Consider the following 57,671-nt stretch of genomic DNA (forward strand, 5'->3'; position numbering starts at 1 on the left):
ATCACTGTCCGGTCGGCATCGTTAATAACCCCATCACCATTCAGATCTTCAAATTTTAGTCCACCTGGACGGGCTCCTGCGTAGGACGGCGAATCAGAAACATCGGAATCACTTTGATAAATTCCTGCTACTTGATACCCATAAAACGCGCCAAACTGTTCCCCTGGTTTCAGTATCGTCGTCTGCATGCTTCTAAAATTCCCATAGATTTGAGAGGAAATGGAAGGTGCAAGCGCTTCCACAGTATTTACATTTCTAGAAATCGTTCCAGCCAAATCTAGTCGAAAATCGCTTTCCTGCCGATGACCGTAATGATAGCCCAAAGCCAATTCCACACCTTTGTTACGCATATTTCCTACATTCACATAGGGCGATTCTGCTCTACCGACGGCTGCTGCCGGCAACGGAACTCGGAACAACATATCCTTAGTTTTCTTATCGTAGTAGTCAAACGCTCCATCAAAATCTCCATTAAACAATGTAAAGTCAACCCCAAGGTTCAGGGCATTGACCTGTTCCCATTTCACTTCCGGATTTGCATATGATTTTTGCCAAATTCCTGTCTTTACCGGCCCGTTTATCGGGTAAGACGATTCGTTAATGATCGATGCATACCGATTCATATATTGAAAGGATGGTATGCGTTGATTTCCCGTTACACCATAACCTACCCGAAGTTTCAAGTCCGAAATCCATTTAGCAGAGCTCATGAAAGCTTCATTCGACAAGCGCCATGCGCCACTGATACCGGGAAAAACACCATATCTATTCTTTTCCCCAAAGTTTGACGATCCATCCCGACGTACCGTCGCACTCAGAATATATCGATCATCATAACTATAATCTACTTTTCCGAAGATCGAAAATAGAGCCCCCAAAGCTCCGATCCCTGTATTCCCGAAATTGGAGGTTCCGGCGTCTAGATAAAAGTAATCTAAACTATTTAATATAAAGTAACCATTCCTGTTAGCGGAAATGTCTCGAGAGCGGTTATCTATAGCTTCCGTTCCTGCTAATATATTCAGATTATGTTTATCAATAACTTTCCTCCAATTCAATGTATTCGTCCATGTCCATTCCGTGTTGTATCCAGCATATTCCCGAAAGCTATTATTAAAAGACCCTTCAGAAAACTCCGGATTCGGGTACGTGATATCTACTCCCGTGTAGTTTTCGTACTTTATACCGAAACTTGTCTTAAAGGTTAATCCGTCTAAGAGATCGTATTCTGCGTAGGCATTTCCGAAGAACATGTTGCTCTTATTGACATCATCTTTACCGCGATATGCCATCGCTACAGGGTTTTGCCCGTTTCCCCATCCTCCTTTTGAGCCCGCGAAGTTTCCACCCTCATCGTATACGGGAATTATATTTTGAATGCGAAACGCAAACCCCAATAAACTACCTTCTTCCATATAGCCGCCGGCTGTGTTCGGGTTTACCCCCACACCGAAGCCTTTCGTATACCCATATTGTAGATTTTCACCAAACCTCAACTTTCCATTAAAAGCTTTAAAAACGGTATTCGCACGTACATTAAATCGTTCAAATCCGCTATGGATAATTGATCCTTTTTGTTTCAAATGGCCCGCCGACATCGCGTAGGTCGCATTTTCTCCTCCCCCGGTAGCGCTCAATTGGTAGCTTTGGGTGGGCGCGTTCTGAGACAGTTCTTTAAACCAATTTGTACCTGCTTTATTCGCCTTTGTAATCTGATAAAAGGTGGCAGCATCCCGTGAATAGTTGTATTTCGACATATCCACATCTGCCGGAGTTATCTCACTGTTTTTTTCTCGACCTAACGCGCCCGCGAGTAAATAATCCGGTAGAGCTAGATTCGTGCCGTTTAGCCGATTATTTAAATCATACACTTGCTGCGGAGTCATCATTTTTGGAAATGTATTTTCCCGGGGTGTTTGAAGGCCTACATAGGAATCAAAGGAAATTTGAGGCTTTCCTTGGACGCCCGATTTTGTTGTAATGATAACCACACCATTGTTTGCTCTTGATCCGTAAATTGATGCGGCAGAAGCATCTTTTAATACCTGCATGGATTCAATGTCATTTTGATTCAGCCAGCTAAGCTTTCCTTCAAACGGCACGCCATCTATGACGTAAAGCGGTTCATTGTTATTAATCGTACTATATCCACGAATCTTGATCTGAGGTGTCGATCCCGGTGCTCCGTCATTTACAATTTGAACACCTGTTGCTCGTCCTTGAAGAGCCTCCACGGCAGAAGCTACAGGTTGGGCTTTTAATTCTGCAACATCTACGACAGCGACGGAACCGGTCAAATCTTTTTTCCGTTGCGCGCCATACCCGGTAACCACCACTTCTTCCAAGTTGCTATTATCCGGCTGGAGATCTACAGTAACGCTTGCCGTACTGGACTGGACAGTCAACCTACCCGCCAGGTATCCAATAAAGCTGACTTCAATTACGTCATTTGGAACCGCCTTTATTTCAAAAACACCATTTTGGTCGGTAGATGTTGCGCTTGACTTTCCGACTACTTTTACCGTAACACCAGCTAACGGTGTCTTCGTGTTGGCATCAACAACGGTACCACGAACTGTTTTTTCTTGCTGGTCCTTAACTATCGGGATCAAACCAGCATGTTTGGTTCCAAACGCAGTAGCAGCGAAAACGTCCTGATGGAGGACGAGCAATGCGCCGGTAATCCACAGCGCCTGTTTGAGATGTTTTTTTTGGGCAAAGGAATGGCACCCAGAAAAATTTGTAAGTTTTTTCATGGTGAAAGCAAAAAAAGGTTTACAGTATTAGTTTATTTGATTAGATTGATTTTTTGCGCATATGCGCGCTTGAGGTAAAAGCATTTACGTCATAAGAAATTCGTTTACAATGTTAGCAATAGTCTTGTCACATCTAAATTACGGAATCGTTTGCGAAATAAAAACACCTTCCGTTTTTTTTTAAACAAAAACGGCTAAACCCTTTCAGTCTTAGCCGTTTAATTCTTTGTTTAAGGAATTTTATTCCATGTGCAATACATATTTTATACCACCCACCAGATGTTTTTGAAAATTATCGACATCGTACGATTCGTCAGTATGGCCCAAACCGGTATAAAACGTACGTCCGCCATCAAACGTCCTAAACCATGCTATCGGATGCATCTTGCCCATTCCGCCACCTTTGTAAGAACCTTCATCTAAATTCATTAATATATGCAATCCAGGTTGTACATCTTTAAAATCATACCATTCATCTTTATGCCACCAAATCTGTTGCAAATGCTTAGTTGCGGGGTGATTCTGATCTAACACATTTATCCTAGCTTCCTGAACTTCGGGATGGCGTGAAAAATATCCGCCTACCAATTGGCCATACCATGGCCAATTAAATTCGGTATCCGAAGCAGCGTGAATACCTACAAAACCTTTTCCACCTCGAATAAACTGCTGGAAGGCTTGTTTTTGTGAATTACTTAATATATCACCGGTAGTGCTTAAAAAGATTACCGCATCAAACAACGCGAGACTATCCGCACAGAAATAATCGGCATTCTCGGAATGCACCGTCGATATACCTTCTGCTGTTAGTAACCTTTGTACTGTCTCTACACCTTTCGGTATACTTTTGTGTCGAAAGCCTGTCGTTTTCGTGAAAATCAACACCCGTTTTTGGGCGGATGCACTGAATAGTACAATACTTACCAAAAGGACTGCTAAAAACGATCGATTCCTCATCTTTACTTCAAATTAAGGTAAAAGTCCAAGCTTTCGACGATAAGTTGCTCATCTACAAAATAGTTATATCCACATTTTCCGATGGAAGAAAGTAGCGCAAAACCCAGTTTTTTTTGTTCATTTTTCTTATCATTTTGCATAAGCGTCAGTAGATCATCGTAAATGGCCGGTGAAAAAACATACTTATCAAATCGATTAGTAAAAACGTGTATAATTTGTTGTAAATCAGCATCTGATAGCCCTGCTATTCTTGTCGAGATGTAACCTTCACAAATCATTCCTAAAGCGATTGCTTCACCATGCAACAAGGGCGACGCATCATGCAATAAAGAATATCCTTCAATCGCATGACCAATGGTGTGTCCAAAATTCAAAATCTTTCGGAGCCCGCTTTCCACGGGATCTTGCATAATCACTTCGTTCTTGATGGCAACCGATCGGTATATAATGTCGTCAAGATCATCTTTTTCAAGATCTATCGCATGGATTTGTTCGAAAAGTGATCGATCAAATATGAGTCCATGTTTAATGACCTCTGCGAGCCCAGAACGAAGCTGTCTATCATCTAATGTTTTCAAAAATTTTGAGCTGATAAAAACGGCCTGAGGCTGCGTAAAAGTGCCAATGATATTCTTTACATTATCCAGATCTATTCCCGTCTTTCCCCCCACAGAAGCGTCAACTTGCGACAATAACGTGGTTGGAATTTGAATGAAATCAATACCACGTTTGTAGGTAGACGCCGCAAATCCCCCCATGTCGGTTACCACTCCTCCACCTAGATTGATTAATAAGGCTTTTCGGTCGGCGCCAAAGTCCAGCATCGTCTTCCATACGCCTATACAAAAGTCAATATTTTTGTTTTCTTCTCCTGGATCCACTTCTATGATATCATAGTCTGTTAAGTTTGGAAGCGCGGCTTGTAGTAATGGAAGACAGTGGTCATTCGTATTCCTATCCACCAATACTAAAACCTGTGAATAAGCACGTTCAGCGATAAAAGGGGCTAAAGAGTTGAGATCATTCTCAAAATATACCGAGTAACCGAGGCTGGCTATCTGTTTTGTCATGTTTTTTTATTTATATAACTTTAACTTGTTGTCCTTCAAATTCGACGACGTCGCCCGTTCTGACTTTCAATCTTTTTCGGTAATCCACTTCACCGTTATACTTGACAAGCCCCTCCTCTACCACATACTGGGCCATCGCCCCATGTTCAACCCAATTCAATGCCTTGAGCAATTGAATCAATTGAATATATTCTCCTCGTAACGGAAACGTTTGCATAATTTTCAAATAAATAGCTTAAAGCAGGTTGTAAATATAAGGCTATTCAAAATAAATATTTAATTTTGACCATTAATTTTTAAACATATGATTTCTGCAAATAGTCAGATAGAATTAGATTTTAACAATACAAAGGTAGCTTTTCAAAATAAGAGTGATAAGGAGTTGGAAAAAGCGTTCTGGCTTTTTAAAATGGTAGCCAATAACACCTTAATTAAGGTCGGAACGCCACTCACCACGTTTGCATTAAAAATAGGATTGCCTATTCAGGGCATTATTCGGAATACCATCTATAAACAATTTTGTGGAGGAGAATCAATTGAAGGGTGTGCACCAGCAATTACAGAGCTTGGTCGGGGGGCTGTTACCACCATTTTGGATTACTCTGTGGAGGGAGAGGACTCCGAGGAAAGCTTCGAGCAAACCTGTGAGGAGATCTTGAAAACCGTTGCGTTTGCAAAAAACAATTCGTTGATCTCCTTCTGTGTATTTAAGCCGACGGGACTGGGACGATTTGATTTATTTGCTAAAGTGGATGCTAAGCAGCGTTTAACCGATAGTGAGAAAACAGAATTTGACAGGGTATACGAGCGTATTGATCGTATTTGCCGGGCATGCCATGATGCAGGAATCAAGGTGCTAGTTGATGCAGAGCATTCTTGGATACAGGACACGATCGATGATTTTGCACGCGAAATGATGGAAAAGTATAACCAAGAGCGTCCGGTTGTTTACAATACGTATCAATTGTACAGAAACGATAAATTAGCTTCATTGAAGGCGGATTTTGCCTATGCGCAAACTCAGAATTTTTATTTGGGCGCTAAAATTGTCCGTGGGGCGTATATGGAGATTGAGCGCGAGCGTGCAGCCGAGAAAGGCTATCCATCGCCCATTCAACCGAATAAACAAGCTTCAGATGTAGATTATAATGAAGCTATCCTCTTTTGCTTGGATCATATTAACCGCATCGGTTTAATGGCTGGTACCCATAATGAAGAGAGTTCTCGTTTGCTAGCCGAAGAAATGATTGCAAGAGGAATTTCTCCTAAAAATGAGCATGTCTTTTTTGCTCAGCTCTTGGGTATGTCTGATAACTTATCGTTCAACCTAGCCAATGCCGGTTTCAATGTAGCCAAATACATGCCTTACGGCCCCGTTAAGGCGGTTATGCCCTATTTGTTCAGGCGTGCTCAGGAGAACACATCGGTTGGCGGACAAACGGGCAGAGAGCTTGGCTTAATTATGAAAGAAAAAGCGCGGAGAAAGGCACAAAAATAAAAAATCTCAGGTATACACCTGAGATTTTTTATTTTTGCACCATGAACGCCCTAGCACAAAAGAAATTTCAACTTTTACAAGATAAATCCGAGTCCTATAAAGCCCTGCTTTATGACGTAGACGGCACACTGGCCGACAACATGGCGGCCCACCGGGCAGCCTATGTGGCGACGTCCGCTGAGCACGGTATTGATCTCGACGATCGTATTGTCGACGAACTCGCAGGTTGGCCAACCATCGATGTAGCAGCAGAAATAAGTACGCGATATGGCGTTAAATTCGATCTGTTGCATTTTGCGAAAAGAAAGTCCGCTATCTTTATTGAGCGTTTTATACGGGACACCCAACCTATTGATTATGTGTTAGCTCATTTGCTGGCCAACGTTGGAAAGAAAAAAATTGGTATCGTATCAGGTGGATCACGCTCAACGCTTCAAATAACGCTTGAGGTAATCAACGTGTTGGGAAAATTCGAAACACTGGTTTGCGCTGGCGACACGGCAGAAGGAAAGCCATCTCCTCAACCTTTTTTATTGGCAGCCAAGCACCTTGACGTAGATCCGAAAGATTGTTTGGTGTTCGAAGACGGTAATCCGGGTGTACAAGGAGCCATCGCAGCAGGAATGGGGTGGATTCGGATTGATCAAATTTAAGCAGCCGTAGACCTAAAAATGGGTAATAATTTTAATACCTCCGTTCGTATAATTCATATCTGCACGTTTAAACTGTCCTACTGGCAATTTAACAAAAGGCTCTACTGAAATTTTCATAGACTTGCCAAGTTGCGTTTTTCGACCGATGGAAAAATTCACAAATCCTCCAAATCCGTTGGAATGAACATTTTCTTCCGCAGATGGTTCTGTCCTCTCCACCTTGTTTACGGGCTTGTTTGTCGGAGAGTCAGAATCGGAAGCACTGGAGTAAGTCGGAACATCCGAATAACCGGAGTAGTGATTGAAACGTTCTTGCGACAATACAACGGCATACGAAACACCGCTAGTCGCATAAAAATCCTTCGAAAGATGGTATCGAAACTCCACCGGAATATCCAATGTCTGGATTTTTCCTGTTACAGAGTTCAGATTAGGCAGCGGAATGGAGTTGACACGATAAGGCACTTCTTTTGAAATCAACTGCGCTCCGTCCACCGGGGAGTCCATGCGCCCCCCTCCTTCTGATGCCAGCTCAGACGCCAAAATACCAACTTCATATTGGTTAAAAGAAGCACCAGTACGCACGGCTAATTTATTACTCAATTTATAGGCCAGTACCAATCCCCCGCCTACATCGAAACTCTGGTTCGTTGTCGAAGGGCTTAAAAATGCCCCTAGTTCTAGTCTATCGGCTATTTGCAATTTTCTAGGGCGTAAATCTCTTCCCACGTCTTGTCGACGCGCTAAGTTAGGATCAACCGATTGTGCCGAGGCTAGTTGATCGCCAAGTACTGTAGTTGCCAATTCCGGTACCGGCTCTTTCGAGGCTAAGCGTGCACGGTACATTTGAGACTGCCTTTCAGGTTGGGGCCGAGCCAAAGAAGCGGTTATCGCTATCCCGGCCATCGGTACTTCCGGGATGTTTTGATAAACCTGTTCAGTAAGAAGCTTTTCTCGCCCCACCATTCCATGACCATTATTAGGGGCTACGGGGCGTGAGGTTTTTACACCGCCGAGGGCTACGTCATCCCCCTCCGTATCAGTAAAAGGTGCTCCTTGTGCCATTGGTTTAGGTTCGCGTTGAACAATTGTCGGTTCATGCCCAATTTGCCGCTCCTCCGGTATATCTTGCACACCCATTCTATAAACAGTGACGGCAGCAAACGCTACAACTGCTACAGCAGCGGCTGTAGCCCATAACGGAATCATTCGTCGTACGCTTCCCTGTTGGCTATATCGGGAATGGAAAGCCTCCCAAGCCCCAGGTTTATAGGACGGCAATGGTGCCTGTTTCAGCCCCTCTTTAATGACTTCGATTAATTCCTTTTTATTATCTTCTTTCATGTTTATCCGCAATTAAGAATGTACATTTTGCGAAACACTAAACTCCTCAATATATAACTTTCGCAACCGTTGTTTAGCCCGTGTAAGATACGTTCGGGATGTACTTTCCGGAATGTTAAGCATTTTTCCAATTTCCTCATGGGAATATCCCTCGATTTCAAATAAATTGAAAATAGAGCGTTGTATATCAGGGATACGTTGCAACAGTTTTAAAATATCTTCCACCCCAAGTCTATCGGCCATAACAGTCGCATGTGACGCCAACTCCTCGTCGGGTGTGTCATCAAAAAAATTAGTGGTTTTTTTTGTACGCAATAGATCAATAGATGTATTGACAGCTATTCGAGCTAACCATGATCTAAAGGTCTTCTCTAAGATTGAATCTTCCAAGTGCATCTCAAACGTGTTAATCTTTCTGAACACTTTTACGAAGCTTTCATTCACCGCCTCTTCAGCTTCCATTTCAATCGATATATAGCGCAACACAACAGCCATCACATAACCATAGTACTTTTTGTATAAGAATGACTTACCTCGCTCAGTTTTATCCAAAACACAATCCGCCAATGCCTCCCGCAAGGAAAGTGGCTTTTCTTTCTTCCAAATTTTTTGAACAATCTTCACTTATAAATCGTCTGTTCGGTACACCAATTTACTGAATAATATACAAATACCTAAACAGCTTTTTACAATCTTGCCATATACACCTGTTTTTTATAATTGAATAAACGGTTCGTATAATACATGTGCTACAGGTCCGATAAAAAAATGATTCGAATCACAGTCGTTGGAGAAGCGCAAAAAAAAAAGTAAATTAGGTATATAAAAAGTAAGCCATGAGAAAGATACTATTTCCGACTGATTTTTCGCCAGCTGCGAACAATGCTTTCGTTTATGCCTTGCATTTAGCGAAAGAAATGCAAGCCGAATTATACATTTTACACACGTATATGCAGCCTGTATTGTCCTCCACGCATGCAGGTCAACCAGAACTGGTGCCGGAAGTTTACGAAAATTACGAGCTACATCAGTTTGAAAACTTTAAAAAACATACAACCTCCCTCCGTCAGATAGCTGAAGAGAACGACCGGTCGCATGTGCCCATGACCTTTCTTTTTGAAGAGGGAACGGTGGTGACAAATGCGCAACGTGTTATTAAGCACGAAGACATCAAATTAGTTGTCATGGGAACAAACCGAGCAGAGGGTATCATTGATAAAATTTTTGGGTCGAATACATTAGGTGTAATCAGGGGCGTAAAGATTCCAGTCCTTTCGGTACCTAAAGAGGCTTCATACCAGGGTATACAAGAGATTCTGTTTACGACACTTTTTCGAGAAAAAGACGAGGCGGCATTGGCGGATATCCTCCAAATCGCCAACAGATTTCATGTGAAGGTAAAATGTGTGCATGTCTATAAAGATAAAAATGTAGATATTATTGCTACGGCCGATCGATGGGAGAAGGTGTTCGCCGCAGGTAATCTAGAATTTGTTTTCCTGGATTTTGATCAGTCTATTGAGCACACGTTAAATAATTATATTCAGCATCATCGGGTCGATCTTTTGTGTGTTGTTAAACGAAACCGGAACTTTTTAGAACGTTTGTTTACATCGAGCATTAGCAACAGGCTTCGCATTCACACGAATACGGCTACACTTGTGTTACAAGAGGGAGATGATCCGGGAGCATTTTAATTATGGAGAAGCTTTTAAAGGTGCTACAACAGCAAAACCGTCTTCATGAGCCGGTTGAGAAATATACGTTATTAGTGGATGAAGAAGGTCACGAGCATGGTGTACTGTTTTTTATCCCGAACGGAGCGCGGAACTACAAAATCATGCTTCCGGCGCCCTATCATCTTTCGGTATTGCAAGAGAACCAGCATCCGACAATATTCCAGATTCTACGTCATAAAGAGGCGATGTTACTGCAATAAAAAAAGCTCGACATGAGATGTCGAGCTTTCTTGCTGAGCCTCCTATCGGGATCGAACCAATGACCTACTGATTACAAGTCAGTTGCTCTACCAGCTGAGCTAAGGAGGCTTTATACCATCCGTGGTACCGGTCGGTGTTGCAAATATCGTAAGCCCATCGGTTTTTTCCAAACGAAAGATAAAAAAAATACAATGGACTCCCCTACTCATTTGACATTCAGAACAATAGAATACACACAAGACAATTTGACACTTATCTATAATAAAGAATGTCATATTTTCCGGAAAATGAAATGAAATCAAAAAGGCATCTAAATTGTTAATGGCTTAACAGCAACTATAGTTGTGGGAATTAAAAATAAGGACATCTAACGAGCAATACATATGAATTTTAACAATTATACCATAAAAGCGCAAGAAGCCATACAGAAGGCATCGGAAATCACTGCTGGGAACCAGCAACAAGCCATTGAACCAGCTCACTTGCTGAAAGCTTTACTTGCGGTAGATGAGCATGTCGTTGTACATTTGTTGAAAAAGCTGAACGTAAACATCAACTACATCTCTGCCGAAGTGGATAAAGAAATTGCTGCATTACCAAAAGTGAGTGGAAGCAATGTCTATATCAGTAATACGTTGGCGTCCGTGCTTCAAAAAGCGCAAACTTATCTAAAAGAATTCAACGATGAGTTTGTGTCCATTGAACATATCCTCTTGGGGCTTCTTTCTGCAGCTGATAAAATCGCCACGTTGTTAAAAGGCCAAGGTGTAAACGAAAAAGACCTCAAATTAGCTATTAAAGAGTTGAGAGGCAATAATCGTGTCAGCGATCAAAATGCCGAAGCGACCTACAATGCGCTAGGTAAATATGCCAGAAATCTAAATGAATACGCCGAATCTGGCAAACTGGACCCAGTCATTGGGCGAGATGAAGAGATCAGAAGAGTCATGCAAATTCTATCCCGACGCACCAAAAACAACCCCATCCTCGTTGGCGAACCTGGCGTAGGTAAGACGGCGATAGCAGAAGGGATAGCTTACCGCATTATCAAAGGCGATGCTCCGGAAAATCTAAAAACAAAAACTGTATTTTCACTCGATATGGGGGCACTGATTGCCGGTGCGAAATACAAGGGTGAGTTTGAAGAACGACTAAAAGCAGTTGTCAAAGAAGTATCCGATAGCGATGGCGAAATTATTCTCTTTATTGACGAAATTCATACGCTTGTGGGCGCTGGTGGCGGTGAAGGAGCGATGGATGCGGCGAACATACTTAAACCTGCATTAGCTCGAGGTGAGCTCCGCGCAATCGGGGCAACAACGTTAAACGAATATCAAAAGTACTTTGAGAAAGATAAAGCGCTGGAACGCCGCTTTCAAAAGGTCATGGTCGACGAACCCGATACGCAGGATGCGATTTCTATTTTACGCGGATTAAAAGAACGGTATGAAACACACCATAAAGTGCGTATTTTAGATGAATCTATCATCGCTGCCGTAGAATTGTCTCAGCGCTACATCACGGATCGTTTTCTCCCAGACAAGGCAATCGATTTGATCGATGAAGCCGCATCTAAGCTCCGGCTAGAGATGGACTCCGTTCCCGAATCCGTAGACGAGTTGGATCGAAGAATTATGCAACTCGAAATCGAACGGGAGGCTATAAAACGGGAGAACGACGAGAAAAAAGTCGCTGAACTATCAGAAACCATAGCCAATTTGTCGAGCGAACGAGATTCGCTAAAAGCAGCTTGGCAATCTGAAAAAGGCCTTGTTGACAAGGTGAATCAAGAAATTCAAAACATCGAAGACTTCAAATTGGAAGCAGATCAGGCAGAGCGAGCAGGTGATTATGGAAAAGTGGCAGAATTACGTTATGGAAAGATTAAGGAGGCACAAGACAAAGTCGAGCAACTAAAAGCCGAACTTGCTGAAAAGCAACAAGGCAGCCGCATGCTAAAAGAAGAAGTAACATCTGAGGATATTGCAGACGTTGTTTCTCGCTGGACAGGTATCCCGGTCAATAAAATGATCCAATCGGAGCGTGAGAAGTTGTTAAATTTAGAGGAAGAATTGCATAAGCGTGTGGCGGGACAAGAAGAAGCCATTGAGGCTATTGCAGACGCTATCCGGCGTTCCCGTGCTGGTCTTAGTGATGCAAAACGCCCCATAGGATCATTCATTTTTCTTGGAACGACTGGAGTTGGGAAAACCGAATTGGCCAAGGCGCTCGCAGAATTTCTCTTTGATGATGAACAAGCGATGGTTAGGATCGATATGTCTGAATACCAAGAACGACACGCCGTGTCTCGATTGATTGGCGCTCCTCCGGGTTATGTCGGGTATGATGAAGGCGGGCAGTTGACAGAAGCCGTGCGCCGCCGCCCCTATTCAGTGGTATTATTGGACGAAATCGAAAAAGCCCATCCAGACGTCTTCAATATCTTACTCCAAGTATTGGATGATGGGCATTTGACGGACAATAAGGGACGCGTTGTAAACTTTAAGAATACGATTATCATTATGACATCCAATACAGGATCTCATTTAATTCAAGAGAACTTTGCGCGGTTGAGTGACGAGAACAAGGATGAGGTGGTTGCAAAAACGAAAGATCAGGTATTTGAATTACTACAAAAATCCATCAGACCCGAATTTCTCAACCGTATCGACGAAGTCATTATGTTTACACCGTTGAGCCGTTCCGAAATTGGAGATATTGTGCGGATGCAGTTTCAACGCATTCAAAAACAGTTGGCCGAACAGAACATTTTCCTATCTGCCAGTGAAGATGCATTGGATTGGCTCGGCCAACTGGGATACGACCCCATATATGGAGCTCGCCCACTGAAGCGGGTTATCCAGAAACGGATACTCAACGAATTGTCAAAAGAAATTCTTGCTGGAAAGGTTTCTCGAGACTCCGTCATTCAGCTGGACGTATTCGATGGGCAATTTGTTTTCTTGAATAGAGTAGAAAACACATAAAAAAGAGGGCATTAGATGCCCTCTTTTTTATACTTCTTCTCTAATACGTAATACGGCAAATGCACCCAGCAACATAAATACACCACCCAGCATTATACCATAAACTGTCTCTCCTTGAAACACGTGTTTAATGAGCAATCCACCGAAGAAGCCGCAGATAATTTGAGGAAACGTAATAAAGAAATTAAACAAGCCCATATACACGCCCATCTTCTTCGGCGGCAAACTGTTGCTTAGTATGGCATACGGCATCGTTAGTATACTTCCCCAGGCAATCCCCACCCCGACCATAGGCAATAGCAACATGTTGGGCGACGTGATCCAAAAAATAGACAATAAAGATAGTCCGCCAATGGTTAGTGCTAACGCGTGACCAACAGATTGCCCCCATCGATAAGCTAGGCGAGGGATGAACAACGCATAGAGTGCGGAGACACCATTATAAACGCCGAACAATATTCCAACCCAATTTGCAGCATCGGCATAGAGCTGGGGCTTTTCTCCTTCTAGTTTGTAAAACACATGCTCAGCAACAGCCGGTGTCATATACACCCACATCATAAACAAGGCAAACCAAGAAAAGAATTGTACGTAACCTAACTTCTTCATTGTCCTTGGCATGGCCTTAAAGTCGTCCAGAATTACCAAAAAATTCTTTTTTGTCGGTTTATTTAAAACCTTTTCTGAACGCTGATCGAATACAATTAATTCTTCTGGGCTATATTCCTTTGTCGTGAACACGCTCCACAAAATAGTGATTAACAAAATAAGAGCTCCGAAATAAAAGGAATATAGAACATTTACAGGGACTGTTCCAAACCCTGAAGCAGAAGACACACCAAGCTGGTTTGCAAAAACATAGGGAAGCGCCGACCCAATCACGGCACCTATTCCGATGAGTACGGTCTGAACAGAGAATCCCAAACTGCGCTGTACGTTTGGCAAGTTGTCGCCGATTAACGCACGAAAAGGCTCCATCGTAACATTAATAGAAGCATCCATGAGCATCAACATCCCCGCTCCGACGAGTAGTGGCGGCAACACTGCTGTAAAAAAAGCAATATTCGGCATGCAGATCAGAGCAAGTGCGGTGAGTATGGCACCGATCAAAAAAAATGGACGACGGCGACCCAACCGCGTCCAGGTGCGATCACTATAATGGCCTATGATAGGCTGAACTAACATTCCGGTTATAGGCGCTGCAAGCCAAAATAAGGATAGATGCTCTACGTCTGCACCAAAAGTTTGCAATATTCGTGAAGCATTTCCATTTTGCAAAGCAAATCCCATTTGAATACCAAGAAATCCCATACTCATGTTGATAATCTGAGAGATCCCTAATTTTGGTTTGTCAAGTTGTTTATACATTGTTGATTTTTCACGTTGTTAATGCAGGTTCAACCGTAAATGGCCGGTCGTTAAATATAAGGTTTATTCCACTCTCCGATAAGTTCTTTATTTCAAAATTGTCCCGACTGACCTTTACGTACAGTTTGACACCCCTAAATTGGACATGAAATGCATAGCTTTCCCAATTCGATGGTATAAACGGCTTAAAATGTAACTGATCATTATACACGCGCATACCTGCAAAGCCTTCAACGATTGACAACCACGTTCCGGCCATCGATGTAATATGAAGACCTTCTTCCGTATCGTTATTGTAATCATCAAGATCGAGCCTAGCCGTACGTAAGTAAAATTCATATGCCTTGTCTTCTTTTCCAAGCTTTGCCGCAATAATGCAATGCACGCAAGGAGATAACGAACTTTCATGCACGGTCAACGGCTCATAAAACTCATAGTTTCTCCGAATCGTATCCATATCGAAATTTCCTTCAAAAAAGTATAGCCCTTGTAACACATCAGCCTGCTTAATGTAGCAAGACCGCAGTATCCTATCCCAACTCCAGTGTTGATTTAGGGGACGTTGCGCCAGCGGAAGCTCATTTGCTGGAATAAGCTCCTTATCTAAAAAATCATCTTGCTGCAGAAAGATGCCCCGTGATTTATCGTCGGGATAGTATAAGTGATCAACAATGTGTCTCCATTTTTCGGTTTCCAAAGCCGAAAATCCAAGTTTATGCATTAATTCCTCCAACGCTGTCTTGTCGATCTCATTTGCCCTATCGAGGCATTCCAACGTGTAACGCAAGCACCAGGCAGCCATTGTATTTGTGTACCAGTTATTGTTTACATTGTTCTCGTATTCATTTGGCCCCGTTACACCTAAAATGACATATTTTTGCTTATTTACACTCCAGTTCACGCGCTGACTCCAAAACCGGCTAATCGCAATAAGTACCTCTAAGCCCCAGGGCAGAAGATATGCTATATCCCCTGTATACCGGATATAATTGAAGATAGCGAAAGCAATCGCCCCATTACGATGAATTTCTTCAAATGTAATTTCCCATTCGTTGTGGCATTCCTCTCCGTTAATCGTAACCATTGGATAAAGCGCAGCTCCCCCTTTAAATCCCAATTTCGAAGCATTTTCGATAGCTTTTTGTAAATGTTGGTATCGGTATAGTAGAAGATTTCGAGCGACAGTAACATCCTGTGTCGACAAATAGAATGGTAAACAGTAGGCCTCAGTATCCCAATACGTAACACCGCCGTATTTCTCACCCGTAAATCCTTTCGGACCGATATTGAGACGTGCATCTTCCCCCGTATACGTTTGGTGTAACTGAAATATATTAAACCGGATGGCCTGTTGTGCTGCTATATCTCCTTCTATTTGAATATCACTTTCTTTCCAAATCGTCTGCCAAGCCTGATGCTGTTTATTTTTTAGTTGCTCAAATGATTCGCGCGTTATCGCTTGCAGATTACTTTTGGCTACCTCATAAAGACTTCCACGTTCGTGATTTGTAGACGAGACAATACTAACCCGTTTCTCGATCGTTAACGTATCGCCCATGGCTGCGTCAATCCCCACAGATTCAGAAACCCTATCGGCATGGATTGTACGTTCTTGCGGGTCGGTCAGTTTCGAATTATGATAAAACCGATTAAGCAGTAAAGTTTCTACCAGGAAGTTTGTTTTTTTTGTTTCCATCACCATCCGGAGATATTCCTCCGCGTTCCGGTCAACCGTCTTCCAAAATTTTTCATCATAATTACTGTCTCGATTGAATACATCTCCAGACAAATATGACGAGAGCTCTACTCGTGCATCTGCATTCAATAGGCGCAGATGGTACTGCAGGGCCGCCGTCTCTGTGTGAAACATATGATACATCCTGCTCGACTTGACCTCCACCTGGATCCCATTTGTGAGTGTAGCGATAAAGGATCGATCGAGGATACCATGCTTCATGTCTAAGCGACGCTCAAAGTGTTGTACCGTACATGCCACCAGATCTAAAGTCTCCCCATTTATTTTTATATGTAGACCGATCCAATTGACCGAATTGATAACTTTCGCGAAATAGGCGGGATACCCATTCTTCCACCAGCCCACCCGCGTTTTATCTGGGTAGTAAACGCCCGCTATATACGATCCCGACAATGTTTTGCCAGAAAAATTCTCTTCGAAATTACCGCGCTGTCCCATACGACCGTTTCCAATCGAAAATATACTTTCAGAGAATTCATTATGTTCTGGTCTATACTGCGCTTCGATAATATGCCAAGGATCGTGAATAATGTAATTTTTCATCGTTATTAAAGTGTTACTTCTATCAAATTATTTATGCGTGCATCATAATCGTTTAAGACGTTATACGAATCGACAGCGATCACCTTCATGCCAGCTGCTTTGGCTGCGTCAATACCTGCTTGCGCGTCCTCAAATACGACGCATTTGTCGGGAGGAATGCGCAGTGCCTCTGCTCCGCGAAGGAAAACTTCAGGATGCGGCTTCGACTGACGAACACCATTGCCGTCGATGATGGCATCAAAATAATGAGCGATCCCGACCTTCTCTAAAATCAATTGAGCATTCTTGCTGGCAGATCCTAATGCAATCTTCTTACCTGCTTTTTTTAGGTTCAATAGAAGGTCTTCTGTACCGGGTAAGACATCTCCCACTTTCATAGTGGATACCAACTCCAGATACCAGCTGTTCTTTAACGTCGCAAGCCGTGTCTCCTCTTCAGAAGACACCGCTCGTCCAGCCCAGTTGAGGATTAACCGTAGGGAATCTATCCGGCTTACCCCTTTCAAACGCTCGTTCTCCGTCTCCGTAAAATCAAACCCCAATTCTTTAGCCAAACGTTTCCACGCCTGGAAATGATATACCGCTGTGTCCACTAGTACGCCATCCAAATCGAAGATTACCGCTTCCACTTTTTCGAAAATTTCTGTTATACTCATCTTTTACTTCAATTCTAATACGAGAGTTTCTTTCGAAGGCAATGTCCAAGACTCCGGTATTGTTCCTGATTTACCGCTTACTATGTCCGTAGCCACTGTAGCGAAGTCAATCATTTCTATAAATCTTTGTGAAGAAATCGTTTGCGTTGTACTACTCAGGTTCATGATAACCATTACCGTATCATTGGCGTGATAACGAAAATATACATATACGTCTTTTTCCGGCACAAAGTGTTTGATATTTCCAGTTTGGAGCACGGTATGTTTCTTACGATAATTCGCTAACGATCGGATATGATTAAAAATTTCGTTTTCCGCCCGGGTGCGACCACTTTCCATAAATTTATTTTGCTTATCGGCCGGAAAACCTCCTTGAAAATCCTCGCGCAACAGGCCATCTGGCCGGCTGAAATTTTTCATTAACACTTCCGCGCCATAGTAAATTTGCGGTATTCCCCGATAAGTTAATAGCCAAGTCATAGCAGACTTGTATTTCGCCATATCTTCGCCAACGACCGAGAAAAATCGATCCTTGTCGTGATTATCTAAAAAAATCACATGAGCGAGCGGAAGTGGGTATTGATAATCAGATCCAAGTGTACTGTATAGCCGGTTTGCACCGTCCTTTTCGAAATTTAACGCGTCACCAATAGCATAGTTCAATTGAAAATCAGTCACGCCCTCCAATTTCGTGTCGATATCCTGCCCCACCTTTTGTCCTCCTAAAAAGTAAGCTTGATTCGGAACCGACTGCACCCATGTTTCTCCAAAAAAAGTGAAATTTGGAAACTCTCTACGGATCGCATCTGTCCATTCCGCCATGAACTTTAAGTCATTGTACGGATAAGTATCTATGCGAAACCCGTCTATTCCAATCTCTTCAATCCACCAGATATGACTCTGTGTGATATACTTTTGTACAAACGGATTTTGTTGGTTCATATCCGGCATCGTCGCGACAAACCATCCTTTTTCCATTTGATCCTTGTCTTTTTTACTTCCATAGGGATCAAAAAGGGTTTGATCTTTATATGACGTCTGTGTAAAATGAGGCCATTCATGTAGCCAGTCGTCCATGGGCTTGTCTATGACCGTCCAATGGTATAATCCAACATGGTTGGGCACGACGTCATGGACGAGTTTCATTTTCCGCTCATGTAGTTTGTCACTCAGCTCCTTGTAGATAGCCCTGTCGCCAAATCTTGGATCTATATAATAGTTCTCCGTGTTTGCATATCCATGGTAAGACGCCTGAGGCATATCATTTGTAAGTACCGGCGTCATCCACAACGCAGTTACTCCTAAGTCATGTAAATAATCCAAGTGATTGATTACTCCCTGTAAATCTCCGCCGTGACGGTAATACATGGAGTCGCGATTTACCGCAGTCTCGCGCATACCCTGTAAGCGATCGTTTTTTGTATCTCCATTGGAAAATCGATCGGGCATTAACAAATAAATCAAATCTGCCGCCGTCACTCCTTGCGTCCGAACACCTTTTGAACGAGCTTTCAATTCGTAATCCCATTTCCCAACCAATTTTTCATTGGTATATAGCTCAATTGGATAACTTCCCGGCTGGGCATCTTTTCCTACCGAAACGTCTATAAAAAGATAATTCGGATTTTTGACACGATGGACATCGAGCACCTGGAGCCCGTTCTTCGTTATTTTCACTTCGCTCCGCCCTATATTTTTGCCATATAACACCAATTGTACACTCGGCTCTTCCATTCCTACCCACCAATGAAGTGGTTCGATTCGTTCCAGGGATTGCGCCTGTAATACCCCTATAGAAAAGGTTACTACACCTACCGCACATAGAATCCTTCTTACGTATTTCGTGATTTCCATAATATGCTGTTATTTCTGAGTGAGTGCGTACGAATTCGTATTAATATCCAATGTTATCTCATAAGTACCCGCTATCGGAACGGTAATATCGGTTCCTCCGGCCTCAAGCACATTGTTTACCCCGCCGAAATTTGTTCCCCAATCGTGGTTCTTTCTAAATTTCAACAATCCGGTATGAAGTTCCGCGGTTACTTTCCATATTTGTGTCTTATTATCATAACGCATATCGATATCGTTATCCCAACTACCAACTGCCGAACCAACAATACCCCAACTATGTGTCTTAAAGACAATCGTATTTGTATTCGTATTTACCGTTAATTCCACATTTCCCGAAAGCGGAGATTTAAGGTTTCCTTGTGTATTCTGATCAATTTTACCGTCTCCACCATCGCCATAGGCATTGTCCCAACTACGCTGAGGTGTAATCTTGAATTCTGAGCCGACGGTTGGGAAGTTTATGATTCCTGTATAAATCCCATTGCTCGTCGGAGATATCAAGCTCTCGGCGATAACCGGATCCCAACCATTATGAGCGCCTGGGACGTAGACAAAGCTGGTCGAAGCATACGGAGTGACTGTCAATGGAATACTATTCGAGTATAATGGCGCTACTGCTTCAGAAATTGATGATTTCAACCGGACTTCTAATTCGCTTGCTTGCTCAGTGGGCAATCCCATGCTCAATAAGAGACTGTTCAACTCGAATGTGGTATAGCTTCGGGTCTGCAAGCCCGCCGTCACGGTTACTTCCTTGGCTCCCTCGAAAGCGCTTCCTTTTATACCGAATTGCAATACATTGGTCAATGCTGCCGGATACCCAAAATCAGCGGGATCCCATTGGAATTGTACAGCCTCCGCATCTGCATTTTCCTTCGTCAAGATGACCGTCGATTCGGATGCCTGTAATACCCCTGCGGCATTAGGCGTAGCTACCAATTTTATTTCGTCTTTATTGCAAGCTGTCAACACAACAAGCAGGAGACCGGCAAACCAAGCCATCGTAGATAATCGTTTCATAGTATTCATCATTACGTTTACGTACCAATTAATATCCAGTATTCTGAACCAAATTCGGATTCGATATCAGATCCGCTGCCGGAATCGGAAACAGCGTACGGTGAGCCTCTACCGCCGTTCCAGCCGGTGTCCCGCCCTTAAATGGCCAAACATATCCCCCGCTGGTATACCGTCCAAAACGAATTAAGTCTGTCCGACGAAATGCTTCCCAATAGAGTTCCCTACTCCGTTCGTTTAAAACAATCTCTAAAGAGAGTCCAGATAAATTGCCCGAAGTATCGCCATAGGCTCGTTCCCTAAGCAGGTTAAGGTAGGCCAAAGCTTGTGAATTAGACCCTCCAGCGCCACCTCGTAACACGGCTTCTGCATAAATGAGATATTGTTCGGCTAGTCGAAACAATGGAAAATCGGTGGAACAGAAAACACCATTTACGGAAGTGCCATTTTGATTATCCGAAGTCATATTACTAAATTTTTTAATAGCTAATCCCTCCGTGAAGACAGCCGGGTCTTCAATAGTTGGGTTGTTCCCAAAGAATAAAGCTCGTTTATCCGTTTCACCCGTCACATCGTCAAACACTTTTGGCAACGTACTACGACTACGATTGCCTCCCCAGCCCCCGTTAGGAATACCAAATGTAGCCGGAGTCATCGATGAGTGAACCGAAGAGTTAATAAGAAATGTTGTACCTCCATTGTTTTGGGTTTGCACACCATCATATGCGATAGGGAATATAACTTCTGAATTATTTATGTTATTATTAGCCATAAATAAATGACGGTAATTCTGCATCAAGGAATAATCTGCATTGATAACCTTCGTAGCATAGGTTATCGCGTCTGTATACCGCCCATTATTTGTACCTAAATAAATTTCCGCGTTCAAATACAGTCGTGCCAATAATGCCCAAGCCGCAGCCTTGTCGGCACGCGCATACTCATTTTGTTTGGCATCCATCAGGAGATTCTCGATATCTTTTAGCTCTGCTTCGATATAGGCAAAGAGATCTGCCCGTTTAATTTGTTCAGGAGCTGTTTTTCCAATAGCGTTATCCTCGGTGATAAATGGCGGATTTCCGAAGAGATCCATTAATACCCAATACTGATAAGCACGCAGAAACCGTGCTTCTGCTCGGTAATAATGGACATCCTGCACATCGGCTCCTGTTATTCCACGGGCGGCTAATTTTTCATCGGTACTTTCCCGTAAGAATTCATTGATCACTGTAATATGGTAAAGGCTTCTTGTATATAAGCCCCGCAACATAATATGACTGGAGTTCCAAGTCATATAGTTTAGATCAGCTACTCCTGGATCACCGAGCCATGCACAAATACCTTCATCAGAAGTCAGTTCCTGTGCGTTCCAATACAAACGAAGGAAGTCCGACGTACCCGCGTCTATTCCTCCCAAGTCGCTACTGCCCGGGCCTGATCCGCTGGTCAATGCGAAACTTCCGTAAACTTTTGCCAGTGCGTTTTTATAACCCATTGGTGTACTGTAAGCGACATCCGAGGTAATGTCATTTGTTGGTGTTAAATTTAGATCTTGACTGCAACTGCTCGCTATAGCGAGTAAGATTGCTGCGAATATATTCCGTTTCATTTTTTCAAGTATGGTCTAAAAGACTAAATTAAGTCCGAGCACAAATGTTCTTGGACGTGGATAAAACCGATTATCAATGCCGTTGCTTATCTCCGGCTCCACACCATCGTACTTCGAGATGGTAAACACGTTTTGCACGTTTGCGGACACGGTAAGCATACCCGAACCCTTTTTCAAGATATTCCCGGCCAGATAACTTATGGACAGATTGTCCATTTTTAAGAAAGACGCATTGTGGATATAGTAGTCGCTCGTGTACTGCTTTTGTCCAAATTGAGTGTCTAAAAACGATACGGGGGCATTGTTGATGGGACCATTGGGATCCAATACGTTATACCGGCTTCCGAAATTAGAAGAAACATTATCATAAATATAGTTTCCGATATTCGACCGAAGCACGGTTGATAATGTCCATTTTTTATAGCCTACTTGTGTACTGAAACCTATTAGATATTCTGGTAGCGGCGACTTGTAGAAATATCGGTCATTATCATTAATGATGCCATCTCCATTTATATCTGCATAAACACCTTCCAGCGGCCTGCCATCCTCTCCGTAAATTTGTTTGTGTACGCGAAAACTATACGGCGCACGGTCGATAATATGTGCTTGTATATTGTTCCCCGTGCTTCCTGAAATACCGCCGATTTCAATCATATAGTCTGGATCCTCGACATTCGTTAAGTTAGTTACTTTCGTGTTGTTGTAGGTAAAGTTGAGTCCAAAATCCAAGTTAAAATCATCCCGCTTAACCGCTTGAAGATTAAGACTGAACTCCATCCCCGTGTTTTCCATATTCCCCACGTTCGTCAACAAAAGGTTACTAAAATTGGTGCCCACAGGAATCGGTATCGTACTCAGCAGATCTTTGGTTTTTTTATAATACACATCTACACTACCCGACAGTCTCCCATTTAGAAACCCATAGTCCAAACCGGCATTGTAGGTAGCCGTGCTTTCCCATCGAATATCTTTATCATACGCGATGGGCGAATACATGTAGTAAAACGTATTACCCAGTTGATACTTCGATTCGTTGGCACTGCTGACATAATTTGGCAAATACGAATAGTTCGCTATGCCGTCCTGTTGTCCAGTCACCCCGTAGCTCAACCGTACTTTTAAATCCGAAAAAGCAGCTTCGTCTTTGAGAAAAGATTCCTCTTTCAGTTTCCACGTAACTCCCATGGATGGAAAAACTCCCCAACGATTATCTTCGCTAAAACGGGAAGATCCATCCGTCCGAACCGTACCGGAGAAAATGTACTTATTTGCAAAAGTATAGATCAATCTCCCGTAGTAAGAGATTAGTCGGTTATGAGGTTGATCAAATGGAAAAGCAGGTGTACTCAATACCGTACCATCTGCACTCGTCCGATCATAGTTGTATACTGTCGACCGGTTATCGTAATACCCGTATCCCGCTGTGGCGTTAATCTGACTTTGGATGGATGAGATGTCTTTGGTATAGTTTAAATAAAATTCGCCAACACGGTTGGAGATATTTGTTTTATACCGACTGATCTCGCCCAATGTGCTGATGGTGACAGCTGCATAGTCCGGGATCGATACGCCTCCCTTTCCTTGAGACACATCGTACCCTAAATTCAGATTTGCATGTAGTCCCTTGATAAAAGGAAAGGCATAATCTAACTGTACATTACCAAAACTTCGCGCAACCTTGCCATGATCATCTTTTAACTCAATAAGCCCCACCGGGTTACGAGGCGCATTTGGATTCGGGTCGTACTGCTTCGTGGCACTATTGAATTGCTTCCATTCATAGTAATTGCCGAACCTATTTTCCTCATGTACGGATTGCGTAGGATCAAATTGAACGGCAGCACCGATTGCATCTTGATTTCCAAATTGTGAATTCGATAGAGACCCCTTCAGATTAAAATCTATCGTTAAACTATTATTGAACAATTTCGGAGCAAAATTGATCGCCGCCGATGTACGGTCCAATTGATCTCGTTTCAAGATACCCTGCTGATTGAGGTACCCCACTGATACACGATATGGGAGATTCGCCTGAAAAGCTCCAGCCACACTCAGGTTGTTATCCGTCGCAAAAGCTTGCCGGTAAATCTCATCTTGCCAATTCGTGTTAGCAGTCCCCAATGCAGCTTGTTGTGCTTCATTTCCATTCGCCGCAACGTAATCCCGGATCTGGTCGGCGGTAAGCACATCCACTTTTTTTGCCACGCTAGCCAATGAGTTTTGTGTACTGAAATTTATTTTCGGACGTCCACTTATGCCTTTTTTTGTCGTAATAAGGATAACGCCGTTCGATGCGCGCGAACCATAAATAGCTGTCGCATTCGCGTCCTTCAATACTGTAAATGTCTCAATATCTGCCGGGTTGATTAAACTCAGCGGATTAGCCACGCCTGAAATGCTTCCTGTAGACAGCGGCACGCCGTCGACAACAATCAGGGGATCATTACTCGCATTCAACGACGCACCTGCTCGAATACGAATTGTACTACCAGCCCCTGGTTGGCCGCCGCCGGATGTAATTTGTACGCCGGCCACTTTACCGACAATCAGTTGTTCTGGGGATGTAATCGCTCCTTGTTGAAAATCCTTGGATGATATCGTTGTTAAAGCTCCAGTCAGTTCTCCTTTTTTCTGTGTGCCATATCCAATTACAACAACCTCATCGAGATTACTCGTTGATGTCAACATCGTAAAGTCAAGGCCGTTATCCCCTGCATGCAATTCAACTTGTTTTTCTGAGGATTCATACCCCATCATGCTGGCTATGATACGGTACTGTCCAGGAGGAATATTTTCCAAGCTGTATGCACCTTCTGCACTGGTCGACGTAGATAGCTGTCGACTGACGAGAGAAACCGTTGCTCCGGGAATACCATTCCCTTCATTGTCTACAACCCGTCCCCGCAGGAGAGCAGTTTGTGCGACAGTAACAGAGCTCAGCAACATCAACAAACCCAAGGCCATAACCATGCGTAATGTAAATCTGTTCATCATGTTTTGTTTATAGTTTATAATTCTAGTTTATTTTTACTGAGTATATAATATGCTCCCGGCGTTAACACGACGGTCTGTTTTTCGCTTCAATCCTCCATACCGTTATTCAAATTGTTATATTTCCCACTCGGTTACTGCGCAACCCAACAGCTATTTTCCCGTCATTTGACACAGGTTGAGTTTCTTATCGGAAACATAAATAGGTTGAGGTGTAGGGAGGGAAAGGCGGTATCTATTTTATTCCTGTGTGAGATAGGCCAATACATGTCCGTACCGTCTGTATTTCGAAATACTTTAGATCCGTCAGCATTTCGCACTAGAAATGCGAGATGGGATACGGTCGAATGACCAGTAGGCTCTTCTATGTCGGCTTCATTTGATTTCCGTTCCTTTTTACAGGATGTGAAATACATAGCGACTATGATAACGTGAAAAAATAATATACTGATCCTCATAACAACCGGTTAACACCAAAACGGGAACGTTCCCATAAACATAATCTGGTTTTCCTAAACTGGATATAACGTATTGAATTTTATTTATTATAGTATAACAGTTAGCATTACGGGAATGTTCCCGAAACAGATCAAAGGTAGAATGTTCCGGGAATAAAACAAAAATTTTTCTAGTTTTTTTTACTCGAATTTTGAAAAATCAAGCTGGATTCTAAGAGCGTTGTTAGCTGATTCGTTAGCTCTATCGGTTTAGCCAATTGTTGGAAGAGGAAGTTTGCCGCATGCTTGCCCATTTCAAAAGCGGGCTGCTTAACGACACTCAACGACGGCTGTAATAGGTCGGTAATATCTAAACAGGAAAAACAAATGAGTTTTAGGTCTTCCGGTATGCGCATCCCCTCCTCGCTCGCTACCCGCATCGTCGAAATTGCCAAGCGTTCCACCGAAGCAAAGATACCGTCTGGCTTCTGCTCCAAAAGCAATTTACGAATCGCGTCTCGGTTGACGTCCGCATCGTTCTCAGTATCCAGAACCAAACGCTCATCCGTTGCAATTCCATGATCGCTCAACGCTTTTTTGTATCCATCCATGCGCACCTTACCAATGGAAACATTTTGATTAATAACTAAATAAGCTATTCGTTTACAACCGTTCTCTATCAAGTGTTCAGTGGCTCGACGACTGGATTCAAAATCGTTTCCTGTGACAAAATGACTGTTGAAATCATCATAAGTACGATCGAAGAATACAATGGGAATATGGTGATCCACCAAAAGTTGTAAGTGACTATGGTCTCTCCCTTCTCCCGAAGCCGATATAAGTACACCGTCCACTCGCCCGTTGGCAAGCGAACGCACAATAGAGGCTTCATTTTGTACATTACTATCCGTTACATAAATCAGTGTATGGTAACCTTTCGAACGGGCAATGAGCTCTATTCCTTTTATAGCCTGACTAAAAAACTTATTGCCAAATTCTGGGATAATAATCGCAATGGTATAGCTTTTATTTCCTTTCAGGCTACTTGCATATAAATTCGGCGAAAAACCTAGTTCCTCAGCCTTCGCTAAGATACGCTCCTTTGTTTTTGGATTAATATCACTGCTGTCTCGAAAGGCACGCGAAACGGTAGATTTCGAAAGTCCGAGCGTTTCGGCTAAATCAACTATAGTTATTTGAGACATGGTTTTATAAATATTTCAAACTTAGACAAATTTGGTCTGATATACAATATCATCTCCTCCATCTTTCCACAGATCATCGTCGTTTATCAAAACGGAATCGGGTCGACAAGTGGAAAGCGTGCCTGATAAATCTCCGTACCTCGTTGCAAGGTGAGCCGTAATACATCGCCCGGATGCGATTGTAATTTAGACATGATCTTTGCCAAACTTAAGCTGCCCGCTGCCGTGCCGTTTATTTTCAGCAGCGTATCGCCAACGCGTATGCCTGCCTGCTCAGCCGGAGAGCCTTTCCGTAAACCGGCAACTTTATACATCGGCCTCAACACAAAATTATACTGTACGTTATCATTTTCAAGATTGATTGTAATGCCTTGATCCGCACCATGGAATTTATCCTCCTTTTTTTTCTTCGGAGTTACCTTGACCAATTCTTTCGACCAAATCATACCATCATGCTTCAAATCCATACCGGCCATATTTAATAGAAAGGGTTTCCTAAAATTCTTATTCTTTTTAAGATAAAGAAGTTGGTTTTGATAATCAATCAATAAGTGGAAACGTTGCAGAACCTGGCTGCCAATAGAACCTATGCGATTTCTAGCGAGTTTACTCATGAATACAGCATTGGAATCTGGATAGGCAACGATCGGATAATCGAGTACAAAATCACCCAACATAACTTTTTCTATTCTGTTCCGTTTTCCATGTATTGCGCCATTAAAACCTCTTCCTATGTATTCTTCTACATACGGGAGCTTAATTTTAAAACCTGGAAGAAGAAAAGAGAATAGCATCAGTGGATCTGTATTCCCCATGTCAATGAGCATTTTTCCATCTATCCAAACGTCATCTACCCGCATCTTCGCCTGTAAATAGGGTCGTTCGTTTTCAATCTCCAGTTTATTGATTGCAAATTTGCGAACTGGTCGTGAATAATCATAACCTGGAGGATACAATGTCAAACGCTGTCTTGTATAATCAACTTGGATGGCAAAACTATTGAAAAATTTAGACCCCAAAATGCCATTGATAGCCACCCCGACGTCGCTGGAAATATCCAATTCGCTCGCTTGTATAACATAGATCCAATGAAGTGAGTCTACTGCAGCTTTGCCAACTTCCACAACATTACCCGTTGATAAAATACCATCGATTCCCTCTTCAATACCAATGCCGTGAAAACGCATTTTATTCTGATTTTTAAGGTATAAAGAATCATCGGCATGGGCAAATAATATGGTTTCTTTCACACCAGTGTCCAATAAAAACGAAAACGTTATCCCATTTATAGTAACAGGCACCAAAATAATGTTATTGATCAGCTCGAATTTTAAAGAGGTTGGTTTTTCTTCCGTAAGCTGAAAAACCCCTTGGCCACAAACCCTAAAAGGGAAGCCTATTAACAACAAGTAGATGTACCATCTCATTTATAATCGGTGTATATACGAATATAAGACATTGTCTGCTTATTTGAAACGACGCAATGGTTATTTTCTGTCAGATAAATAGGATAAATTTTCGCATGAACATTTGTAGTCTTGGCGTGTTATATGGAGAAACACACAAGCATATATTCGAATAGGGCCTAATGAAAATTTGACCCTTTTTATGTATGTTTGGGACAATCATATAACGAAAATTAAAATTCATACATGAGCGTATACGCGAAGTTTGCCGTTCTAGTGACCTGTGCGGTCTTGGTGGCCTGCAACCAAAAAAAAGAGTCTAAAGTGGATGTGGTCGAACAGAGAAAAGCCGATTCGCTTGAAATGGTTAAGAAAGCGGAAGAAGAAGCAAAAAAGAAACCCAAGACAGCAGATGATATCAAATTAACGAAAGAACTATCCTACGACAAACATACGTTAGAAGACACCTACCCGTACCAAGATACTTCGCGACGGTTCCAACTAGAAAAAATAAAGGAAAAATTGGCCTTTGTCGAAAATTTTCAGCGTGCCCCCGCCAACTATGGCATTCTGCAAAACCATAAAAACAAAAACAAAGAAGCCCCGCTGGTAAAAAACTACCATCGTAATGAATATACCCGCATCTCGGATTCCTTGGGTAATGAACGCTACCAATCGGCCCCCGTTTACGCTGTCGGTGAAACAGACGCTCCAACCATCTACGGACGCGATGGATCTTTGGTAAAATTACGCAGTACAGACACCCTACCTATGATCAAAATCGAGGGCGTCTCGTTCGACGGCACGTGGGAAGTTCCCAAACGATATGTGAAAGTCATCGGCGATACTGTCCAGTTTCATCGGGTGGTATTTGTTGATGTCACGAACCAAAATATTTTGACTGCTGAACGGCAGGGCGATTGTGATTGGCTTATCCGAAGCATGAATCCTGCTACAACCGGTCGACACAAACCGCCTTATGCACAAGAAACACCAACCGGTCTATACGTTGTTCAGGAAAAAAAAGTAAAAATGTATTATTATAAAGATGGAACCACGTCCATTGAGGGTTTCGCACCGTATGCCAGCCGTTTTACAAATGGCGCGTATGTCCATGGAGTCCCCGTAAACAATCCAAAAGGCTCGATCATTGAATATAGCTGGTCGTTAGGCACAACTCCTCGTTCGCATATGTGCGTCCGCAATGCCTCCTCGCATGCCAAATTTGTGTTTGACTGGGCTTTAAAGTTTAACGCTCTGGTCATCGTAATCGACTGATATTTACATTAATTTAACACTTTAATGCTCAAATTATTAGTAATTTTGTAATTGGATCAAAGATTTTGTGCCTATGCGTAGTTTATTTTTTGTAGTGTTGACAGGGTTATTTGTGAGTTATATTCCTACTGCGTCGACAAAGCATACAACAACCGACAATTCAAAACCTATACCTAAGGAAATTAAAGCGACAAAAACAGACACTGAACTCCTATACGAAAAAATGAATTTGGCGTCGGTTCTAAAGTTTGAGGCATTTGAACAAGCGATACAAGGTTTTTATACCCTACAACCGAAGAAGGATCAGATCTTGACAGTCATCGACTTTACACTGCCTTCTACCGAAAAGCGAATGGTCGTTATGGACATGAAGGATGAAAAAGTGCTCTTTCATACCATTGTTTCTCACGGTCGAAACTCCGGCGAGAAATATGCAAAATCATTTTCGAATAAACATGGTTCGTTGCAAAGCTCGTTAGGTTTTTTTCTTACAGAAAACACCTATCAGGGTGGAAACGGCTACTCGCTTGTTTTAGATGGTCTAGAAAAAGGAATTAATGACCAAGCAAAAGCGCGGGCTGTTGTTGTTCATGGAGCAGACTATTGTAGCCAAGCCATCATCAATTCAACCGGACGTTTAGGACGTAGTTACGGTTGTCCTGCCCTTCCACGTGCCTTGACGAAACCGATCATTAACACCATCAAAGGTGGATCATTACTCTACATATACGCTGATAATCCGCAGTATATGGCCACCACGAAAGTCGTTCGCCCGGTTCCGGCACGTAGTTTATTGGCGCAGCACGAAGAAAATCCAGATAGTTTAGGAACATTAAATTAGTCGACTGCCCGTACCCTTAATAAATCGCAACGACGTATTTACATAAGGACATGTGTTTATTTAAGAAAGGCCGATCTTCGTGAAGATCGGCCTTTCTTAAAGTTTTTAGATGGTTCGTTCGTATCCAATTATAGGACATTCGACGCCTCGACCAAGCGTTTCAATTTAGCATGGGTAATATCGATAGGCACGTGTCCAAATCCACATTCACTAGTTAAGATCAACCGTTCCGCCGGAAAATATTGTAAAGCGGGCGTGATACGAGCTTTGATTTCTTCTACAGACTCTAACTCGTCGCTACGCTGGTCAATTACCCCGATTCCCAGATCACCTTTGAAATCCCATTTATCGAACAATTCCAACATATTATAGCTTAACGTACAGTGTTCAAGCAAGACTTCATCCACGGGCACACGCTTGAATGCTTCGACAAGATCAGTATATTTTGTAAAATACACTCTTTTCCGTCTCGGATTGCCGCCACAAACGTGGAGTCCGATTCTGACCGATTCAGGCAAGGATTGAATCAATTCCGCAAGTATTTCAGCGGCCCAAACACTTTCTTCCGGAGATTCTGTCCACATCGGTTCGTCAAATTGTACGTGGTCGCAACCTAAGGCGATCGCCTCCGTAATTTCCTCTCTCAAAACGTTAGCCCAAGCTCTGCACAACGCCTGTCCATCAGGATACAAATCCATACGTTCATTGACACTGAATCGATATAATACATGCGGCCCCGTTACGGTTAATTTCACCTGTACATCAGCTGGTGCTGCGTCGCGTGCAATCTTCCAGTTTTGTGCGATATCGAAGCGAGGGTTCTTAAGTTCCCCAATCACACGAGGACATTCAATTCCAAAGCCGGCTGTGCCAAACGTTACTTTGGGCATATCCTCAAATGTAACGCCGTCGATCCGCTTTTGGTAATAATAATACATATTTTCCCGATAGCCTTCGCCATCCGTGATCGTATCCAATCCTAAGCTTGCCTGATCTTTTGCCGCCCATTGAATGTAATCCACGACTTCTTCGCGATTCATAACGGGTCTTTTCATCGTGTCCTCCAGTTTTTCTGGACGCGGATAACTGCCTATTACGGTATTACGGAATTTTGACATATAAATATTTCTTTGCTCTTATATCGTTATTAATACGGGTTATTCTTTAATCCTTTGGTTGTAGCACCCGGTTACGGGCCTCTTCGATTTGTGCACGCACACCGTCTTCCAGCGACCTCGGAATAAAGTCAATCTCCTCTTCCAAACGCGAACTATCACACCGGTCCACTAATGCCGTACGAGGTACGCTTTCGTTAAACTCGTACACTGCATCGGGAACAATACGGCGGACAGTGTGCATCAATTCATCAGCGGTTACAGAATGTCCACCATTATTGTAAGCAAAATGATGGAGCGTCGGCTTTAATGCAAGCCGTATAAATTGCTCGGCGACATCATCTACGTAAATCCAGCAATCCCGCGCGTCTTTAGAAAAGGGCAAACTCACCTTTTTACCAAGTGCCGGATTGGTGGCAAACTCGCAAGCCCACAGCACAGAACCTCTCATCCGTCCATCACCATAGACAATGGGCGGACGCATCGCTGCAATGCTCACTCCTTTATTTTTAATATATTTCTGAGCAGTAAACTCGTTCAGCATCTTCATGACGCCATATGTGTAAAAATGATCGTCTAGCGAACAAAAGTCATCTTCCTTTATCGCATAATTTTCATCGCCATACGCACTGTGATTAGCGCCATAAATAGTTTCACTACTGGCAAAAACCAGCCGGGTCAATTGATGGTCTACCACCATATCAAACATATTGATCATCCCCACGATGTTAACCGAAGCTCCGCGGTGGTGATCAGCCTCTACCTCTGCACTCATCAGATAAGCCAAATGGATAACATGTGTAATGCCCGGGTTTTCGAGAAATACATCATTGACTTGCGTTTTATTAGCAACATCGAGATTAATGAACCGTGTTTGGTCAATCTGCTCTTGTATTTCCGCTAGTGCAACGGGATCATGCTGATGTTTTAAAAGCGCAATTTGTTTTGTCCACGCTATATTTAGGTTTAGGTCGGCAACCACTACCGGTATCTTACGCTCCCACAAATTGACCACCACGCGTGCTCCAATGAACCCCGTGCCTCCGGTAACTAAAAATTTCATAAAATTATCACTACTATGTGTTGAATATTGCAAATATATAAAGAAAACGACCAAAATTCATTTGAAATTTGGTCGCTTTTTTAAAATATCAATAAATTAACCAAGCCACCTCCATACACAACAGGGAGTAGCATGACGTATCGCTTACAAAGAAGCAATCGCTTGATTTAATGTAGCAGACGGCCGCATGGCTTTTTCCGCCAACGCATCATTCGGAAAATAATAACCTCCTACGTCTTGCGGTTTGCCCTGTGCACCGATCAGCTCTTCATTAATCGTCTGTTCGCGACTTGCTAGCTGTTGTGCCAATGGGGCAAACCTTGCCGCAAGTTCGGTATCCGCGGTTTGGACAGCCAAGGCCTCCGCCCAATATAATGTTAAATAGAAATGAGAACCTCGGTTATCGATTTGTCCAACTTTACGGGCTGGTGATTTGTCATTCGCTAGGAACTTCTCCGTTGCCACATCCAAAGCGTCTGCCAGGACCTGAGCTTTTGCGTTATTCTGCGTTTGAGATAAATGTTCGAATGACGCTCCCAGCGCTAAAAACTCGCCCAAGGAATCCCAACGTAAGTAACCTTCTTCTAAAAATTGTTCTACGTGTTTAGGTGCCGATCCGCCAGCCCCGGTTTCAAACAAACCTCCACCGTTCATCAATGGGACGATAGAAAGCATCTTGGCCGATGTGCCTACTTCTAATATCGGAAACAAGTCCGTTAAATAATCACGAAGAACATTTCCCGTTACTGAAATCGTATCCTCGCCCTTGCGAATACGTTCGACCGAAAATTTGGTCGCTTCGATAGGCGATAAAATACGAATATCGAGATCGCTCGTATCAAAGTTTGGCAGGTATGCATTTACCTTTTTGATGATCTCTCTATCATGTGCGCGGTTTTCATCCAGCCAAAATACAGCAGGTGTATTCGATAGACGCGCGCGATTAACAGCTAATTTCACCCAGTCTTGAATAGGTGCATCCTTAGTTTGGCACATACGGAAAATATCGCCTTCTTCGACAACCTGCTCCATAAACACATATCCGCTTCCATCAACAACACGGATCGTTCCGCCGCTTGCTGCTTGGAACGTTTTATCATGAGATCCATATTCCTCCGCTTTTTGCGCCATCAATCCCACATTCGGAACAGATCCCATTGTTTTTGGATCGTATGCGCCATTGGTTTTACAATCGGCAATGACTGCGGCATAAACGCCCGCATATGAACGATCGGGTATAAGGGCAAATGTATCTTGTTGTTTGCCTTGTTTGTTCCACATCTGTCCAGAGGTTCGAATCATAGCAGGCATAGACGCATCTACGATTACATCCGATGGTACATGCAAGTTCGTGATTCCTTTATCCGAATTTACCATGGCTAAATCAGGACCATTGGCTATCGCCGCTTCAATTGCCAATTTCACTTCAGTCTCCTGAGGATGTCCAGCAATTTTTGCATATACTTCACCTAGACCATTATTCTTGTTAATTCCAAGTGAAGCAAACAGTTCACCGTATTTTGCAAATACATCGTTGAAATATACTTCCACAATCGCCCCGAATATAATGGGATCCGACACTTTCATCATGGTCGCTTTCAAATGTGCGGAAAGCAATACGCCTGCACTTTTCGCCTCTTCGATTGTTTTGGCTACAAACGCTTTCAATTTACCTAGACTCAAGACAGAGGTGTCGATTACCTCGCCAGCCTTTAGGTTAGCCAGACCTTTTAGTTCCTTTACTTCTCCATCAATTCCCACGAATTCAATCTTGAACTGGGTATCCTTTTCAACAGTTACCGATTTTTCCGTCGCATAAAAGTCACCGTCTTCCATAGAAGCCACCTTCGTTTTACTTGCTGCATCCCAAGCCCCCATACTATGTGGGTTAGCCTTCGCATAATTCTTCACCGCTTTTGGTGCGCGGCGATCAGAATTTCCTTCACGTAAAACGGGATTCACTGCAGAGCCTAAAACCTTCGCATACGTCGCTTTAATCTTCTCCTCTTCCGATGTTGACGGTGTATCCGGATAATTAGGGACGGCATATCCAGCCTTTTGCAGTTCAGCAATTGCTCCTTTTAGCTGAGGAATAGACGCCGAAATATTAGGCAATTTGATCATATTGGCATCCGGTTGTGTCGCCAACTGCCCCAATTCAGCCAAAGCGTCTGAAGTTTTTTGTTCCGTTGTCAGATAATCAGAAAAGTTCGCCAAAATTCTTCCAGCCAATGAGATATCTCTTAATTCAACTTCAATATTAGCAGTTTTTGCAAAAGCTTGAACAATAGGTAAAAACGAATAAGTAGCCAACAGTGGAGCCTCATCTGTCTTTGTGTAAATAATTTTAGATGACATAATTTTCTATTGAAATATTAGTAATTTTTTGTGAACAATTTATAAACTATTTAAAAATTCACCGTCTATTTTAAAATTCGCCTAAAGATACGCATTTGTACGTAAAATCGGCACAGTTGTGTGAATTATGGCAGGTCCGATCGCAACCTGGGCGATAACGAATTATTTGGCGGTGTCTATGCAACACAACGCTAGATCTCGTCAAATTGAAAGTAGTCGGACGGACTATACCTGCTTACACCCGATGTCGTTCTACGGTAAGCCGCAACCATAGCACGGGCAAGCATCTCCGTGGTGGTCGCCTTATAACTGCGTGAGAGTCCGATTTTATTTAAAAACACGATTAGTTTGCCAGCAACGAGCTCCATTACACGTCTAGAGTTCGGGCGGAGCAACAGCCCCGGCTGAACGATTGTTAATGAAGGAAATCCTAATTGTTTCACGTCTTCTTCCAGCGTCCCTTTCATCCGGTTATAAAAGAATATGGAATTTTTGTTAGCTCCCAGCGCAGACAACAACACAAACGACGGAACCTGTTGTGCGCGACAGAGCTCTGCAAACCGAAGCTGATAATCGTGATCTACCCGCCATTGTTTATCTTTACTACCAGCATCGTGCAACGTAGTTCCTAAACACGAGAAAGATACGTCTCCAAACATTTTCGAAACATGCTCTTCTAATTTCTCAAACTCGACAACAATTTCCGTAAGTTTCGCATGCGCCTTAAAATACGGCCTTCTAACGAAAACAACGATTTCCGTAAATTGCTCGTCTTGGATCAGCACGTTGACCAGTTCTGTGCCTGTGGCGCCTGTGGCGCCAATCAGTAATGCTCTCATTATAAATCTACAATACTTCGATAACTGTTCCGTTTTCCAAGGGATGCGAAACACAAATCAAACACCTTCCGTTTTCCACCTCTCTATCTGTCAACACCTCATTATAATCCATACGCACGGCACCTGTTATACACTGCGATATACATGTACTGCACATACCAGACTTACAGGAGTAAGGTAGCTTTATTTTGTGTTGTAAACCAACATCTAACACTGTTTTGTTGTAAGGAATTACCAATGGATAGTCCATACCCTGAAATCGAAGTGTCATCGTATACGCTGTCTGATCAACGGGTTCTTCTTCCCGTTCATCTTCGTCCTCTTCTTCTTCCGGAAAATGGAACGTTTCTTTCCGGATATCGGAATCAGAGATCCCCATCCCTAACAGCGTGAATCGAACCAAGTCCATGTAAAACACCGGACCGCAGGTAAAAAACAGCGCCTGACCGTCAGCGGGCATATGCTCTTTCACGATACGAATCAAATAATCCCTATTCAGTCGTGCATTTAGTAAGTTCTTTGCATTCGAAAATATCCAAACGACTGCTAGACGGTCGGGATATAACCTCTGCCAAGATAACAGTTCCTCATAAAATACGGTACGTTCAGGTGATCCATTGCTATAAACCAATACCACTTTTGTCATCGTCTCGGCGACCAACGCCGTTTTTAAGATGGAATAAAGTGGTATCACGCCCACGCCTGCAGCAAACAAAAATAGCGTGCGGTTCGCATCTCGTACCGGTTCATAGAAGAAAATACCTTGTGGTTCCATCACATTAACCACATCGCCCACTTTCGTACGATGATGTAATAGTCGCGAGATTTCTCCATTATCGACTCGTTTGACGGTTATGGCTAACGGTTCGTTTACATAAGGTGAACTACTGAACGAATAGGAACGTCGAACCTCTCTTTCTCCAAATTCAAAGGACAAGGTTAGAAACTGTCCAGATTTGGGTACGGGGTAATTACCGGAAAGATCCTTAAAAGTAATGGTCACATTCTCATTTGGCTGACGAGTAATACTGGATATTTCAAATTTGTACATGCTCTAAATTACTTCAATTATAAGCAATAGTCAAATAGATAGCCTCAATAGGATATAAAAAATCCTGACAGGAAGACTGTCAGGATTCTAAATTAATATTTGAACGCCGCCTGCATTAAAGCTTACGTTTTACTTCTACCTGTTCGTAAGCTTCTACAATATCACCGACCTGAATATCATTAAAACGATCGATGTTCAAACCACATTCATAGCCTTGAGCGACTTCTTTCACATCGTCTTTGAAACGTTTCAGTGAGGCTAATTTTCCAGTATGAATAACGACCCCTTCGCGGATAATCCGAATATCGTTGTTTCGATTAATCTTTCCATCCAATACCATACAGCCGGCAATCGTTCCTACCTTAGAGATCTTAAAGGTTTCACGAATTTCGACCTCAGCGACGATTTTTTCTTCGAATTTAGGCGCTAACATACCTTCCATAGCCGCTTTCAACTCTTCAATTGCGTCGTAAATGATCGAATACAAACGGATGTCAATTTGTTCCTGTTCCGCCAGCTTACGAGCACCCTGCGTTGGACGTACTTGGAAGCCGATAATAATTGCATCCGATGCAGAGGCCAATAAAACGTCCGATTCGGATATAGCACCTACCGACTTATGGATAATATTTACTTGAATTTCGTCTGTTGACAACTTTAACAAGGAGTCAGAAAGCGCTTCGATAGATCCATCCACATCACCTTTTACAATGACATTCAACTCTTTAAAGTTACCGATGGCCAAACGACGTCCAATCTCATCCAAGGTAATATGTTTCGTCGCACGCATGCCTTGTTCACGTTGCAATTGTAAACGTTTGTTCGCCACCTGACGAGCTTCCGATTCGCTCTCCAATACGTACAACTTATCACCAGCTGTTGGTGCTCCAGACATACCCAGAATCTGTACAGGAATGGATGGACCCGCTTCTTTCACGCGTTCGCCACGTTCGTTCGTCAAGGCTTTCACCTTACCGGAATGAGATCCAGCTAAGATTGCATCCCCTATGCGAAGTGTACCTCCTTGTACAAGAACCGTTGTAACAATACCGCGTCCTTTATCCAAAGCGGCCTCTATCACTGAACCCACCGCACGTTTTTTCGGATCGGCTTTTAATTCTAACAATTCCGCCTCTAATAATACTTTTTCTAAAAGTAGTTCAACATTTTCTCCCGTTTTAGCCGAAATCTCTTGCGCTTGATATTTACCACCCCAATCTTCAACAAGGATATTCATCGCAGAAAGCTGCTCACGTATACGATCAGCATTTGCCCCCGGTTTGTCTACTTTCGTAAAGGCAAACACAATCGGTGAACCCGCCGCTTGTGCGTGATTGATAGCCTCTCGTGTTTGCGGCATGACTGCGTCGTCCGCGGCAATAACGATAATGACGATATCTGTTACTTTTGCCCCACGCGCACGCATGGCCGTAAAGGCTTCGTGTCCTGGTGTATCCAGAAAGGTAATCTTCCGTCCGTCTTCCAGCTTAACGGCATAGGCACCAATGTGTTGCGTAATACCTCCGGCCTCTCCTTTGGTAACATTCGCTTTTCGGATATAATCCAATAACGAAGTCTTACCATGGTCAACGTGTCCCATCACCGTCACAATCGGTGCACGGGATACTAAATTAGCTTCGTTATCCGGTTCTTCCAACTCTGTGACCTCTTCATCTTCTGGTTTGATGAATTCCACTTGGTAACCAAATTCATCCGCGACAATAGCCAGGGTCTCCGCATCCAACCGTTGGTTGATAGACACAAACATACCTAAGCTCATACAGGTAGAAATAACCTGCGTCACTTGTACATCCATTAAATTTGCCAGCTCGTTCGCCGTAACAAATTCCGTTACACGTAAAATTTTCGACTGTGCTGCTTCTTCCATTGCCGCTTCCTCTGCCGAAAGGGCTATATCATCACGCTTTTGCCGACGTAATTTGGCACGCTGTGCAAATTTACCCGACTTACCAGCACCACTTAAACGGGCAAGTGTCGCCTTGATTTGGTCTTGGATTTCTTTTTCTGAAGGTTCCTCTTTCGGAGCCTCTTGATGACGTCCTTTATTTCTGTGGTCATGACGTCCTTTGGCATTACGGTCGTGCGGCTGGTTGCCTTGCCCCCCTTGCCGGTTATTTGCATTGTTATGGCCACCTTTATTGAAGCCACCGCCAGTTCCCCGATTAGTTCCATGATGATCACCTGTGTTCCGTTGACCGCCGTCCGTCGCATTTGGATTTATCGGGGCATTCGGATTCTTATTTGAACGCTTCCTTTTTCGTTTGTTGTCGTTATTAGACGCATTCGAAGAAGAAGCCACGGGCTTACGCTCCACGGGTAGCTGAATTTTCCCAACAACTTTTGGTCCAGCTAATGTCTCGGAACGCGCACGTATCACCTCATTTTGCGGTTCATCTGCTGTCGCAGGTTGGCCTTCTCCTTTCACAGGAGGTTTAACATCTGTTATTTCTTTATTCATGTCGGCCTTAGGCTCGGGTTTTGTTTCTTCTTTGGGTTCCTCCTGAGGCGGCAGTGCTTCCAATTTCACCTCTTTCTCTTCTGCAACCTTTTTGGTGATTTCCGTGACAGGCGTTTCCGCAACAGGTTTCACCTCTTCCTTTTCAACCTGTTCTTGAACCGGTTTCACGTCTACTTTTGGCACTTCAGCCTCTACCGCTTTTTCCGAAGGTTTCTCTTCCACCGTTGATTCCGTTTTCTTCGCACGACCACGGTTCAAGCTGTCTAAATCAATTTTACCAACTACCTTTAGATGTCCAGTCTCTTCCTTTTGAGGTTCCTCAACCTCCTTACGATCTTCAGGTACTGCAGGGGCTTCCACAGCGGCATTCTTTATCAAGATCTCCTTGGAATCTGCGATGTCTTCTTGAACGTCTTCTTTAGACTCAGCAGGATTTGCTCCACCTGTTCCAGCAGCCGACTCTTCACGACGAATTTTTCCGATAACAATTTGTTTCGCTTCGTCTTTTACGATTTTGTCTCCTTGAAATTCTTTTAATAGAACAGCATACATATCCGGTGACAGCTTAGTGTTTGGCTTCGAATCAACATCGAAACCTTTTTTCACCAAGAAGTCAACAGCTGTACCTATCCCAATGTTAAGTTCTTTTGCTGCCTTTAGCAAGTTTATGCTTTTTCCTTCTATCATCTATTTATTTACCTTCTAATATATAAGTACTACAAAAATATGTTTTTTTACACTGAAAAAACAATTTAAGAACAATTGTTTTTTCAGTGCTTGGAGCCGGAAAATTCTATTCAAACTCGGCTTGTAGAATACGTACAATTTCGTGTACCGTATCTTCTTCTAAATCCGTCCGTCGAACCAGCTCCTCTTCGCTCAGTGCAAGCACCGATTTCGCCGTGTCCAAACCAACGCGTTTCAGCTCGTCGATAATCCAGCTATCAATTTCATCTGCAAATTCTTCGATATCCACATCCTCATCAACTTCGTCGTTCTCGCGATATACATCAATTTCATAGCCGGTCAGTTTTCCAGCCAATTTAATATTATGGCCACCACGACCGATAGCTAACGATACCTGATCCGGTTTTAGATAAACGGCGGCCGTCTTGTTATCTTCATCGATCTTAATGGACGAAATCCGCGCCGGACTTAAAGCACGTGTGATATAAAGCGAATGGTTCAACGTAAAGTTGATGACGTCTATATTTTCATTGCGTAATTCACGAACGATACCGTGAATTCTCGATCCTTTCATCCCCACACAAGCTCCGACTGGATCAATACGGTCATCATACGATTCCACAGCCACCTTAGCGCGTTCGCCGGGTTCCCGAACGATCTTGCGGATCGTAATTAAACCATCAAAGATTTCGGGTACCTCGAGTTCAAATAAACGTTGCAGAAACTCCGGAGCTGTTCGCGATATAATGATCTTTGGATTATTGTTCATCATATCCACTTTAAACACAACTGCGCGAATGCTATCCCCTTTTTTAAAGTAATCTGCTGGTATCTGTTCCGTTTTTGGTAGGATGAGCTCATTTCCATCTTCGTCTAACACCAGAATTTCTTTCTTCCAGATTTGATAAACTTCTCCGATTACCAATTCCCCTTCCCGGTCTTTGTATTTCTTAAAGACTTCGTCTTTCTCTAACTCCAAAATTTTGGACACCAATGTTTGACGTGCGGCTAAGATAGCACGACGACCAAAACTCTCTAACGTGATCTGCTCGATGTAATCATCACCCACCTCTAAATCCGGGTCATATTGATGTACCTCGGCAAGCTCGATTTCAAGATCGTCATCTTCAGAAAAACCATCCTCCATAACGACACGTGTTCTCCAAATTTCTAAATCTCCGTTGTCCGGGTTAACGATAACGTCAACATTCTCGTCCGTGCCGAAACGTTTTCGTATCATGCTCCGGAAAACTTCTTCTAAAACGGTAATTACCGTGGGACGATCGATATTTTTAAAATCCTTAAACTCTTGAAAAGAGTCGATCAAATTGATATTGCTGCTCATTTTTATTTAAATGAAATTAACACCTTTGTTTCTTTAATAGTTTCCAACGGGATGGTAACCGTTTGTACAGTCGCCTTTTTCCCTTTTTCCTTTACTTTTTCTTCCAGAACGATGTTCGCCTGGTCAACGGCAATCAGCCTACCTTCTCTTTTTCCGCCTTCATTATCCTTCACTCGAATTTCTCGTCCAATATTTTTTTCATATTGACGATGAAGAAGCAAGGGCGTATCAATTCCTGGCGAAGACACTTCAAGACGATAAGCCCTGTCTATGACGTTTTCCTCTTCCAAATGAAATCCGACATGACGGCTAATCTGTGCACAATCTTCGATAGCGATCCCATTATCTCCGTCTACGAGAATTTCCAGCACACCATTGTTATGCATTTTTATGCGCACAATAAACAGGTCATCGCGACCCTCTATTTTTTCCTGCACTAATTCCCAAACTCTTTCTTCTATTTGCATATAGTTTAATAAGCGAATTAAAAAAAGGGGGCATACTATGCCCCCTCTTCTTCAGATAGTACAAAGGTACATATATTCTTTTAAAGAAACAAAAAAGCTTTTATTTATTATCAACAACCGCATTAATCGTTTTCTGCATTTGCGCCATCATATTTGTTAATGTTTCCATCGTTGGTTCTGGACTAGGCTCCGGTATAACCGTACTGATAAAAGCCTTTGCGCGCCACACCTCAATAATATCCGAAGCTTCCACCCAATACGGTTCGTAGGTCTTGTTATCAGAAACCAATTTCAACCCCTTGTCTTCCTTGAATTTGAAAGCAACCCGTTTATACACAACACCATCTTCTCTAGACACGATCACGTAGGTCTGATTCGGTTTTATATCATGCCAGTCTTCCACGTACTCCCCAACGATAATACTTCCTGATGGTAAAGGCAGCATCGAATCTCCTTTTATCTCAAAAGCCCGATAGGTCCCTTGTGTAAACATCGGCAACGAAAATTTAGGCAACTCAGCCACATACTCTGGATCGCCATACCCATTTAGATAACCTGCACTAGCCTTTACGGGCACAAGTTCAATGTTCTCCCGATTGTCAGAGTCGACGGTCACACTCAACACCCGTAAATTAGACGCATTACTCTTCGGCGTAGGTCGCCACTTGTCATCGATCACTTCATGTGTTAGCTCATCCATGGTAAGCTCATAAAATTCGGCTATCTTTTTTAGCAACTCATATTTAGGTTCTGCCCTATCTTCCTCGTACGCCCCTACTGAAGCTCGTTTTATAGACAGCGCGTCGGCAAATTGCTGCTGTGTAAGACCTTTTTTCTTCCTCAAGAATTTGAGATTCGATGCAATGTTTGACATAAATTTTTATAAAAAATTTTTAAATACTAATTTTATTAGTAATATTGTGCCAATAAAATTAGTAATTAAGATTTGCATAACCAAATCTATTAGTAAATAGTAAAAAATTAAGCGATGGAACGACACGTAGTCTATATCATTACAGATAGCAACCGAGCCTATTTAGAAGTAGGATATTGTGCAGATATGCACACGCGATTACAAGAAATTCGCGACTCCTCCAGTATCCTATTCAGCAGTACGCCAAAATTGAATAACGTGGTGCTTCTCGAAGAATTTGAGTCTAAAGAAATGGCAATACTTCGGCAGCAACAATTGCAGCATTATACGCGGATGCAGCGCGAGCGCATTATTCGTATGAAAAATCCCAATTGGTTGAATCTTCACCCAACCACCACGTTTGCACCAAACAAAAAAGTCGTTGTTTATGCCTAAACATAAACAACGACCTTAACAACCTTATCCTCTACACTCCTCTTACGCACTATCCATGTGTTGGACTTACCACCCAGGCATAAAGTTTAATCCGAACGTTCCAAATTTTGTACGGGATTTTACGAAAGGTACAGCATAATAGGGTTCCAGAATCATTGCGCCGAACAAATTAATCCGCAAGGACACACCAGCACTGAAAACAGGTACTCTATAATTTTCGTCATACCCTGTAATAATATTCCCCAGTTCATCACGGATGGGTTGCCCATTGGCATCCGTTTGTTCTACAATTGGTTTTTTATCTATGCTACTCACAATTTTATTCCCGCGACTCCAGGCTAATCCTCCGTCGAAAAATATATTCAGGTCAGAAAATAGAAAATTGGATTTCACCGCCGCCAATTTTTCGGGTCCTGTAAACGGTAAGCGTAACTCAAAATTTCCAACGAGCACCCGCGATCCCATGAGGTCATTAAATGTTAGATCGCCCACTTTCTCTGGGTTGAGGTCATCAAAGCCTCGCACGAAAAATGGATAACCAATGTAATTTCCACGCAGCTTATCCTCATCATTACCAGAACGAATATAAGAGTAAACACGTCCTGCAACGGTAACAGGTTTAAGACGGACATACTTTCTTAAATCAACCGTATATGTTGTAAAATTAAGATCTCCCACGTATTGCCCGGCTCCAACGCGATAGCGAAAACCATCCAATGGTGCTGCCATTCCAAATACAGACTTATCACCAACAAAGGAAGCACTAACCTGCTCAACCGTCAACGGATCTAAGCTTCCAAAGCCTAGATTTCGAGCCTCTTCGTTAGACAGCTTCTTACGGTCGCCATATCCCCAATAACTTCTCGTCCATTTCTCCGCCCGATAACCGTATCGCGCAACTGCACCACCGATCTCAAATCGGTGGTAACGGTTAAATGGATACGCAACAAACGCATCCAGTTGGGTTTCAAATTGCCGGATTAAATAGTCGTTAATAACAACCTCATCTCCGTTGCCCAAATCCTCTACCGCATATTGACTGAATCCATACCGATATGGGATATGGGAAATCGATCCTCCCCAATTCCATCTACTTTTTTGGTTTACGTAAGCCACTTGCCCTCCAAAGTCATAGATCTCGCCATTAATATTCAGACTCGTATAGATCTGGTTATAACCAAGGATATCCGAGAAAATACCGAATATACCTCCAGCCATACCGGCTCCATACCGTGATCCCACGGTCATTCCAACACCTGAATTAGCCAGGTAATCTAACTTAAATTTAGAACGATACGGCACCGGGTTAATCTGCCCATCGCCGATACGCCGGTACGCATTGAAATTTTGCAAATTGGTATTTACTACATTCACCCCTCTGCTCACATTCGGCGGCAACATCGCTGCTGTGAAATCGGCTTGACTAGCATCAATGATATGGGGTTCAAAGTCTGATGCCTTTGCCTTATAAATATTATATTGGTTGCCTTTAAAGTAAGAATACACGATATCATCATGGCTCGAAATACTCATCGCTGGCGAGTATTCCGTGATTCCACTTATCCCCGTAAAATAGTCCGTAAGTTTTTCTACAGCAAGAGTTTTCATCGAATAACGGAACATATTTCGGTATCCATCACCGTTCGATAGGAAATAAATAAACGCGCCGTCGCCGGAAAAATGCGGGTTAAGGTTGTTTGCACCTGGAAATACGTGAAGAGGTTGTATATTTCGGTTTGCAACATCTAAAACAGCTAGTCCCATAGGAATGTCGACCGCACGACTGTCTGCTTCATAAGCAACCCGATCCGTGCTAAAGACGATGAGCCTTCCGTCTGCAGAAAAACTCGGCTGAAAATCAGAATATTTATCATTCGTCAACTGTTCCAGCTCCTTCGTCTTTAGATTGTAAACATAAATATCGCTTTGACCTTCTTTTAGACCGGAAAAAGCGACACGTTCACCGTCGGGCGCAAAGGTGATGTTCGTAAACTCCACAATATTTCCCATCGCCTCAACCGACAACACCTTACCCGACTGAACATCAATGGTCATTAATTTGTTTTTTCCCTCACTAAACACACTGAAAGCGAAACGCTTACTGTCTGGGGAGAAGTCGCCGGCCGACTCTAAGTAGCTAAACTCGTCAATATCTTTGTTCGTCATCCGGCTACCCAGCTTTCTGATAATCCGCCCCGTTTCCCCATCAGCCAAAAAAAGATCGATACCAAATAAATCCTTCTCAGACATAAAAGCGACGTAGCGTCCGTCTGGAGAAATAGCAGGAGCCACATTCATACGTCCTCCGTTCGCCGAGGTAACTAATGGTCTTCCAATAGGCCGAGATACCGTATCCTTGTTTAATGCCTTAAAATTGGCTTCCATGCTATTCCTCCACAAGGTGGACATTGTCTGTGCATCGTAGCCAAACACGCGCTTCATAGCAAATTCATAGCCATATTTCGCCGTTTCTATAAACAAGGGCATAATTACGGTATCCCCATAAGTCGCCCCAATATAAGCCCAAAACGCCTGCCCATAGCGATAAGGAAAGTAATTATACGACTGTTCTGTCATCTGTTTCAGCGAAGGAATATCTTGCCTTGCGTAGGCATCACGCATCCACATCGCTGTAAATGCGTCCTTTTTACCGATAGACAGATATTCCGCCATACCTTCGACCATCCATAAAGGAATGTTTCCGACACTTTCCAAGCGCGTCGTGTCTTTTCCTTCCATTAACACCCGATACTGAAACGCATGCACCATCTCATGCCCAAGTACATGACGCGTCTGTTGATTGATCTGCATCACCGGCATGACCACGCGTTGTTTAAATGCCTCCGTGACACCACCTGTACCCACGGATATCTCCCCGGAAATCGCCGTTGTTTGTTGAAATTCAGGATGGTTGTTATACACAATCACCGGATTTTTACGTAAAAACGTATCTTGAAACACTTGCTGATGCATCCCGTACCATACCTCTGCCTCCTTGGCCAACCAAGTAACTACGCTATCATTTTGCAAATAGCTATACATCTCGAAATGTGGCGTTTCTTTAACGGTAAAATTCAGTTTCTTGTAGCGCATTTTATTTTGCCCAAAATACTGTGCGGAAGTCATCTGGGGCACTACAAACAGAAACAAGAAAGCCGCCGCCCACAGGACAGGCTTAAACCAGCTAGATTTATAATGTACGTTCATAATAAAGATTAGTTACAACTAAAATACAAAAATCCTTTTATTGCAAGACTTCCTGCCCGCCGCCCGTTACTTCGGTCGTTGTTCCTTCCAAAAAATCATCAATCCCTTCGGTGTTCAAGGAATCTGTGCTATCGGCAGGTGCCGTTATTCGAATTCTCGGACTCGGACAGTTATATTTCTTTTTAATTTCAACTTTCGCCTCTGGAAACTTACCCAGTGTCACACCCAGTTCTGGGTGTTTATACAGTTCCTCCATAAACAAAGCGTAGATCGGTAATGCTGTCTTAGACCCCTCTCCTGTATGCGAATTTTTGAAATGTATACTCTGTTCATCACATCCTACCCAAACGCCCGCCACCAAATCTTTCGTCACTCCCATATACCAACCATCTACATAGTCTGAAGAGGTTCCCGTCTTCCCTCCAATTTGATTATCATTTTCGAACAGATCCCATTCCCACAGCGCCTGAGATGTACCACCGGGCTCTTCCATCGTACCACGCAACATATAGGTCATAAGCCAGGCATTTTCGGGATCTATCACCTGCTTCTGTTTTGTCTCGAACGAAGCGATCAGTTTCCCATCACTATCGTAAATTTTAGAAACCAGGACCGGCTCAAGCCGTTTCCCTTCATTCATAAACGTTGCATAGGCGTTAACCATTTCAAACACCGATACGTCGTTTGATCCCAGACCAACGGAAGGAACTGACTCCAGATGGCTATTTATCCCCACCCGATGCGCGGTCTCCACAATTTTATCCCAACCCACATCACGCGTAATTTGCGCCGTTATCGTATTTAAAGAACGAGCCATTGCCCATCGAAGCGACATGTTACGGTAGGAAAAACTCCAATCCGCATTCTTCGGTTCCCACACCTCTTTTTCTCCCTTCTGGTTGATGAAGTCTAGACGCACGGGTTTATCTTCATACGTATCGCAGGGAGCCATTCCATTTTCTAATGCGGTCAGGTAAACGAAAGGCTTAAAGGTTGATCCTGCTTGGCGTTTCGCTTGATTAACATGGTCAAATTTATAATATTGATGGTTGATTCCGCCAACCCATACCTTGATCTCTCCATTGTACGGATCCATAGCCATCATCCCTGTATTCAACATAGACAAATAATGTTTCAACGAATCCATACTCGACATCTCGACTTCTTCTTCACCACCCTCCCATGTAAACACGCGCATTTTCTTGGGTTCATGGAGAAGCTCGAATACTTTTTTTTCGTCCTTATAGGTATCCATAAGCTTCTTATAGACATCTAACTTACGAGCTTTATCTTCAAGAAAACCTGCTATTACCGAACCACTTTTATCGCGCCACGGAAGTTCATTTCGCCACGTGTTATCTAGCCGTCTTTGCAACTCTTTCATTTGTTGGGCAACGGCTTCTTCTGCAATTTTTTGCATACGTGAATCAATCGTCGTATAAATTTTGAGTCCTGCGGTATAAATATCGATATCATTTTCCTCGCTCCATTGCTCTAACCACTTTTCGACGGCGGTACGCAAATAGGAATCATTTGAGCTTCTTGCTTCCTGGCTATTGAGATTCAATCCGAGCGGTGTCTTTGATAAAGAGGCATACGCTTGCGCAGTAATATACCCTTCCTTTTGCATCTGTCCTAATACCACATTCCTACGTTCTAACGATTTCTGCGGATTACGTGTCGGATTATATAACGTCGTCCCTTTGAGCATCCCGATTAAAACGGCTGCTTCTGCTATCGTTAATTCTTTCGGATGTTTATTAAAATATCGAACTGCTGCGGATTTTATCCCATATGCATTGTTGCTAAACGAAACCGTATTCAGGTACATCGTGATGATCTGCTTTTTCTCATACCGGCTCTCCAATTTATAAGCTGTCATCCACTCCTTAAATTTCGTGACGCCCATCCGAACAACCGGCACTTTACCAAGCAGCCCCTGCGACTGGGCATAACGTGTCCGATATAAATTCTTTGCCAATTGCTGGGTAATGGTACTAGCTCCTCTTTTGTCGCCTCTAAGTGTGGATACGATCCCCGAAAACAGACCGAAAAAATCCACTCCATTGTGTTTATAAAAACGCACGTCTTCGGTCGCCACCAATGCCTGTAGAATATTTTCAGAAATGCTATCGTATGCAACCGGATCCCTATCCTCCTGAAAATACCGACCGATTAGTACGGAATCTGCTGTGAACAATTCCGAGGAAACATTCAGCGTGGGTAATACGATATCCCGTTTGGTCGGCGAATATCCAAATAACCAAAGAAAATTAAGCTGCACAGCACAAACCAGGATCACGATACTATATATAGCTATTAAAAAGTAGCGCAGAAATTTGTTTTTAACCCTTCTAAACATACGGTAAAGATGAAAATTGTTTTCCGAAAAACAGCCATTGAAGGTAAAAAAACCACATCACAGTTTTGGAATTAACGAATTTTAACATTTACGGAATTCGGCTAAATTTCATGACGATGGTCGTCCCCTACGCAAAAATTATACCTACTTTGGTTCCTCGACAACGCTGAAGATTTAATTTTATCATTTATTTAAGTATTTTTACGTTCGAAAACAAGCAGAGAAAATGTTAAAACAAACGCTACAGCAAAAATTATTGCAAAAACTTTCACCTCAACAGATCCAATTTATCAAGCTGTTGCAGGTTCCGACTGTATCGCTTGATGCCCGAATAAAGGAAGAGTTGGAAGAGAATCCCGCGTTAGAGGATGGAAGTTTAACCAATATGAATGACCCTGTGGAAGAATATCCTGATAGAGATCCCGACGAGAGTTATGACGAAGAGGGAGGCGACTTCGAAGAGGAATTCAGTGTTGATGAATATATCCAAGAAGATGACTACAGCGATTATTCCGGGAACTATGGCGGGGACGATGATGATGATCGCAAAGAAATCCCGATAGCCATACAAGATTCTTTCTTTGAAACACTACAGAATCAACTGGATTTGCTAGCGTTATCCAACCAAGATTATTTGATCGGCCAACAAATTATAGGCAGTTTAGATGACGATGGTTATTTACGTCGCCCCACCTTATCCTTAATTGATGATTTAGCCTTTTCACAGAATGTCATTGTAAATGAACAAGAAGTAGAGGCAATGCTTCGGATTATTCAAGATTTTGAACCCGCCGGAATTGGTGCACGTGATTTACAAGAATGTCTCTTGATTCAATTACGAAAAAAAGACCCCGCAAATCCCGTCATTGCACAAGCGATTAAGGTAGTGGAAAGCTTCCTTGAAGAATTTACGAAAAAACATTACGATAAGATAGAAAGGCAGTTAGGTGTTGACTCTGCCGCGCTCAAAGATATCATCCATGAAATTTTAAAATTAAATCCAAAGCCGGGAGACTCTGGAGCGGCAGCCGGTAAACAACTGCATGTCATTCCAGACTTCCATATTACGAACAATGACGGCACCTTGCACCTGACCTTAAACGGGCGCAACGCTCCTGAACTTCGCGTTTCTCGCTCCTATCAGGAAATGTTTGAGCACTACGAGAAAGCAGAGAAAAACGATAAAAAAATGAAGGAAGCTGTGCAGTTTGTAAAACAAAAGCTGGATTCGGCTAAATGGTTTATTGATGCCATCAAGCAACGTCAACAAACCTTACTAAAAACGATGAATGCGATCATGGAATATCAATACGAGTATTTTCTAACAGGCGACGAAAGACTGTTAAAACCCATGATTCTTAAGGATATCGCAGACCGAATTGAAATGGATATCTCGACAGTATCTCGTGTCGCAAATTCAAAATATGTACAAACAGAATTCGGAACATTCTTACTTAAATCGTTCTTTTCAGAAGCTATTCAGACAGACTCCGGTGAAGAAGTTTCTAACAAAGAAGTAAAAAAAATATTGGAAGAATGCATTGCGAACGAAGATAAACGGAAGCCACTTGCCGATGAAAAGCTAACGGAAATCCTCAAAGAAAAAGGATATACAATTGCCCGACGTACGGTGGCTAAATACCGGGAAGCTATGAATATCCCCGTAGCAAGATTAAGAAAGGAGCTTTAAGCTCCTTTTCGTATGAAATTGAGTACTTAAAACAGACGCAACTGCGGACTGTCCAACTTCGCGAGGTCATTTTCGTAAAAATTAGACATACTGACCCCCAACAAACGCACCTTCTTCTCCGCGAGCTCGATTTTTTCAAAAAGTTCGCAGACAGCTGTGTAGACCTCTTCCGCGTTGTTTATATAATACGTTGCCGTTTTACTTCGCGTCATCTGCGAGAAGTCGGACAACTTCAGCTTCAGGGTTATCGTTCTTGCCTGCGCCGATTTCAACGCAAGTCGCCTTTCAAGTTTATCACACAATAGCTTTAGCTCATCCAACATATCGGACCGCTCGCTCAAATCTGTTTCAAACGTATCTTCAATACCAATCGACTTGGACATTCGATTCGGCTTTACCGGCCGGTTGTCTTCCCCACGAACCATATGATAAAAAAACTTGCCCGATTTACCGAATTTCATCATCAGTGCTTGTTCTGAAAATTGCTTCAGGTCTCTCCCCATATGAATGCCCATTCCCTTCATTTTTTGGGCGGTAACCTTCCCTACACCAAAAAATTTTTCAATCGGCAGCTGCTCTAAAAAAGGAACAATCTTTGATGGGCCGATGAATGTTAAACCATCGGGCTTTTGAAAATCCGACGCGATCTTTGCGATAAACTTATTCGTAGAAACACCGGCTGATGCCGTCAAATGCAACTCCTCACGGATGGCACATTTAATAGCTTTAGCAATATCGATGGCAGATCCTATGCCGAGTTTATCCGTCGTAACATCGAGGTAAGCTTCATCCAATGACAACGGTTCTATCACGTCGGTATACCTCCGAAAAATAGTCCGAATGGCGTCAGACACCTCTTTATACACTTCGAAGCGGGGTCTGCAGAAAATCAGTTGCGGACAAAGTTGCAATGCCTGCCGTGACGGCATTGCAGAGCGTACACCAAACTTTCGCGCCTCATAGCTAGCTGTTGCTACGACACCCCGCCCGTCCGGCGATCCTCCCACCGCAAGCGCTTTTCCACGCAGTTCCGGAAAATCTCGCTGTTCCACCGAAGCATAGAAAGCATCCATATCAACATGAATAATTTTTCGTTGCACCCTTATTTCTCCTTTCTTACACCAACATAGTAGCCCGCTTCAGACGGATGATCCAAAACCAATGTATCCCGCGATTCTTTGCGCATCAAATCGATCACCATAAAATCGCCCGTGGCCGCCACACTAAAGAAAGTAGCAAAGCCTAACCAAAGCAGGTCTCCCAGCACCCAAGAAATTACCCCCGGCAACAACCCCAGTATCAGGAACGGCATGATCGCGCCAAGACTGTACTGACCGACCGTTAATGGCTCTTGACAATGGCAATACGGCGTCATGTAACGCCAACGGACACCGAACCGAATCGCCTTCCAGCCACCCCTGGCAAATAATGCCCAAATTGTGCCATGTATAAACTCATGAAGTATTATACCAGCAACGAGCAGACAAACAACCGACAGAAGCACAAGACCGGGGTTTGTGTCAGCTGCCATCAAACCAATGATATGGTCCCGCCTCAATTTTTCTGGCCAAAAAAAATAAAACGGCAGCATGTAGAAAAGAAAAATGGGCACATACAGTAAACAGCCAACCCGATTTGCTCGGGCGAGGTCTATCGTACGCTTCTCCTGTTTATCATACTGTTCAAACACGTTTAAAAATACCAAAAAACTGCAATACAAAAAAAATCAAGCGAGTTTCCGGTATAAGAAATCTCTTCACCTCCCAAATTTTTACTTATAAATAGTATCTTTGCGCGAGTAACTATTTATGAAAAGTTAACGATCTTCACATCAGTAAATAAACATGAAATTCAAACTAGGGCTAGTTTTGGGAACCTTATATGGTCTCTGTATATCCACAGAGAGTCTCGCACAAGAACGCGACGACCGTGCGACGATTTTAAATTTCAAAGGAATACAATATGCAAGTAAAGACTCCTTGTTCTATACAAACTTTAGGTTCCGGATGCAAAATAGGTTGGGCTATAGCAATCTACTGGATGATGAAGACAACGGGAAGTTTGATGCCCGTATTCGGCGTCTGCGCATGCGGGTAGACGGCTATATCTATACCCGAAAAATCTCGTATTCGATCCAATTAGCGTTTACGCGATCGGATCAGGACTTTGACGACACGGGAGTGGCTAATATTGTGCGCGACGCAGTCGTTTTTTACAATTTTACGGACGACTTCTACATTTCTTTTGGGCAAAACAAACTTCCGGGCAATCGCCAGCGGGTCAACTCATCCGGTCAACTCCAATTTGCCGACCGCTCACTCGTGAACTCTAACTTCACATTGGATCGTGATTTCGGGATTTCGCTGAACCTCAGCAAGAAAATCGGTGAAATGCCCTTCAACGCGAAAGCTGCTATTTCTACCGGCGAAGGACGCGTTGCAAGTGGAACAGATGATGGACTGGCCTACACCGGACGCGTTGAATTTCTGCCATTAGGCACATTTACGAACGACGGTGATTATTCAGAAGGAGATATCGAACGGGAAGAAACGCCGAAGCTATCTATCGGAGGCGGCTACAGCTATAATGACAGAACCACCCGAGAGGGTGGACAATTGGGGCGCTATGTGAAGAATCCCTTCACCTTAAAAACATCCTTTTTAGATGCTATTTTTAAATATCAAGGTTTCGCATACCAAGCCGAATATATGCGACGGGATGTTACAGACCCTTTTAATCTGGTAGATGACCAACTCAACCAGATTGACGGACCGGAAGAAGAAGAAACTTATGCTTACAAAGGTTGGGGAATAAACCAGCAAACTTCTTATTTGCTCAATAAAGGATATGAGATCGCTGCGCGATACACGTATGTAATCCCGCATCAGCAAATTCGTAGCTACGAGGATCAAATCGACATGATTGAATTGGGGTTGACGAAATATATCAAGGCGCATCGCCTTAAATTCCAGATCAATGGAAATTATACCGTTAAAAACGGAGATTTTAATAATAACCACAACAAAAATCTTTGGGGAGGCATGCTGCAAGTAGAGCTTGGTATCTAACCAAAACACTACATTTTTGTGCTGGCATTCTCTCCTAATATGATACAATGGGGCCAAATCATGGCCCCTTTTTTATTTTTAAACACCTAATAAACAGCTTCTTAACTCACTATTAAAACCTATATATATACTTTGTATATACCCAAACCAGACTCCATATGTTTTAGGTTTTTAACTTCGAACGCCTATTTAACACAAAAGCATACCTATAGGCCTAAAAAAGAAACTGATATTATTATGTTTTATTCTTTCCGCAAAATCGAACAGATCCGCTTTGGTGTCGATCGGCTTACGAATCCGGTAGACCAAACACAAAACATGGCACTCACTTTTTATCGTAATCAAGTAAAGACCGCCTTTTACACCGTGTATTCTAGAAAACCTTTCGGTGAATATACGGTAGGCGCTACCGGCCCCCTCATCCCGAAACGCTCTTGGACAGCAGAAATGAAATTATTTTACCAAGAAAAAAAGAAGGAAGTACCCGGCACTCCGTTCTATTTCAAAATGACCCTAGTCGGATGGCTCTTCGCTGTCTTGGTCGTGGGCTTTTTTTGCTACCTGACCTACAGCTCCTTAAAGCCTCCGCTTTCCAAATCGGTGGAAACAATGGAAATGGCACAAACCCCGTCCGTTGGTGACATTTATTTTGGTCACTTCGAAACCTATGAGGAACCCGGGAATGCATTGACTGCTACGATCGGATTTGGGTGGTTCAAGGTGTTGCAGGTTAACGGAAATCAATATAATTTGGCCAAATCAACCGACATGCATAAAACGTCTAAACCAAAAGAACAATTGAATAGCACAGCATTTGAGGCACAAGGTATTCCTAGTGTTTTAACAGAACAAGAAGGCTATATGATCCATTTTAAATCCACGGATGGAAAGACAACCTTCTATATCACCGATAAAAAATGATAACCCTCGTTCTTGCGAACGGATGTGTATGGTTGAATACGCATCCATTCGCTCCGGGACGATCTGATCGTTAACAGTCGAAACGTCGTATAATCGCGTGTTTATAGATTGGATTTTATTGCATATAAACGCAAATTTAAGTAAGTTTGTTATGTCTTCGATCGACTTACTTTAGAAGAGATATGCATGCTGACGGATAAATTCGGAAGAACCATCACCTACCTACGCCTGGCAGTCATAGACCGCTGTAATTTACGCTGTACGTATTGTATGCCTGAGCACGGTTTAGCATGGCTTAATCGAACCGAATTAATGTCTCTGCCGGAGATGGCCCGCTTATGTGGTTTATTTGCGCAACTGGGTGTAGAGAAGTTTCGGATAACTGGCGGCGAACCTTTTCTGCGAAAAGACCTTCTACCCTTTCTCCAGCAGATTAACCAACTGCCGGATGTTCGAGAAATAACAATAACCACCAATGGGTTGCTGACGGCGAAATACATTCCTGAGCTGAAAAAACTGGGGATCCGTTCGGTCAATTTGAGTTTGGATTCGTTAAACGACGACCGGTTTTTTCAGATTACGCGGCGTCGTGAATTGTCCAAAGTACTTCACACCCTCCACGAACTATTGGCGCATGATATACAGGTCAAGATCAATACAGTGGTAATGGGAAGACAGAATATGGAAGATATACTTCCCCTTGTCGCCCTTACGCGTACCTTACCTGTCAGCGTACGTTTTATCGAGGAAATGCCGTTCAATGGAGATACTTTTATCCGCGAACAGCCGTGGACGGCCCGGCAGATTGTCGACTACATTCAACAGCATCACCCCACGCTTATCCAGATGCACGCGGAGCCACATGCGACATCCGAACGGTATAAAATTCCCGGTTATCGTGGCGACATTGGTGTTATTGCCGCGTTTACACGCTCATTTTGCGGAGATTGCAACCGCCTCCGCCTTACGCCAACCGGTGTCCTTCGCACGTGCCTTTACCAATCGGATGGAATCAATCTAAAGGACAGTATGCGCTCTGGGAAGACGGACCTACAGTTAATAGAACTTATTAAGCGAGCCGTGATGGGTAAAGCAAAGGACGGTTGGGCTGCAGAAAAAGAGAGCCGCTTGGTTTCCCCCACAAATCAATCCATGGCTATGATAGGAGGATAACAAATGGATATGACGACTGTAACAGAAGCAGAAGCGCTTATCCTCGCTGAAAAACGGGACTACGGCACGGAGCGTATCGCATACGAACAGGCTTTAGGGCGTGTATTGGCAGAAGACCTACGGGCCGATCGAGACCTTCCCCCGTACGACCGGGCCACTGTGGATGGAGTCGCCTTAGACAGTCGGGGGCTAACCGGTCAAACGGCAGTTTTTCGAATGATAGGCACCCAAGCTGCCGGAGATAACCCGATCCCGATAAAGACCAATACGGAATGTGTAGAAATCATGACCGGTGCGGCGCTCCACGAGAGCGTTAATACCGTAGTTCGCTATGAGGATCTGGATATCGTGGACGATACCGTTCAAGTAAAACTGAATACCTTTCGCTACGGGCACAATATACACAAAAAAGGCACCGATAAGCGTGCGGGTGATATAGTCGTGCATGCACACCAAACGATATCGCCAGAAATAGTGGGCATAGCTGCCACACTAGGCTCAACACAAATCTTGGTAAAGAAAGTTCCTCGAGTCTGTGTCCTAACCACAGGGGATGAACTCGTTCCTCCAGAGGAGAAACCTACACCATTTCAAATTCGGCGGTCGAATGGGGTCACCGTCGCGGCGGTACTAAAATCCTACGGCATACGACCTATCCTGATTCACATGCCCGACCTCTATGAAGAAATGGAGCAAATCCTGGCACATGCTTTAGAAAACTATGACGTCATACTCCTTACCGGCGGCGTTTCGATGGGCAAATTTGATTTCGTTCCACGAGCACTGCGTATCTTAGGTGTACAAAAGAAATTCCACAAGGTTCGGCAACGGCCAGGCAAACCCTTTTGTTTTGGTACATTCAAGAACAACGCCCTTATCTTTGCATTTCCGGGCAACCCTGTTTCCGTTTTTATGTGCCTACATCGTTACTTTATTCCTTGGTTACGCACGTCCATGGGACTACCTATTCTCCAATACCATGCGGTGCTCCAACAGCATATACATTTCTCCCCCTCCCTACAATATTTTGCGCAGGTACAACTTGCAACGAATACCGACGGTCAATTGACCGCAAATTTTATAGAAACAAACGGTTCGGGCGACTTCTCTCATCTAGCGGAAACACAAGCATTTATTGAACTTCCACTGGAACGTTCAGATTTCCATCCGGGCGAGGTATTCCGAATATGGCCCTACTCCCTTTACTTATAATATGTATGAGCAAATTTTCTCATTTAAACGAAAGCGGACAACCGATCATTGTAGATATCAGTGACAAAGCGGTCACGAAACGCTCTGCTACTGCGCGCAGCGTTGTTGTCGTGCCACCAGTCGTGTTCGACGAATTGATACGCGACAACTTCCACTCCGAAAAAGGTGCGGTTTTCCAAACAGCAATTTTAGCAGGTATACTGGCTGCCAAAAAAACCGGAGAACTCATCCCATTGTGCCATCCCCTATTTTTGGAAAATTGTCATGTACAGATCGAATGCAATGAACAACAGGAGATAATTATCGAGTGCACAACCACCGTCACGTCCAAGACCGGCGTAGAAATGGAAGCGCTTACCGGTGCGAGCGTTGCAGCCTTGACGGTTTATGATATGTGCAAGGCACTGAGCCACGACATCGTGATAAAAGAAACGAAACTTATCCGCAAAACCGGAGGAAAAAATGATTTCGAACGAACAGCATAACCCGCCTCTCCATGGATTGGTGCTCGCAGGGGGAAAAAGCACACGAATGGGCACCCGCAAAGACGAAATGCTTTGGCATGGTAAACAACAACGCTACTATGCTGCCGACCTCCTGGCAGCGCTATGCGCAAGTGTTTATATATCGTGTCGAAAAGAACAACTAGCTGATTTTGATTCCAACTACCGCCCGCTCGCCGATACCTTTATGGACATGGGACCTACTGGAGGAATTTTGTCTGCCCTACGCTCAAACAGGAAGGTGGCGTGGCTTGTTGTTGCGTGCGACCTCCCGCTACTTGACGAACGCACCTTATCCGACTTGGTGAAACAACGAAATTGCCATAAAATAGCCACAGCCTATCAAAGCCCCTTCGATGGTCTCCCGGAACCGTTGATCACGATTTGGGAACCCGACAGTTTCCACGTACTCTTACGCTTTCTGGGCGATGGCATGACCTGTCCTAGAAAAGTACTGTTGCAAAGTGATATACAATTAATAGAAAGCAGCGAACCCAGTCGGCTGATGAATGTCAATACGCCTGCCGATGCCGAGGAAGCTCGCAAGCTACTTGTCCGATAAAAAATACATGACAAAAAATCTCGAACGTTACCGCTGTCAGATCAATTTACCTCATTTTGGTGTAGACACCCAAAACAGACTCGCAAATGCG

General features: G+C 43.2%; 44 protein-coding genes and 1 tRNA gene (2 of these 45 only partly in view). 16 read left to right on the top strand and 29 right to left on the bottom strand.

What is annotated here, in order from left to right; all coding sequences use genetic code 11:
- The 4 genes from ACFSR5_RS05175 to ACFSR5_RS05190 all read right to left on the bottom strand — a co-directional run.
- On the bottom strand, window positions 1-2,756 hold the 5' portion of the coding sequence (locus ACFSR5_RS05175) for a SusC/RagA family TonB-linked outer membrane protein (RefSeq protein WP_380901405.1). It extends 520 nt beyond the left edge of the window; only the first 2,756 of its 3,276 coding nucleotides appear in the window; it begins with the start codon at window positions 2,754-2,756; its stop codon lies beyond the left edge, outside the window.
- Window positions 2,757-2,996: 240 nt separating this feature from the next.
- On the bottom strand, window positions 2,997-3,713 hold the full coding sequence (locus ACFSR5_RS05180; RefSeq protein WP_380901407.1) for a ThuA domain-containing protein: 717 nt from the start codon (window positions 3,711-3,713) through the stop codon (window positions 2,997-2,999).
- A 2-nt stretch (window positions 3,714-3,715) separates the two neighbouring features.
- On the bottom strand, window positions 3,716-4,783 hold the full coding sequence (aroB, locus tag ACFSR5_RS05185) for a 3-dehydroquinate synthase (protein WP_380901409.1): 1,068 nt from the start codon (window positions 4,781-4,783) through the stop codon (window positions 3,716-3,718).
- A 10-nt stretch (window positions 4,784-4,793) separates the two neighbouring features.
- Complete coding sequence (locus ACFSR5_RS05190) at window positions 4,794-5,000, bottom strand: RNA-binding S4 domain-containing protein (RefSeq protein WP_380901411.1); 207 nt, start codon at window positions 4,998-5,000, stop codon at window positions 4,794-4,796.
- 87 nt (window positions 5,001-5,087) lie between these two features.
- Between ACFSR5_RS05190 and ACFSR5_RS05195 the strand changes: the two genes are divergently transcribed.
- Together ACFSR5_RS05195 and ACFSR5_RS05200 are read left to right on the top strand one after the other, a co-directional pair.
- Window positions 5,088-6,281, top strand: a complete 1,194-nt coding sequence (locus ACFSR5_RS05195) for a proline dehydrogenase family protein (protein ID WP_380901413.1) — start codon at window positions 5,088-5,090, stop codon at window positions 6,279-6,281.
- Between the two features lie 41 nt (window positions 6,282-6,322).
- Entirely contained in the window at window positions 6,323-6,934 is a 612-nt protein-coding gene (locus ACFSR5_RS05200) for an HAD family hydrolase (RefSeq protein ID WP_380901415.1), read from the top strand.
- 12 nt (window positions 6,935-6,946) lie between these two features.
- On the opposite strand, the gene ACFSR5_RS05205 is transcribed toward ACFSR5_RS05200, so the two are convergent.
- Together ACFSR5_RS05205 and ACFSR5_RS05210 are read right to left on the bottom strand one after the other, a co-directional pair.
- A complete protein-coding gene (locus ACFSR5_RS05205; protein WP_380901417.1) occupies window positions 6,947-8,278 on the bottom strand; it encodes an outer membrane beta-barrel protein in 1,332 nt (443 codons plus the stop codon).
- A 12-nt stretch (window positions 8,279-8,290) separates the two neighbouring features.
- A complete protein-coding gene (locus ACFSR5_RS05210) occupies window positions 8,291-8,902 on the bottom strand; it encodes an RNA polymerase sigma factor (protein ID WP_380901419.1) in 612 nt (203 codons plus the stop codon).
- 212 nt (window positions 8,903-9,114) lie between these two features.
- On the opposite strand from ACFSR5_RS05210, the gene ACFSR5_RS05215 reads away from it, so the two are divergent.
- Both ACFSR5_RS05215 and ACFSR5_RS05220 read left to right on the top strand, forming a co-directional pair.
- Window positions 9,115-9,975 carry a universal stress protein gene (locus ACFSR5_RS05215; protein ID WP_380901421.1) on the top strand — a complete coding sequence of 287 codons (861 nt, stop codon included), beginning with the start codon at window positions 9,115-9,117 and terminating at the stop codon, window positions 9,973-9,975.
- A gap of 2 nt (window positions 9,976-9,977) precedes the next feature.
- Window positions 9,978-10,217 carry a hypothetical protein gene (locus tag ACFSR5_RS05220; protein ID WP_380901423.1) on the top strand — a complete coding sequence of 80 codons (240 nt, stop codon included), beginning with the start codon at window positions 9,978-9,980 and terminating at the stop codon, window positions 10,215-10,217.
- Between the two features lie 36 nt (window positions 10,218-10,253).
- Here ACFSR5_RS05220 and ACFSR5_RS05225 read toward each other — a convergent pair.
- Window positions 10,254-10,326: transfer RNA gene (locus ACFSR5_RS05225), tRNA-Thr, on the bottom strand.
- A gap of 275 nt (window positions 10,327-10,601) precedes the next feature.
- Here ACFSR5_RS05225 and clpB point away from each other — a divergent pair.
- Complete coding sequence (clpB, locus tag ACFSR5_RS05230; protein ID WP_380901425.1) at window positions 10,602-13,205, top strand: ATP-dependent chaperone ClpB; 2,604 nt, start codon at window positions 10,602-10,604, stop codon at window positions 13,203-13,205.
- A 27-nt stretch (window positions 13,206-13,232) separates the two neighbouring features.
- Here clpB and ACFSR5_RS05235 read toward each other — a convergent pair whose 3' ends face one another.
- The 9 genes from ACFSR5_RS05235 to ACFSR5_RS05275 all read right to left on the bottom strand — a co-directional run bounded on the left by ACFSR5_RS05235 (window position 13,233) and on the right by ACFSR5_RS05275 (window position 28,071).
- Window positions 13,233-14,573, bottom strand: coding sequence for an MFS transporter (locus tag ACFSR5_RS05235; RefSeq protein WP_380901427.1), 1,341 nt, complete (start codon window positions 14,571-14,573; stop codon window positions 13,233-13,235).
- Between the two features lie 10 nt (window positions 14,574-14,583).
- On the bottom strand, window positions 14,584-16,872 hold the full coding sequence (locus tag ACFSR5_RS05240) for a family 65 glycosyl hydrolase domain-containing protein (protein WP_380901429.1): 2,289 nt from the start codon (window positions 16,870-16,872) through the stop codon (window positions 14,584-14,586).
- Between the two features lie 5 nt (window positions 16,873-16,877).
- Entirely contained in the window at window positions 16,878-17,528 is a 651-nt protein-coding gene (gene pgmB / locus ACFSR5_RS05245; RefSeq protein WP_380901431.1) for a beta-phosphoglucomutase, read from the bottom strand.
- Window positions 17,529-17,531: 3 nt separating this feature from the next.
- Window positions 17,532-19,382 (bottom strand): glycoside hydrolase family 13 protein, encoded by a 1,851-nt coding sequence (locus ACFSR5_RS05250; protein ID WP_380901433.1) that lies wholly within the window; start codon window positions 19,380-19,382, stop codon window positions 17,532-17,534.
- Between the two features lie 9 nt (window positions 19,383-19,391).
- Window positions 19,392-20,402 (bottom strand): SusE domain-containing protein, encoded by a 1,011-nt coding sequence (locus ACFSR5_RS05255; RefSeq protein WP_380901435.1) that lies wholly within the window; start codon window positions 20,400-20,402, stop codon window positions 19,392-19,394.
- A gap of 28 nt (window positions 20,403-20,430) precedes the next feature.
- Window positions 20,431-22,008, bottom strand: coding sequence for a RagB/SusD family nutrient uptake outer membrane protein (locus ACFSR5_RS05260; protein WP_380901437.1), 1,578 nt, complete (start codon window positions 22,006-22,008; stop codon window positions 20,431-20,433).
- A 15-nt stretch (window positions 22,009-22,023) separates the two neighbouring features.
- Window positions 22,024-25,005: a SusC/RagA family TonB-linked outer membrane protein gene (locus tag ACFSR5_RS05265; RefSeq protein WP_380901439.1), complete on the bottom strand. Its 2,982-nt coding sequence runs from the start codon at window positions 25,003-25,005 to the stop codon at window positions 22,024-22,026.
- 625 nt (window positions 25,006-25,630) lie between these two features.
- The gene (locus ACFSR5_RS05270) at window positions 25,631-26,644 is read right to left on the bottom strand and encodes a LacI family DNA-binding transcriptional regulator (RefSeq protein WP_380901441.1); all 1,014 of its coding nucleotides are present in this window, start codon (window positions 26,642-26,644) and stop codon (window positions 25,631-25,633) included.
- A gap of 86 nt (window positions 26,645-26,730) precedes the next feature.
- Entirely contained in the window at window positions 26,731-28,071 is a 1,341-nt protein-coding gene (locus ACFSR5_RS05275; protein WP_380901443.1) for a PDZ domain-containing protein, read from the bottom strand.
- A 225-nt stretch (window positions 28,072-28,296) separates the two neighbouring features.
- On the opposite strand from ACFSR5_RS05275, the gene ACFSR5_RS05280 reads away from it, so the two are divergent.
- Window positions 28,297-29,328: a L,D-transpeptidase gene (locus ACFSR5_RS05280; RefSeq protein ID WP_380901445.1), complete on the top strand. Its 1,032-nt coding sequence runs from the start codon at window positions 28,297-28,299 to the stop codon at window positions 29,326-29,328.
- A 73-nt stretch (window positions 29,329-29,401) separates the two neighbouring features.
- Entirely contained in the window at window positions 29,402-30,169 is a 768-nt protein-coding gene (locus ACFSR5_RS05285) for a murein L,D-transpeptidase catalytic domain family protein (RefSeq protein WP_380901447.1), read from the top strand.
- 128 nt (window positions 30,170-30,297) lie between these two features.
- Here ACFSR5_RS05285 and ACFSR5_RS05290 read toward each other — a convergent pair whose 3' ends face one another.
- The 9 genes from ACFSR5_RS05290 to ACFSR5_RS05330 all read right to left on the bottom strand — a co-directional run bounded on the left by ACFSR5_RS05290 (window position 30,298) and on the right by ACFSR5_RS05330 (window position 42,447).
- Window positions 30,298-31,287 carry a hypothetical protein gene (locus tag ACFSR5_RS05290; RefSeq protein ID WP_380901449.1) on the bottom strand — a complete coding sequence of 330 codons (990 nt, stop codon included), beginning with the start codon at window positions 31,285-31,287 and terminating at the stop codon, window positions 30,298-30,300.
- A gap of 46 nt (window positions 31,288-31,333) precedes the next feature.
- Entirely contained in the window at window positions 31,334-32,347 is a 1,014-nt protein-coding gene (locus ACFSR5_RS05295) for an NAD-dependent epimerase/dehydratase family protein (protein ID WP_380901451.1), read from the bottom strand.
- A 144-nt stretch (window positions 32,348-32,491) separates the two neighbouring features.
- Window positions 32,492-34,705, bottom strand: a complete 2,214-nt coding sequence (locus ACFSR5_RS05300) for an NADP-dependent isocitrate dehydrogenase (protein ID WP_380901453.1) — start codon at window positions 34,703-34,705, stop codon at window positions 32,492-32,494.
- 191 nt (window positions 34,706-34,896) lie between these two features.
- On the bottom strand, window positions 34,897-35,544 hold the full coding sequence (locus ACFSR5_RS05305; RefSeq protein WP_380901455.1) for an NAD(P)H-binding protein: 648 nt from the start codon (window positions 35,542-35,544) through the stop codon (window positions 34,897-34,899).
- Between the two features lie 7 nt (window positions 35,545-35,551).
- A complete protein-coding gene (locus ACFSR5_RS05310) occupies window positions 35,552-36,595 on the bottom strand; it encodes a 2Fe-2S iron-sulfur cluster-binding protein (RefSeq protein ID WP_380901457.1) in 1,044 nt (347 codons plus the stop codon).
- Between the two features lie 115 nt (window positions 36,596-36,710).
- Window positions 36,711-39,761, bottom strand: a complete 3,051-nt coding sequence (infB, locus tag ACFSR5_RS05315; RefSeq protein ID WP_380901459.1) for a translation initiation factor IF-2 — start codon at window positions 39,759-39,761, stop codon at window positions 36,711-36,713.
- A gap of 106 nt (window positions 39,762-39,867) precedes the next feature.
- A complete protein-coding gene (gene nusA, locus ACFSR5_RS05320) occupies window positions 39,868-41,106 on the bottom strand; it encodes a transcription termination factor NusA (RefSeq protein WP_380901461.1) in 1,239 nt (412 codons plus the stop codon).
- A gap of 2 nt (window positions 41,107-41,108) precedes the next feature.
- Window positions 41,109-41,573, bottom strand: a complete 465-nt coding sequence (gene rimP, locus ACFSR5_RS05325; protein ID WP_380901463.1) for a ribosome assembly cofactor RimP — start codon at window positions 41,571-41,573, stop codon at window positions 41,109-41,111.
- A 100-nt stretch (window positions 41,574-41,673) separates the two neighbouring features.
- Entirely contained in the window at window positions 41,674-42,447 is a 774-nt protein-coding gene (locus ACFSR5_RS05330; protein ID WP_380901465.1) for an XRE family transcriptional regulator, read from the bottom strand.
- Window positions 42,448-42,561: 114 nt separating this feature from the next.
- Between ACFSR5_RS05330 and ACFSR5_RS05335 the strand changes: the two genes are divergently transcribed.
- Window positions 42,562-42,882, top strand: coding sequence for a GIY-YIG nuclease family protein (locus tag ACFSR5_RS05335; RefSeq protein ID WP_380901467.1), 321 nt, complete (start codon window positions 42,562-42,564; stop codon window positions 42,880-42,882).
- A 66-nt stretch (window positions 42,883-42,948) separates the two neighbouring features.
- Here the strand turns inward: ACFSR5_RS05335 and ACFSR5_RS05340 are convergent, their stop codons facing one another.
- Entirely contained in the window at window positions 42,949-46,089 is a 3,141-nt protein-coding gene (locus ACFSR5_RS05340; protein WP_380901469.1) for a basic secretory protein-like protein, read from the bottom strand.
- Window positions 46,090-46,126: 37 nt separating this feature from the next.
- On the bottom strand, window positions 46,127-48,451 hold the full coding sequence (locus ACFSR5_RS05345) for a penicillin-binding protein 1A (RefSeq protein ID WP_380901471.1): 2,325 nt from the start codon (window positions 48,449-48,451) through the stop codon (window positions 46,127-46,129).
- Window positions 48,452-48,677: 226 nt separating this feature from the next.
- Here ACFSR5_RS05345 and rpoN point away from each other — a divergent pair, with 226 nt between their 5' ends.
- Window positions 48,678-50,141, top strand: coding sequence for an RNA polymerase factor sigma-54 (gene rpoN / locus ACFSR5_RS05350; protein ID WP_380901473.1), 1,464 nt, complete (start codon window positions 48,678-48,680; stop codon window positions 50,139-50,141).
- 26 nt (window positions 50,142-50,167) lie between these two features.
- Here the strand turns inward: rpoN and dinB are convergent, their stop codons facing one another.
- Window positions 50,168-51,214 carry a DNA polymerase IV gene (dinB, locus tag ACFSR5_RS05355; RefSeq protein WP_380903175.1) on the bottom strand — a complete coding sequence of 349 codons (1,047 nt, stop codon included), beginning with the start codon at window positions 51,212-51,214 and terminating at the stop codon, window positions 50,168-50,170.
- 29 nt (window positions 51,215-51,243) lie between these two features.
- Entirely contained in the window at window positions 51,244-51,831 is a 588-nt protein-coding gene (locus tag ACFSR5_RS05360) for a DUF3267 domain-containing protein (protein WP_380901475.1), read from the bottom strand.
- A gap of 154 nt (window positions 51,832-51,985) precedes the next feature.
- Here ACFSR5_RS05360 and ACFSR5_RS05365 point away from each other — a divergent pair, with 154 nt between their 5' ends.
- From ACFSR5_RS05365 to ACFSR5_RS05395, 7 genes are all read left to right on the top strand, one after another.
- The gene (locus ACFSR5_RS05365; RefSeq protein ID WP_380901477.1) at window positions 51,986-53,209 is read left to right on the top strand and encodes a porin; all 1,224 of its coding nucleotides are present in this window, start codon (window positions 51,986-51,988) and stop codon (window positions 53,207-53,209) included.
- Window positions 53,210-53,446: 237 nt separating this feature from the next.
- The gene (locus ACFSR5_RS05370) at window positions 53,447-54,130 is read left to right on the top strand and encodes a hypothetical protein (RefSeq protein ID WP_380901479.1); all 684 of its coding nucleotides are present in this window, start codon (window positions 53,447-53,449) and stop codon (window positions 54,128-54,130) included.
- A gap of 186 nt (window positions 54,131-54,316) precedes the next feature.
- Window positions 54,317-55,303 (top strand): GTP 3',8-cyclase MoaA, encoded by a 987-nt coding sequence (gene moaA / locus ACFSR5_RS05375; protein WP_380901481.1) that lies wholly within the window; start codon window positions 54,317-54,319, stop codon window positions 55,301-55,303.
- Window positions 55,304-55,312: 9 nt separating this feature from the next.
- The gene (locus ACFSR5_RS05380; RefSeq protein WP_380901483.1) at window positions 55,313-56,515 is read left to right on the top strand and encodes a molybdopterin molybdotransferase MoeA; all 1,203 of its coding nucleotides are present in this window, start codon (window positions 55,313-55,315) and stop codon (window positions 56,513-56,515) included.
- 5 nt (window positions 56,516-56,520) lie between these two features.
- Window positions 56,521-57,000: a cyclic pyranopterin monophosphate synthase MoaC gene (moaC, locus tag ACFSR5_RS05385; RefSeq protein ID WP_380901485.1), complete on the top strand. Its 480-nt coding sequence runs from the start codon at window positions 56,521-56,523 to the stop codon at window positions 56,998-57,000.
- On the top strand, window positions 56,978-57,580 hold the full coding sequence (locus tag ACFSR5_RS05390; protein ID WP_380901487.1) for an NTP transferase domain-containing protein: 603 nt from the start codon (window positions 56,978-56,980) through the stop codon (window positions 57,578-57,580). The genes moaC and ACFSR5_RS05390 overlap by 23 nt, the downstream gene beginning before the upstream one ends.
- A 7-nt stretch (window positions 57,581-57,587) precedes the next feature.
- Window positions 57,588-57,671 carry the beginning of a ThiF family adenylyltransferase gene (locus ACFSR5_RS05395; RefSeq protein WP_380901489.1) on the top strand. 969 nt of this gene lie beyond the right edge of the window, so the window shows 84 of its 1,053 coding nt (coding positions 1-84); its start codon is at window positions 57,588-57,590; its stop codon lies beyond the right edge, outside the window.

This window comes from Sphingobacterium suaedae (assembly GCF_042684625.1).
Classification (GTDB): Bacteria; Bacteroidota; Bacteroidia; order Sphingobacteriales; family Sphingobacteriaceae; genus Sphingobacterium; species Sphingobacterium suaedae.

Bases quoted from the DNA above. Each gene is read 5' to 3' on its own strand.
- ACFSR5_RS05330 (WP_380901465.1), bottom strand. From the start codon at position 42,447: ATGTCAAACATTGCATCGAATCTCAAATTCTTGAGGAAGAAAAAAGGT.
- ACFSR5_RS05280 (WP_380901445.1), top strand. From the start codon at position 28,297: ATGAGCGTATACGCGAAGTTTGCCGTTCTAGTGACCTGTGCGGTCTTG.
- ACFSR5_RS05265 (WP_380901439.1), bottom strand. From the start codon at position 25,005: ATGATGAACAGATTTACATTACGCATGGTTATGGCCTTGGGTTTGTTG.
- ACFSR5_RS05390 (WP_380901487.1), top strand. From the start codon at position 56,978: ATGATTTCGAACGAACAGCATAACCCGCCTCTCCATGGATTGGTGCTC.
- ACFSR5_RS05180 (WP_380901407.1), bottom strand. From the start codon at position 3,713: ATGAGGAATCGATCGTTTTTAGCAGTCCTTTTGGTAAGTATTGTACTA.
- ACFSR5_RS05220 (WP_380901423.1), top strand. From the start codon at position 9,978: ATGGAGAAGCTTTTAAAGGTGCTACAACAGCAAAACCGTCTTCATGAG.
- ACFSR5_RS05270 (WP_380901441.1), bottom strand. From the start codon at position 26,644: ATGTCTCAAATAACTATAGTTGATTTAGCCGAAACGCTCGGACTTTCG.
- ACFSR5_RS05365 (WP_380901477.1), top strand. From the start codon at position 51,986: ATGAAATTCAAACTAGGGCTAGTTTTGGGAACCTTATATGGTCTCTGT.
- dinB (WP_380903175.1), bottom strand. From the start codon at position 51,214: ATGGATGCTTTCTATGCTTCGGTGGAACAGCGAGATTTTCCGGAACTG.
- ACFSR5_RS05205 (WP_380901417.1), bottom strand. From the start codon at position 8,278: ATGAAAGAAGATAATAAAAAGGAATTAATCGAAGTCATTAAAGAGGGG.
- ACFSR5_RS05235 (WP_380901427.1), bottom strand. From the start codon at position 14,573: ATGTATAAACAACTTGACAAACCAAAATTAGGGATCTCTCAGATTATC.
- ACFSR5_RS05305 (WP_380901455.1), bottom strand. From the start codon at position 35,544: ATGAGAGCATTACTGATTGGCGCCACAGGCGCCACAGGCACAGAACTG.
- ACFSR5_RS05300 (WP_380901453.1), bottom strand. From the start codon at position 34,705: ATGTCATCTAAAATTATTTACACAAAGACAGATGAGGCTCCACTGTTG.
- rimP (WP_380901463.1), bottom strand. From the start codon at position 41,573: ATGCAAATAGAAGAAAGAGTTTGGGAATTAGTGCAGGAAAAAATAGAG.
- ACFSR5_RS05215 (WP_380901421.1), top strand. From the start codon at position 9,115: ATGAGAAAGATACTATTTCCGACTGATTTTTCGCCAGCTGCGAACAAT.
- ACFSR5_RS05255 (WP_380901435.1), bottom strand. From the start codon at position 20,402: ATGAAACGATTATCTACGATGGCTTGGTTTGCCGGTCTCCTGCTTGTT.
- ACFSR5_RS05335 (WP_380901467.1), top strand. From the start codon at position 42,562: ATGGAACGACACGTAGTCTATATCATTACAGATAGCAACCGAGCCTAT.
- moaA (WP_380901481.1), top strand. From the start codon at position 54,317: ATGCTGACGGATAAATTCGGAAGAACCATCACCTACCTACGCCTGGCA.
- ACFSR5_RS05370 (WP_380901479.1), top strand. From the start codon at position 53,447: ATGTTTTATTCTTTCCGCAAAATCGAACAGATCCGCTTTGGTGTCGAT.
- ACFSR5_RS05260 (WP_380901437.1), bottom strand. From the start codon at position 22,008: ATGAAACGGAATATATTCGCAGCAATCTTACTCGCTATAGCGAGCAGT.
- ACFSR5_RS05340 (WP_380901469.1), bottom strand. From the start codon at position 46,089: ATGAACGTACATTATAAATCTAGCTGGTTTAAGCCTGTCCTGTGGGCG.
- ACFSR5_RS05380 (WP_380901483.1), top strand. From the start codon at position 55,313: ATGACGACTGTAACAGAAGCAGAAGCGCTTATCCTCGCTGAAAAACGG.
- ACFSR5_RS05275 (WP_380901443.1), bottom strand. From the start codon at position 28,071: ATGAGATGGTACATCTACTTGTTGTTAATAGGCTTCCCTTTTAGGGTT.
- rpoN (WP_380901473.1), top strand. From the start codon at position 48,678: ATGTTAAAACAAACGCTACAGCAAAAATTATTGCAAAAACTTTCACCT.
- ACFSR5_RS05310 (WP_380901457.1), bottom strand. From the start codon at position 36,595: ATGTACAAATTTGAAATATCCAGTATTACTCGTCAGCCAAATGAGAAT.
- ACFSR5_RS05290 (WP_380901449.1), bottom strand. From the start codon at position 31,287: ATGTCAAAATTCCGTAATACCGTAATAGGCAGTTATCCGCGTCCAGAA.
- aroB (WP_380901409.1), bottom strand. From the start codon at position 4,783: ATGACAAAACAGATAGCCAGCCTCGGTTACTCGGTATATTTTGAGAAT.
- ACFSR5_RS05285 (WP_380901447.1), top strand. From the start codon at position 29,402: ATGCGTAGTTTATTTTTTGTAGTGTTGACAGGGTTATTTGTGAGTTAT.
- ACFSR5_RS05190 (WP_380901411.1), bottom strand. From the start codon at position 5,000: ATGCAAACGTTTCCGTTACGAGGAGAATATATTCAATTGATTCAATTG.
- ACFSR5_RS05195 (WP_380901413.1), top strand. From the start codon at position 5,088: ATGATTTCTGCAAATAGTCAGATAGAATTAGATTTTAACAATACAAAG.
- ACFSR5_RS05240 (WP_380901429.1), bottom strand. From the start codon at position 16,872: ATGAAAAATTACATTATTCACGATCCTTGGCATATTATCGAAGCGCAG.
- moaC (WP_380901485.1), top strand. From the start codon at position 56,521: ATGAGCAAATTTTCTCATTTAAACGAAAGCGGACAACCGATCATTGTA.
- ACFSR5_RS05250 (WP_380901433.1), bottom strand. From the start codon at position 19,382: ATGGAAATCACGAAATACGTAAGAAGGATTCTATGTGCGGTAGGTGTA.
- infB (WP_380901459.1), bottom strand. From the start codon at position 39,761: ATGATAGAAGGAAAAAGCATAAACTTGCTAAAGGCAGCAAAAGAACTT.
- ACFSR5_RS05345 (WP_380901471.1), bottom strand. From the start codon at position 48,451: ATGTTTAGAAGGGTTAAAAACAAATTTCTGCGCTACTTTTTAATAGCT.
- ACFSR5_RS05295 (WP_380901451.1), bottom strand. From the start codon at position 32,347: ATGAAATTTTTAGTTACCGGAGGCACGGGGTTCATTGGAGCACGCGTG.
- clpB (WP_380901425.1), top strand. From the start codon at position 10,602: ATGAATTTTAACAATTATACCATAAAAGCGCAAGAAGCCATACAGAAG.
- ACFSR5_RS05200 (WP_380901415.1), top strand. From the start codon at position 6,323: ATGAACGCCCTAGCACAAAAGAAATTTCAACTTTTACAAGATAAATCC.
- pgmB (WP_380901431.1), bottom strand. From the start codon at position 17,528: ATGAGTATAACAGAAATTTTCGAAAAAGTGGAAGCGGTAATCTTCGAT.
- nusA (WP_380901461.1), bottom strand. From the start codon at position 41,106: ATGAGCAGCAATATCAATTTGATCGACTCTTTTCAAGAGTTTAAGGAT.